We start from the raw sequence: 57,671 nt of genomic DNA on the forward strand, positions 1-57,671 counted from the left end.
AGACCTTCAACCAGTACTGGAGCGTCCGGCAGCAGAAGAGGACCGGCGGCACCATCACCGTCGGCAACCACTTCGACGCCTGGGCCCGTTACGGGATGAACCTGGGCAGCCACGACTACCAGATCCTCGCCACCGAGGGCTACCAGAGCAGCGGAAACTCCAACATCACCATCGGCGGCACGACCGATCCTTCGCCCTCGGCCTCGCCCTCCCCCCGCCCCTCGCCCTCGGTCTCGCCCTCCTCGCCGGGAGGCACCGGCGCGTGCCGCGTCTCCTACTCGAAGAACGAGTGGAGCAACGGTTTCACCGCCGACGTGACCATCACCAACACCGGCAGCGGCACGATCAACGGCTGGACGCTGGCTTGGTCCTTCTCCGGCGGCCAGCAGATCACCAACTCCTGGAACGCCACGGTGAGCCAGAGCGGCTCGTCGGTGACCGCGCGCAACGTGTCCTACAACGGCTCACTGGCCCCCGGCGCCACCACCTCGTTCGGCTTCCAGGGCACCTACTCCGGCAGCAACCCCAACCCCTCGGCCTTCAGCCTCAACGGCTCGGCCTGCACCACCGGCTGACCGGCACGACCATACGTCACGGCGCGGCGACGCGCGAGCGGGGAGCGGGCGCCCTCGGGCCCCGCTCCCTTGGCCGCACGGGCCCGCGCCCGCTCCCGCCCACCGCACGCGGACGGGAACCGGCACAATGCGCGAGGCTGAATGCCGGTAGAGCCCCGTAGCCCTCCCTTGCCGCGCAACGCGCGCCGGCGACGTTCGTTCTATCTGCTCGGGTACGAGGCCGGCCTGGCGGAGTAGACCATACAAATCATTCTCGTCCCAGAACTCCGCTATTCGTCCGTCCTGAATGCGGTAGGACTTGAGGCTCGTCATCGTGAGATCGCGCGGTGCGGTAGTTGGAAAGTCCCGGCGTGACCTATCCGATGTTTCCCGCGTTGACGTTTCCTGTAATTCGCGTTGAGAACAAAGTGTATGTGCTGATTTTAGCTGTTCATGGGAATCGTCGCGAACAGGTCAGGGCACCTCACGGATGTGACATCGCTCCGCCACCTCCGTGAATGCCTTGGCGAACTCGATGAGTTGGAGCGCAGCATCAAGCACGGCATCGACAGCATGTGCGGCAAGCTGTATCGGGCCATCGACTGGCAGCGGCGATTCGAGGCCGACGTGTCGCACGAGCTGCGCACTCCGATCGCGGGACTGCGGGCACAGCTGGAGGAGGCGCGGCTGCATCCCAGCGAAATCGACGTGGACGACCTGCTCGAACGGGCGCTCAACGACGTGGAACGGCTGCAGGCGCTGGTCGAGGACCTCTACCTGCTGGCCCAGCTTCAGGCCGCCGCGCAGCCGGCTGAGCCGGCCCTGCTGGACCTCGGGGATCTCGTACAGAGCGAACTGACCCGGCGCACCGACAGGGTCGACGTGAAGGTGCAGGCCGTCCCCGGGGTTCTGGTACGAGGTCTGGACGCGCGGCTCCGGCGAATGCTCTCCGAACTGCTCGACAACGCACAGCGGCACGCCAAGACAGTCGTCTTCGTCCAGGTCCGGCGCACGGCCGACACCGCGGAGCTCGTCGTGGCCGATGACGGCGACGGAATAGGGAAAGAGGATCGGGAGCGGATCTTCGACCGCTTCACCCGCCTCGATGCCGCCCGCTCCCGCGACCGCGGTGGGACCGGGCTCGGCCTGGCCATCGTGCGGAACATCGTGTACGGCCACGAGGGCGAGGTGCACGTGGAGCAGTCATCGGCCGGCGGTGCGGCCTTCGTCGTCCGGCTCCCATTGGCCTGACCGATCCCTCGACGAACTCACGCACCGCAATTCGGCAGACGACTGTTTCGCGTCTGCATATTCAGAACGCGCCTGCATATTCAGAAGATGTGCACGTGGCCTCCGGTGATTTCCGCGATGCGAATGGCCGCCCGAAAGAGTTGCGCGCGGTGTAGCAGGTCGATGAGGTATGGCACCGGAAGGCGGCGGCCGTTGACGTCATAGTCGACGCGGGACTTATCGGGGATGGTCTCGGCCCAATGCGCTTCGAGCCTGTCCAGTTCGGCCGTGAGGTCGAGCAGGTCGTCGTGCGCGATCAGAAGTTCATCGCCGGCCACGCGCGAGAGGAAGGGGAGGCCGAGTTCGCGGGCGGGGGCGGCCCAGTGATGGCCGAGTGCCGTTCCGCTGCCGAGCGGGGCGTCGAACAGCTCCGGGCTGTGGCCGTTCGCGTCAGGAGGCCCGTACGCGTACACGTCGTAGGACATGTGATCAAGGCTATGTGGCCGTCGATGCTGCGCATCCTCGGCATCTGTGCGCTGCTCGGCATCGGCACGGTGTTCCTGCCCTGGTGACGTCCACAGACCGATCAGGCAACCGTAGGCGGCGATCGCGCATGCCCGACCTGTACGGCATCGCCGCGACGGAGCGTCGGGATTCCTGCCGCCGCCACAGTGTCACCAGCACGCCCCCGGCTCGCGTACTGCAAGCACAGAGCTGGACCGGCTCGAGCAGGCGGCCAGACGTCGCATGGCCGGACGCCCGCGGGACCGCTCAAGAAGTAGCGGGATGGTCGACCGAACGGGAGACCTGCTCGCGGGCTCGCACGTCGGCGAGCGTCGCCTCCAGTTCGCGGGTCACCGCCTCATAGCCGGGGCCGCCGAGCACCAGACGCCGGGGCGTCTCCTCGCTGTTGACCGCCGCGACCACCGCTCGTGCGCCACGGATCGGGTCTCCCGGTTGCTTGCCGTCCTGCTCGATCATCGTCGCGCGTACGGCGTCGAGCATCGGCCGGTAGTCCTCGATCGTCTCGGTGATGGGCTCGCCGTCGAAGTGGGCGTAGGCGCGGGTGCGGAAGGCTCCGGGCTCGACGGCCAGCACCTTGATGCCCAGCGGTTCCACCTCCTGCCGCAGCACGCTGGTCAGGCCTTCGACGGCGTGCTTGGCGGCGGTGTAGAAGCCGAAGCCGAGTGTCCCCACCAGCCCGGCGACGGAGGAGATGTTGACGATGCAGCCGCTGCGGCGGGCTCGCATGCCGGGCAGCACGGCGCGGGTGACCGTCAGGACGGAGAAGAAGTTGAGCTCGAACGTCTGCCTGACCGCGGCCTCGTCCATGCCTTCGATGGAGCCGTACCAGCCGCGCCCGGCGTTGTTGACCAGCACGTCGATGCCGCCGAAGTGTCGTTCCGCGGTCGCGACGGCCTGGCGGACCTGGTCGGCGTCGGTCACGTCCAGCTGCAGGACGAGCGTTCTGTCACCGTGCCGCTCGGCCCATTCGCGCAGTTCCTGCGGGCGGCGTGCGGTCAGCACGACCCGGTCCCCGTGGTCGAGTGCGGCGTCGGCGAAGGCCGCGCCGAATCCGCCGGGCGTTCCTCCGGTGATGAACCAGGTCTTCATGAATCTCCTTCGTGATCGCTGCTTCTCTGGGCATGCCGAATGGAGGTGTCGTCGCACCCCGGGTTACTGCTAAAACGAAAGCTACTGACTTCGATATTAGCAGCCACTGGAGAGGGGGCGACCCGTGCCCGGCCCACCAGGCAGGAAGATTGCGAATGCCCGTTGTCGACCACGATCGAGCACATCGGCGAGTGGTGGACGCTGCTCATCCTGCGTGACGCCTTCGACGGCTACAGCCGCTTCGACCAGTTCCAGGAGAACCTGGGCATCTCCTCCAGCAGGCTCAAGACCCTGGTCGCCGACGGCATCCTGGAGCGGCGCCGGTACCAGAGCAATCCGGCGCGTCACGAGTACGTGCTGGCCGAGCTGGGCCGCTCGAAGCCGGGGAGCAGTCCGAGGAGCGCGGCGTCGGAGACGTCGGTCGTCCTCCGCCGATGCTGGTCGACGTCAGTCGTCATGGTCGTTCCTTGTGTCGTCGGATCGGACGCGGTGTCGTTCGCCGATCGTGGGCGCGCGTCCGTCACCGTGCCACGAGACGGCGTGGCACGGCTTGGTGTTCTTGGATGGGGCTTCTTCGCGTCGAACGTCGTGCGGCTGAGCTGTCAGGGCTGCGCGTTCGCCTGATCGGGGCCGGCGAAGAGCGTGAAGAACAGCTCTGCGGCCTCGGTGGATCCCTCCAGTGAGAGGTCGCCGGACTCCAGGAAGTCTCCCACCGTGGGGGTGCTGAAGATCAGCTCCCAGTACGCCTGCACTGTCGCTCGCAGCTCGACGTCGACGGCTATACCACGGCTCCGGGCTACGTCGATGTGATCGCTTGCTACTACCTCGAAAGACTCGCCGTTCATCACGAGCCGCACCGACAGTGTGCGTCCGCCGAGGCGAGCCGGGACGTACAGGGCTTTCAGAAGAAGGGCGAAGGAGCTGACGCTCCGCTGGGCGCCTGCGTGTGGCTCGATGGAGGCGCCCCAGCGCGACAGTGCGATGATCGTCGGCTCGAGGTCGCGGCCGCGAGGAGTCAGCTCGTAGACCTTCGCGCGCACTGGCGGACCCAGTTCGGTGTGCTTCAGAACGCCTGCCTCCTCCAGGTCCCTCAGCCGTTGGCTCAGCACGTTCTGGCTGATGCCCACCAACCCCTCACGAAGATCGGTGAACCGCTTCGGGCCGAACATCAGCTCACGAACGACCAGCAAGGCCCAACGTTCTCCCACGATGTCCAACGCAAGTGCCGCACCGCAGGCGTCGGAATAGCTGCGCTCTGTCATATGCCCCTCATGCGATGCAACCGGTGCGTCACCGTTGATGTGCGGTCATCCGGACAGTGTCCGGAGGGCTCCGGCCGCACCCGTCGTGCGGCCGGCGTCCATCCCGGTCACCGCTCACTCGAACGAGATGTCGCTCAGGTCGAGGCGGATCGGCGTCCATGACCGATCCGGGGTGCCGTTCTCCTGCCGGATGAAGATCTCGCGAGTCGTCGCCACGATGATGCCATCGACCTCGGTGTGCCCGGAGACGTAGTGCGCCGTCGGGGAGTACCCGTTGACCACCGGCTGGTAGTCCATCCGGCGCAGCAGGCCCTTGTCGTCGAAGTAGTACTTCTGCGTCTCGTTGTGCGTGTCGATGTTCTTCGGGAACGTGATGCTCAGTCCACGCCAGGCCTCCCCGTTCTCCACCCATGGCTCGATTTCCTCGGCGATGGTTCCGGGCCAGGTGAAGAGGAACGGCTCGGGCAGATAGAAGTGGGTCGCGTAGCTCCGGAAGTAGGCGATCTGCGCCAGGCTCCACTTGGTGTCCGGGGTGTAGCCCTCGAAGGTGTCCCGGGGGTTCCTGAGAGTGTCGAGCACCGTGCCGTCCGCCGAGGTCACGGTGACGAGGCGCTTGTCCTGGTCGAACTCGACCGTGCGGCCGGTGGCGCGGCTGCGCTGGGTGATCTTCTGCGCGTGCAGGTCGGCGACGGTCTCCTCGACGCCGGCGAAGTCCGCATGACCCTTGAACTCCCAGAACGGCCCCTGGTAGTCGACGTCCAGCTTGATCGTCGACACGGTGTCGTACCGCTCGGCTCCACCGTAGGCATCGATGATCTTGGCAAGCAGTTCGGTCATGGTTACTCCTTGTTTCGTAGTGGTTGGTCCTGAATTAGGACCACGCGGGGGTAGCAAGGTGCCCGGTGCGGTTTATTCCCGCGTGCTCAGGCTTTCGAGGCGCGGATGGGGTTGGCGAACGCGGTCCGCTGCCTGGATCGTGGCCCATGCACGAGCGGCTGCGGTGTCGACGGCCTTCAGCTCGCCAGGAGCTCGGCGAGGGAGCGAGGATGGGCGAGGTGGGGGAAGTGGCCGCTGCCTGGCAGGACGGTGATGGTGACGCCAGGGGCGGCTGATTCGAGCCACTCGCGGTACGGCGGAGGTGGCACCGCGCCGGTCACATAGTGGTAGGAGCTGATCGACTGCAGGTCCCGGGTGCGCTCGGTCTTGAGCTCATCGGCGGTTCGGGTGAGAACCTCGTTCCAGTAGCCGAGCATGAGGTGCCGGCCGGGTGGCCTCGACGAGTTGACGAGCTCTTGGGCCTCCGGCGGCAGCAGCTCGATGTGCATGCCTTGGAGCATGTGGTCCCAGACCTCGCCGTACGCGGGACTGCGCAGGACGGGCTCCAGTTTCCGGAGGAGATCGCCGAAAGGGCCGACCAGGAGTGGCTGGTCGACGTTGACGACCGCCTCGACCGGGTACTTGCCAGCGAAAGCCGTCGCCAGGACACCACCGATGGAGTGGCCGACGACGACCGGATCCGCGCCGAGCTCGGCCTCGACGAGCGCGGTGTGGACGAGATCAGCCACCTCTCTGAGATCGTAGGACTTCGCATCAGGTGAGTCGCCGTGGCCGGGGAGGTCGAACGCGATCGCCCGGCGGTGCGGGTCGACGTGTGCGAGCTCGCTGAGGACAGGTCTCCATTGCCGCCGGTCGAAGCCGAGGCCGTGCAGGAACACCAAGGGAGGCCGGTTGTCGGTGACCCCGTGGCTGTCGGCAGCAAGCTGTCCGAAGCGGCGGGGGGCGGTCACAGGCACAGTTTGTCCTTTCGGTCGAGAAGCCGTCGCGGGAGCAGCCAGGGCATCGGCGGCCCGGCGTTCATGACGGAATGTCGAGCCGGCTCACTGCCTTGCAGATCGAGTGCGCGTGAAGAGGGGAACGGCAACGCACGCCGCGTCGCAACATTTCGATCTCGGCTTCGCGGACGATCTTGACGGTTTCCGTGGAACGCCCGGCGCCAGATGGCGGGCGGCAGCTTGGCGTAACCGCCCCCGAACTGCTGACGGCGCCGGGCATGACCTGCCTCTACGGGGCCTGCATGGGCCGGCGTGTGGTGAAGGGGTGGACCGCGCTGAGGTGATCCACAGGAGCAAGAGTGATCACGATACTCCCCACATAGTGACGTGGCTCAGGAAGGCTTGTCGCCGGTGGTCCGGTCGAGCAGGTGCTCACGTACCGCTGTGAGAATCTCCTCGGACACCGCGTGTCCGCTGGTGGCCCTGGCGATCGTGAGTGCGCCGACCATCGCCGCGAGTTCGACCAGGACCTCGCGTTTGCGCGCGTCCGCGTCCTCTGGACGGTCGCCGAGCCGGGCCAGGCTGTCCAGCGACTTCGTGAGACCTTCGCCAAAACTCTCGCGTAGCGGGCTGTCCGGTGCGGACCGGGCGACGTCGGCACTGAACGCCGCTATCGCGCAACCGTGGCCGGGGTCGTCCCGGTTGTGCTCGGACAGGTACTCCACCACGTACTTCGCGCGCGCGTCGGCCTTGTCCTTTCCGGCCTGCAGGAACCCGTTGATGATGGTCTCCTGCTCCTCGAAGGCGGACGAGCACGCGGCCGACACCAGGTCGTCCTTCGACTCGAACTGCCGGTAGAACCCGCCATGCGTGAGCCCGGCCGCGGCCATGACCTCGGGCACGCTGACCTGCGACATCCCGCGCTCGCGGACCAGCCGGGAGGCCGCTTCGACGACCGCTGCCCGGTGCGCCTCGGCCTGTGCCCTGGAAACTCGTCCCATCGACAACTCTCCCCTCGCTCCGGCGCTCACGCCGCCAGGATGCTGAAGATGATGGTCGTCATCTATCTTGTCATACAGTTTAGATGCTCACCATAATCTAACGGGCCCTGTGTTGAGAGAGCCCGTCGATGAGAGGCAGAACGATGTCCGTAACCACTCAGCTGACCGCCCCCAACCTGACGATCAAAGCCGCCAATGGCATCACGTACGCGTACCGCCGCTTCGGCAACACCGATCGCGCAGTGCCGCCGCTGCTGTTCCTGCAGCACTTCCGCGGCAACCTCGACAACTGGCACCCCGTCCTGGTGGACGCGATCGCGTCCGAGCGCGAAGTCATCCTGCTGGACAACGCCGGTGTGGGTGGCTCAACCGGCACCACGCCGCGCACGGTCTCAGCGATGGCGCATGACGCACTGGCGTTCGTCGACGCCGCTGGAATCACGCGCGCCGACGTTCTCGGGTTCTCCCTCGGCGGCTTCGTGGCGCAGGAGCTGACCCTGATCCGCCGGCAACTCGTGCGCCGGCTGGTGCTCGCCGGAACCGGACCGCAGGGCGGGCGTGGCATGCACGGCTTCCCCACGGAGCAGGTCTACGAGTCGGCCCTTCGTGATGAGCCGACGGGAGAGGACCTGCTGAGCCTGTTCTTCGAGCCCACGCCTTCCAGCCTCGCGAAGGGCGAGGAATTCCTCCAGGCCATCTTCAGCCGCGAGGCCGACCGCGATCAGCCGGTGAGTCTGGCGGCCCGGGATGCTCAGCTCGACGCCATCACGGCATGGGGAATCCCTGACGCGAGCCGACTGAACCGGCTGGCGGGGATCACACAGCCAACCCTCGTCGCCAACGGCGATCACGACGTGATGGTGCCGACCTCGAACTCCGCCCTGCTCGTCGAGCACCTGCCGAATGCGCGGCTTTCGCTCTACCCGGGCGCCGGACACGGCTTCCTGTTCCAGTGCCCGGCCGAGTTCGCCGACGAAGTCAACCTCTTCCTCGGCTGACAGTGATGATGGAGGTGAGTGCGTCCCGGCAGGGTCTGACCCATCGGCTGACTGACCTCGGGTCCTCAACGCGATCTGTCGGCCCTGGCCGGGAAGCGCTCACCTGCACTCACCGGACGCCGCACCTGTGACTTCATAGGAGCCTGGCCAGAGGCCCCATCACTGTCTTGTCCGCGCTGCCCCGGCGTCTACGGATCCGGGCTCACCCGCCTGCCGCAGGCCGAGCACATCGACGTCGCCGGAGCGGGCTCAGGAGAAACGCTCGACGGTCACGGGGATCGGTCCCGCGTGGCGCATCGCCGTCGTCAACCGCCGCAACAGCGGCCCGAGAGCCTGACCGGACGCGGTCCCCAGATGAGCCGTGAGGTCGAGGCAGCAGGCGACACCGGGCCCGATCCGGCGTACCTCCCACGTGAAGACGTCCGGGTCCGTTCGCAGTGCACCCCTGCCGATGATCCGGGTCCTCGGGTCTCCGGCCTCCCCGGCGAGCGCTACAACGTCCGAGAGGCGGGACAGGTGCGGCTCACCGGCGAACAGGACGCGGTAGATCCTCGTGTCGCGGAATCCGTCGGAGACCCGCGGCGGGCTGAGGCGCAGGGGAGGCGAGTCCGGCAGAGGCCGGTGGTCCCGGAAAAGGGCCCGCAACCGCGGCTCCCCGGGCAGTTCGCCCCCGCCGAGACCGCGATACGCGGCCGCGGCCTCGGGGCGGCTCACCGCGCGGGCCCGGGCGCGCAGGCCGGGATCCTCGCGCATCGCGCGCCCGAAGGCCGCCGAACTCCACCAGGCGCCGTCGGCCGCGGTCCATCCGGCGGTGTCCAGGCCGACCGTCCTGAAGTCGCCGGTGAGCGTGAACTCCTCGACGACGACTCCCTCGGCCGGGGCTCCGTCCGCGCCGGCCGCGGCCATGATCAGGTAGTAGTCGAGAGCCGCCTGCGATTCGGGCGCGCCGCTGACGGCCGCCCGCCCGCGCCCGCGTATGTCGCTGGTCATGGCCCGCACCCTACTGACCTTCGATCGTCCATACGCGGGCGGACGGCCCGCCCAGTGCTTCGCCGAAACTGTGCCCGTGAGGGAGCGGGGCGGGATCAGTGCGGCATGGTGCTCATGCCCGAGCCGGTGCCCATGCTCATGCCGCCCATGTCGTGGCCGGGAACGTTCCCGTTCGCGTCGGCCACCATGAACACCCCGGCCATCCCCATGTCCGAGTGGCTCTGGACGTGGCAGTGGTACATCCAGGCCCCGGGGCCGACGCGCTCCCCGGCGATCACCTGGAAGCCGAACGACTCGGCCGGCCCTGTGATCTTGGTGTCGATGATCCGGGTCTGGTCCTGCGGGTTGTCCAGCATGCCGGTGCGGTTGTCGGCCCACCGGTGGCCGTGGAGGTGCCACGTGTGGAAGAAGTCCCCATGGGTGACCACGATGAACTCCACGCGCTCGCCGATCTTCGCCATGAAGTGCGGAGCCTCGCCGGCCTTGGCGTTGTTGACCGTCATGTCGTTGAAGAAGACGACGAACTGCTTGTCCGGCAGGATGTCGCCCTTCCGGCGGACCACCAGCGCGCCGTAGAGCCCTCTCTTGATGCCGCCGGTGCCGTGGTCGGTCCCGACGACGTGGTCGTGGTAGTGCCAGTAACCGGCGCTGCCGGGCTCGATGGTGCCTCCCGGGCGGCGGCCCGGTGCGTGGGTGCGCCAGACGTAGGTGCGCCGGCCTCCCGGCTCCACCACGCTGTCGCTCATTCTCGTGCCGTCGCTGGTGATCTCGTAGTCCACGCCGTGCACGTGCAGGCTGGCGGTGACGTCGGTGTTGTTGACCAGTTCGATCTCGAGGGTCTCGCCTTCGACCATCTCGATGAGCGGGCCGGGGATCGTGGCCTTGCCGGGCTCCAGGCCGTATCCCAGCAGATTGTTCGGCAACTTCTCCGCGTAGAGGGTCATGCGGCGGACGTCGCCTTTGTCGGGCTTGCCCGTGACCTTGTCGGACGGCGCCGCGTTGGCCTGGCCCGCCCCGACCAGCGGTGCGAACGCGGCGGCCGTCGCGGCCGTGGTGAAGGCGCGCCGGGAGAACAGGCCTCGCATCGTACCCCTGCCTACCTCGGTCATGGTTCCCCAATCCGGTCATGACGCCTCACTGCCGTGAGGCGAACGGCATCTGTTCGTGGCGCCGGCCCGGGGACCGGCCTGGACGGCGTGACGTCTCGATGCGGCCCCCGAAGTGGGGCGCGTTCCGGCCGTTGGGTGACGGTGGGGACCGGTCAGCGAGGCTTTCCACGCCGTAGAAGAAGCTTTCGATGGAAGTAGGCGATAGTTCCGCCAAAAAGTCAAGAAGTCAGAGTGTAAGCAAGGAAACTTTGTCACAGCACTGGATGAAGTGCGGTGAGGCTGCTACGTTGAGCCCAAACCGCCCACTTGACGCCACTGGACTTCCGCAGTCCGCTGCGTCTCCCGGGCATCACCAGGCCCTCGTCCACCCGCCCGCCCACGCAACCATCCGCGACTCTCCGAAAGGCTCAGCGGTGCTTCGGCGACACCCCCCACGGCCGACATCCGCCCTGCACGGCCCGCCCTCCCACGCCCCGGCGGACCTGCGGCTCAGACATGCCGGACCACGCCCCGGCGGCGTCGCCGCCGGGCGTCCCCGGCATCGCGGCGTCCCGGCCTGAGGCCGGGAAGACCCCCTCGTTACGGTCGCCGTCCCGACGGACGGCCGGCGACCGCTGGACGCGATCAGTCTCCGGCGCCCGCGACGACGGGCTCCGCGGCGATCGTCCGCCGACAGCGCGACGTACGGCGATGCCGCGCGCCCCGCGCCGGCCCGGACCGCCCTGACCGCGTGGCCACGACGCCGGGGTCAGGGACCCATTCGCAAGCGAGAGGAGAAGGAGACCGGCAAAACCCTCATGTCTTCCGGCATCTGCGTGCCCGGTCGCCGCCACGGCTGACCGAACGACCTCCGCAAGGTGCTGATCCAACCCCCCGACCTGAAGGAGCGAACGATGGGTCGCAGAGACCTGCTCGTACACCCTCGGCCACCCGCCTGGCGCCGTGCTCTGATCACGGCGTCGAGCGCCGCGCTGACGCTGGGACTGGCGACGGCCCCCGCCGTGCAGGCGCAGGCCGCACCGGCCCTCCCCGCCGCGCAGCTGCAGGCGCAGGCCAAGCCCAACCCTCCCGAGCCGGATACCGGTAAGCCAGATAAATCCGATAAGCCGGTCAGCGTGCTCGTGTTCCACGGTCCCGCCAAGGACCAGAGCGACCCGGTCGAGAAGGCCGCGGAGTCGATCAAGAACCTGGGCAAGGACAACGGATTCTCCGTCGAGGTGTCCGAGGACCCGGCGGTCTTCACCTCCAGCAACCTGGCGCGCTATCGCGGCGTGGTCTTCCTGGCCGCCAAGGGCGTGACGCTGAACGCGGCCCAGGAGGCCGCCTTCCAGGCGTACATCCGGGCCGGCGGCGGGTTCGTCGGCGTCCACGACGCCGTACGCGCCCAGCCGGACTCGTCCTGGTTCACCGAACTGGTCGGCACCCGCCCCGCCGGCAGCCTGCCCCCGGCCGAGAAGGTCGTGGAGATCACGGCGAACGGGGACAACCCGCCGAACGAGACCAAAGAGAAGCTGGTCGACGGGAACAACAACAGCAAGTGGCTGACGTTCAACCCGACCGGCTGGGTCTCGGTGAAGCTGGAGCAGCCGAAGGCGATCGCCCACTACGCGCTGACCTCGGCCAACGACTTCCCCGGCCGCGATCCCAGGGACTGGACGCTGCAGGGCTCCCAGGACGGGAAGAGCTGGACGGACCTGGACAAGCGGACGGGGGAGACCTTCCCCTCGCGGTTCCAGACCAAGGAATACAAGTTCACCAACACCACTGCGTACGCGTACTACCGGCTGAACATCACCGCGAACAGCGGTGAGCCCCTCGTCCAGCTGGCCGAGCTGCGGCTGTTCGGTCCCGACGCCGGGCCGCCGCCGGACAGTCAGGTGCAGAAGGCCACGGTGGACTTCACCGACCGTCAGCACCCGGCGAACAAGGGTCTCCCGTTCAACACCACGCGGTCCGACAAGTGGATGAACTGGAGCCCGAGCCCCCTGGGCAAGGTCCAGACGGTCGCGCAGGTCGAGGAGTGGACCTACAAGGCGGGCCTGAACGGCAACGGCGCGTTCCACCCGATCTCGTGGTGCCGTGACTACGACGGCGGCCGGTCGTTCTACACCGGCATGGGCGGCACCGAGGAGAGCTACACCAAGGACGAGCAGTTCAAGAGCCACCTCGGCGGCGCGATCAAGTGGGCGGCCGGCCTGGTCCGCGGCGACTGCCAGGCGACCATCGCGTCGAACTACAAGACCGAGCGGCTGACCGCGCAGAACCAGTCGGGCCAGCTCGACCAGATCGGCGAGCCGCACGGCCTGACCGTCGCGCCCGACGGCAAGGTCTTCTACGTCGGCAAGGCGGCCTGCCCCACCGGCCCGATCGTCGACTGGAACAACCCGAAGGTCGGCCTCGGCTGTGGCACGATCCACCAGTGGGACCCGAAGACCAAGCAGGTCAAGCTCCTCACCACTCTCGCCGTCATGGGCAACCGCGGCAGCGGCGACGAGCTGGTGAAGAACGAAGAGGGTCTCCTCGGCATCGTGCCCGACCCCAAGTTCCAGCAGAACGGCTGGCTGTACGTCTACTGGATGCCGCACGAGTCGATCGACAGGGACAAGCGGATCGGCAAGCGGACGATCTCCCGGTTCACGTACGACTCCGCCACCCAGACGATCGACCAGAAGACCCGCAAGGACCTGCTGCAGTGGGACACCCAGATCCACAGCTGCTGCCACGCGGGTGGCGGCATGGCCTTCGACAAGGAAGGCAACCTGTACGTCGGTTCCGGTGACAGCAACTCCTCCGGCGGCTCGAGCGGCTACTCCGGGAACAACTGGACCCAGGACTACAAGGGCACCTCGTTCCAGGACGCCCGCCGCACCGCCGGCAACACCAACGACCTGAACGGCAAGATCATCCGTATCCACCCGGAGGCCGACGGGACGTACACGATCCCGAAGGGCAACCTGTTCACGGGTAAGGAAGAGGGCGGCGGCAAGACCCGCCCGGAGATCTACGTGATGGGTGTTCGCAACATCGCGCGGATCCAGTGGGACAACGTGAACGACTGGCTGACCGCTGGATGGGTCGGTCCGGACGCCGGTTCCCCGAGCGAGACCTGGGGTCCGGCGAAGTACGAGACCGCGACGATCCTCACGTCCGCCGGCAACCAGGGCTGGCCGTACTGCATGGGCAACAAGCAGCCCTACCGTGACCGCAGCAACGTCGACGCCAACCAGCCCGCCGACTGGTACAACTGCGACAACCTGAAGAACACCTCGCCGCGCAACACCGGTCTGGTCGACATCCCGCCGGCCCGCGACAACATGATCTGGTACTCGCCGCAGGGCGGCGGCCCGGTCTACCCGAAGCGGACCGACGGCAGCGGCCTGCCGACCTACAAGCTGGGCGAGGAGACCCTCACCCAGCCCTACCTCTCCGGCGGCGGCCAGGCGGTCATGTCCGGGCCGACCTACCACCGCTCCGAGGTCGACACCAACAGCGGTGTCGCGTGGCCGGCGTACTGGGACAACAAGTGGTTCATCGGTGACGAGTCCAACGCGAACAACCGGGTCGCCGTCACCGTCGACCCGAAGGGCGTCAAGGACGCGAAGCCGCCGGTCTTCGCCGAGGACCTGCGCTCCATCATCCAGCCCGGCGGCGGCGCCACCCAGCTCCAGTCGTGGATGGACGCGAAGTTCGGCCCGGACGGCGCGCTGTACATGCTGGACTACGCCGGTGGCTTCTTCAGCCTGCACCCCAACCAGAAGCTGATCCGCATCACCTACCAGGGCGGTCCGGCGACGCCGAACCCGAGCCTGGCCACGGTGCGGCCGGAGCGGCAGAGCACGCCGAAGACGGTGGTGTTCTCCAGCGCCAGGGCCGGCGGCGTGAAGTGGGAGTGGGACTTCGGCGACGGCAGCAAGCCCTCGACCGAGGCCGACCCGACGCACACCTACAAGGACTTCGGCACCTACAAGGCCAAGCTGAAGGTCACCTACGCCGACGGTGAGGTGGCGACCGGCGAGGTCACCGTCGTGATCGGCTGCCCGGCGCCCGACGCCCGGCCGACGGTCCGGCTGCTCGACACCGACACCGGCGTGGCCAACCGCGTCGTCGCCGGCGGCTGCACGATCAACGACCTGATCGACGACGAGCGCACGTGGTCGAACCACGGCGAGTTCGTCAGCCACGTCAACGACCAGGTGAACGAGTTCCGCAAGGCCGGTGTCATCGACAACCGCGAGGCCACCACGCTGAGCAAGGCGGCGGCGCAGTCCGACATCGGCAAGACGAACGGCTACGAGACCATCTTCGACGGGACCCCCGCGTCCCTGCAGGGCTGGTCACAGGCTCCGTCCGGCCAGTTCAACCTGCAGCAGGACGGCACCCTCCGCACCTCCGGCGGGCTGGGCATGCTGTGGTACTCCGACAAGGCGTACGCCGACTTCTCGCTGCGGCTGCAGTTCCGTGACGTCGCGCCGGGCACGGCCCGTGCCAACACCGGTGTGTTCGTCCGGTTCCCCGACCCGCGGACCCCGCTGGACCAGCGTCCGGCCGGGAGCTGCGGCACGGTCGGATCGGCCCGCACGTCGCAGGCGTGGGTCGCGATCTACTGCGGTCACGAGATCCAGATCTACGACGGTGAGACGGGTGAGCCGCAGAAGACGGGCTCTATCTACAACTTCCAGCCGAACACGCTGGACAAGGCGGGGGCGACTCCGAAGGGCCAGTGGAACGACTACGAGGTCCGGGTGGTCGGGCAGCACTACACGATCATCCGCAACGGCGTCGTGATCAACGAGTTCGACAACACCCCGGGCAAGTCGTCGTCCCGTGCCGGCGACCCCGCCACGGACCTGCGTCAGTTCGTCAGCGGGTTCATCGGGCTGCAGAACCACAGCAACACCGACCTGGCGGAGTTCCGCAACATCCGGGTGCGGGAGCTCTGACCCGGTAGCCGGGCGGGGGAGACCCCGCCCGGCTATCCCCCATGACCCTGGCGGGCGACGCCGTTCGCCCGCCCACATGCACGTTCTGTGAGGTGCGACCTCAGATGCAGTTATTGACAGGGAAGCTACGGACGGCGCTACGCGCCGCCGTGGCCGTGGTGCTGCTGTGCGTGGCGCTTCCGGCGCTGTGGCTGTCGCCGGCCAAGGCCGCCGCGCCGAAGCCCGAAGCGCGGCAACAGCTCAGCCAGGCGGCGGCGCAGGTGCTCACCTGGACCGCCGACAACAGCATGACCGCGTACAAGGACGTGCCGACCACGGCGGTCGCGGGACCCGCGACGATCGTCTTCGAGAACAGCATGGCGACCGGCAGCACGTTCGGAATGACGCACACGCTGACCTTCGACACGTCGACGCCCGGATACAACCACGACGTCAACGTCAACATCATCGCGAGTCCGTACGACGCGGACGGCGGCCGGCATGAGGTCCAGGTGAACCTCACCCCCGGCAAGTACCGGTTCTTCTGCGCGATCCCCGGCCACCAGATGGTCGGCGAGCTCGTGGTCACCCCCGGTGGCCCCACCGACACGACCGCGCCGCAGGTGTCCGCCAACGTGTCGGGCGAGAAGGACTCCGGCGGCAACTACGTCGGCTCCGCGACGGTGACCATCTCGGCGAGCGACAGCGAGTCGGGCGTGGACAGGGTGGAGTACGCGCTGGACTCCGGGGCGTTCACCACCTACTCGGCACCGGTGTCGGTGAACCAGGTGGGCTCCCACACCGTGCAGTATCGGGCGACCGACAAGGCGGGCAACGTCTCGGCCGTGGCGTCGGTGTCGTTCACCGTGGTGGCGCCGCCGGCGAAGGACACGACCGCGCCGCAGGTGTCGGCCCAGGTGGCCGGTGAAAAGGACACCAACGGCAACTACGTCGGGTCCGCCACCGTCACGATCTCGGCGAGCGACAGCGAGTCGGGCGTGGACACGGTCGAGTACTCCCTCGACTCGCAGCCGTTCGCGGTCTACTCGAAGGCGCTGACGGTCGACCAGCCGGGTGCGCACCGGGTGAGCTACCGGGCGACCGACAAGGCGGGGAACACCTCGGCGGTGGCGTCGGTGACGTTCACCGTGGTGGTGCCGCCGGCCAAGGACACCACGGCCCCGCAGGTGTCGGCCAACGTGTCGGGTACGAAGGACGCCGACGGCAACTACGTCGGTTCGGCCACGGTGACCGTCTCGGCGACCGACACGGAGTCGGGCGTCGACAAGGTCGAGTACGCGCTGGACGGCGCGGCGTTCGCGGCTTACACAGCTCCGGTCTCGGTGAACAAGACCGGGTCGCACACGGTGCAGTATCGGGCGACCGACAAGGCGGGCAACGTCTCGCCGGTCGGGTCGGTGACCTTCAAGGTCGTCGCGCCGCCGGCGAAGGACACGACCGCGCCGCAGGTGTCGGCGCAGGTGTCCGGTGACAAGGACACCAACGGCAACTACGTCGGCTCGGCCACGGTGACCATCTCGGCGACCGACAGCGAGTCGGGCGTCGACACGGTCGAGTACTCCCTCGACGGGCAGCCGTTCGGCCTGTACTCCGCGCCGGTGGCGGTCAAGCAGCCGGGCGCGCACACCGTGAGCTACCGGGCCACCGACAAGGCCGGGAACGCCTCCGACGTGGCGGCGGTGTCGTTCACGGTCGCCGCGCCGGAGCAGAAGGACACCACGCCTCCGCTGGTGTCGGCGCAGGTGGCCGGTGACAAGGACACCAACGGCAACTACGTGGGCTCCGCGACGGTGACCGTATCGGCGAGCGACAGCGAGTCGGGCGTGGACAGGGTGGAGTACGCGCTGGACGGCGGAGCCTTCGCGACGTACTCGGCTCCGGTGTCGGTGAACACGGCCGGGTCGCACACGGTGCAGTATCGGGCGACCGACAAGGCGGGCAACGTCTCGCCGGTCGGGTCGGTGTCGTTCACCGTGGTGGCGCCGCCGGCGAAGGACACGACCGCGCCGCAGGTGTCGGCCCAGGTGGCCGGTGAAAAGGACACCAACGGCAACTACGTCGGGTCCGCCACCGTCACGATCTCGGCGAGCGACAGCGAGTCGGGCGTGGACACGGTCGAGTACTCCCTCGACTCGCAGCCGTTCGCGGTCTACTCGAAGGCGCTGACGGTCGACCAGCCGGGTGCGCACCGGGTGAGCTACCGGGCGACCGACAAGGCGGGGAACACCTCGGCGGTGGCGTCGGTGACGTTCACCGTGGTGGTGCCGCCGGCCAAGGACACCACGGCCCCGCAGGTGTCGGCCAACGTGTCGGGTACGAAGGACGCCGACGGCAACTACGTCGGTTCGGCCACGGTGACCGTCTCGGCGACCGACACGGAGTCGGGCGTCGACAAGGTCGAGTACGCGCTGGACGGCGCGGCGTTCGCGGCTTACACCGCTCCGGTCTCGGTGAACAAGACCGGGTCGCACACGGTGCAGTATCGGGCGACCGACAAGGCGGGCAACGTCTCGCCGGTCGGGTCGGTGACCTTCAAGGTCGTCGCGCCGGAGCAGAAGGACACCACGGCCCCGCAGGTGTCGGCCCAGCTCGGCGGCAGCATGGACTGGGCGTGGAACTACGTCGGTTCCGCCACGCTCACCATCTCGGCGACCGACAGCGAGTCGGGCGTGGCCACGGTGGAGTACTCCCTGGACGGGCAGCCGTTCGCGCTGTACTCCAAGCCGGTGGCGGTGGGCCAGCCGGGCGCGCACACCGTGAGCTACCGGGCCACCGACAAGGCAGGCAACACCTCCAACGTGGGCACGGCGAAGTTCACCGTCGTCGCTGGCGGGCCGGGCTCTGACTGCACGAAGCCGGGCAAGGGCAAGGGCTGCAAGGACGACTGAGTTCGTTCAGCCGCAGGCGGCCTCGGTCCGGCGACGGGCCGAGGCCGCCGCTTTTCCGTCCGCCGCACCCGTGGTGGCCGGCCGGGCCGCTCGCGATCCGTCACTGCCAGGCGGTGCGTGCGATGTGCACCGGGCGCCGAGCGGTTCCGCGTCCTCGACGGTCATTCGGGCCGGAAGGGGTCGTGCTCGGCGAGGAGCTTGTCGAGCCGGGCCTGGTCCACCCGCTGACGACGCTCGCCTCCTCCTGCCGGTCCCGTACGCACTTGGCGAGCGTGAACGTCGAGGTCACCACGTACATCAGCCCGAGCGCGAGAAAGGACCGCACCCAGGTCGTGACCGGGAGGTAGAGGATGCCGGCCGCCAGGCCCACGAGGGAGATCACGAACGAGAGGACGGCCTGGACGTAGAAGGCCGTTGTCGTCGAGGTTTTCACCGGTTGCGCCATGCTGCCATGGTCTGCGGCGTACGCCTGCCGGGACATGAGCGCCGATACTCAGTTACCGGTGAGTACATGCCTCCGATCAGTGGTCGGGGTTCAGCGCGTTGCCGATGTACATGGCCGCCAGCATGGTGAACAGGAACGCCTGCAGGAACTGGATGAAGATCTCCAGCCCGGTCATCAGGACGGCCATGACCACGCCGAGGAGGCCCACCGGGAACCCGGGCACGGTGGGGTGCTCGACGAGGAACCAGAACCCCACCGCGCTGAAGAACGCCAGCAGCAGGTGCCCCGCGAACATGTTCGCGAACAGCCGTACGGCATGCGTGAACGGCGCGAAGACGAATGTGTGCAGCAGTTCGAGGGGCGCGTAGAACACGAGGGCGAGCGGCTTCGGAAGGCCGGGCGGGAACATCAGGGTCTTGAGGTATCCGCCCACCCCGTGGTGCCGGAAGCCGAGGTAGAGCCTGATCACGTACACGACCAGGGCGAACACCGCCGGGAAGGCGATGTGGGAGTTCACCGGGAACTGCACTCCCGGGATCACGCCGAACAGGTTCCACAGCAGGATCACCGAGAAGAGGCTGAGCAGGAACGGCATCCACCTCTCCGCGTCCGCGCCGAGGAACGGCCGGGCCGCCTGGTCGCGGACGAACAGGTAGCCGTACTCGCCGAGATGCTGCAGGCCGCGCGGGACCAGCGACGGCCGCGCGAACGCGCCCCACGCGAGCGCGCACAGCAGGACCACGCCGACCGCGGCCAGCACCACGGGCTTGGTCAGCCAGTACGGCGCGCCAGGCCAGAGCGGCGGAAAGTCGAACAGTTCGAGGCCGGGAACCGTGAAGTCGTCCCTGGCGAGGCTTGCGGGCATGGGGAATCCCCTCGTCCGGCAGTCCAAAAACTGGGTACGTCGTACTCACTTTGCCGATGCGAGCCTACATACCGGGTACCGTGTACGCAATAGCGCGACGACCTGGGACGATCAACGATGACGGGCCACGAGAACCTGTGGATGCGACCCGAGCGCCCCGCTCGGGGGCCGCGGCCGAGCTTCAGCCGTGCCGCCCTCGCGCAGGCGGCGATCAGGATCGCCGACGCCGAGGGGCTGGAGGCCATCTCCATGCGGCGGCTCGCCGCCGATCTCGGGGCGGGCACGATGTCCCTGTACCGCTACGTGACCGGCAAGGACGAGGTGTTCGACCTCATGATCGACACGGCGGTGAGGGAGTACCTGCCGGAGGACGGACGGCCGCCGGACGACTGGGCCGATGGCCTTCGCCTGCTCGCCTGGCAGGTCCGGCGCACCATGCTCCGCCATCCGTGGCTCGCGCCGCTGGCGGCCGGCCGCCCGCAAACCGGCCCGAACAGCGCGCGTCTGATGGAGACCGCCCTCGGCATGCTCGACGGCCTCGGTCTGAGTATCGATGAGATGCTGACCCTCGTCGGCGCGGTCTTCGCGTACGTGAACGGCTATATCCAGAGCGAGCTGGCCGAGGTAGAGGGGCTCCGGCGGACGGGGCTCACGCTGGCCCAGCGGCTGGCCCGGCACCTGTCCTACATCCAGTCGCTCATCGCGACGGGCGACTATCCGATGCTGGAGCGGATGACGAAGGAGGCCGGGCGGGAGTACACCGCGGCCGACGACCGCTTCGCGTACGGCCTGGACCGGCTGCTCGACGGCATCGCCGCCGGTCTGCCGCCGCGCGGCGGCTGGGAAGGAGCGGCGTCGTCACGGTGACGCCGCCGGCCGGTCTCGCAGGCGGCCAGTCTCGGAGGGCACGGCTCAGTTCGGCGTGATCTCGTGGAGGCGGCAGACCTGCCGCCAGACGCGCGCGTCGAGCGTGCCCGCCCTGTCCTGGAAGTCGGCGACGGGCACGCGGACCGGGCCGGTGAGGTCGAGGAAGCTGTTGTGGCCGGCGTCCGGGTCCCACGTGCGGGTGGGGATCTCCACGTGGTCGGCGCGGTCGCTGCGGTCCTGGCTGGTGATCTTCAGGACCTCGGCGCCGCCCCGGTATGTCCTGAGCACGACACAGGGGCGCACCTTGTGGCCTGGCCCGTCCTCGTAGGGCACGTCGGCCCACCAGATCTCACCCGGGTGCGGACCGGCCTGCGTGGCCGCGCCGCCGCGCACGCCCGCTTCGCCGCCCGTCGCCGGGCGGCCCCCGCTCCGGGCCCCGGTCCCGGAGGCGGTGCCGCGCCTCGTGTGGGGAGCGGCGCCGCCACCGGGCCTGGTGCCCGCCCGCGAGGCCGGGGCACGCCCTCCGGGCCGTGCCGTCCGGCCGGCGCGGCCTGACGGGCGGCCTCCCGACGAGGGGCGCGGCGCGGACCGCCGGCGCGAGGTTCCCGGCAGGCGCCCGGCCATGCCGAGCCCACCGAACACGACCAGCACGGCCACGATCACAACCACCCAGATCATGGCCGACAGCCTACGGCTCCGCGCGCACGACTCCGGCAGGGGAGTCCGCCGCCCCCGCCCGGCGCGCTCGTCTCGCCGATCCTGCCCGCCGCCGGTCGCCGGTCCCGCCGGTCGCCGGTCCTGCCCGTCGCCGCTCCCGCCCGGCCCGCTGGGCTCCGGCGGCCGAGTCCGCGCCGCTCCGCCGCCCGCCCGCACGCGGGCGGGTTGCGGTTGTGGTCAGGAGCGGGCGTCCCAGGCGGCGAGGATGCGCGCCTCCTTCTCCGGGTCGATGCCGTGCTGCATCCGGCCGCCGAAGCTGCGCCGCTCCTCCGGGATGTCCTTCAGCCACTCCCAGGTGTCCCGGACGGTTTCCCGCACCGGCCGGCAGGTGAGACCCGCGGCGATGGCCTTCGCGGAGGAGTGCGTCCACACGCCCTGGTGATCCGCCCCCGGAGCCCACAGCGGAAGCTCGGTCCACATTTCCACGCCCTGGTCCACCAGGAAATTGTCGTCGACCCACACCAGCTCCGCGTCGGAGCCGGTGACCTCCACGCAGTCGTTCAGCCAGCCGCCGTACGTCGCGTTGCCCTGCACCCCGCCCGTCATGTAGCGGCCGGTGGTGCCTCTGGCCGCCTGGTCGAGAGTGAACGCCGCGATGTCCCGGGCGTCGATGAGCTGCATCGGCAGCGCCGGGTTGCCGGGGGCGAGCACCCGCCCGCCTCTGGAGACGCGGGTGAGCCACCAGGGCAGCCGGCCCACGTTCTCGTGGGGGCCGAGGATCAGGCCGGGCTGGATGATCAGGGCGCCGCCGTCGAAGTGCTGCTCGACCGCCCGCTCGCAGCCGGCCTTCAGCACGCCGTAGTCGCCGAACTCGGCGTCCGCGTCTGGCGGACACTCGTGCAGCGGGAAGGTCTCGTCGAGGCCGGACTTCTCGGGCCAGTCCGGGTAGGCGGAGATGCTGGAGATGAACGTGTAGTGCGGAGCGTGCCCCGACAGCGTCCGCACCGACTCCAGCACGACGCGGGGGACGAACCCGCACACGTCGATCACCGCGTCCCACTGCCTGCCGTCGGCGAGCCGCCGCAGGTCGTCGGTGACCTCGCGGTCGCCGCGCACCGCCTCCACGCCGGGCAGGTCCGTCCCGCTCCTGCCCCGGTTGAACGTCGTGACCTCGTGACCGCGCCGCAGCGCCTCCTCCACGATGGCGCGTCCGAGAAACACCGAACCGCCGATTACCAGAATTTGCATACGGTCATCCTTTGCCCGCCCGGGTCGGGCGTCTGCCCCGTTTCACGGTCGGCGGACATGATCCGCTCACAGCGAAGCTCGCCGCTTGCCTCGTCCCGATCCGAGCGAGGCTCAACCGGTGCGCAGTTCGGGCACCGGCGTGAAGCGCTCCTGCTCCAGCACGTGCACCCGCGCCGCGCCGATGTCGAAGTACAGGCCCGTGAGCTCCAGCTTCCCTGCCCGTACGAGGGTGTCCACGAACGGGTGGGTTCGCAGGTTGTCGAGCTGCTGGATCACATTGGTGCGGCAGAGCCGGTCGAGTGGTCCGGCGTCGTCGTCACACGGCTCGGCGGCCACGAACCTCGCCAGGCTCTGCCGCCCGTGCCGCAGCCAGCTGCGCAGCGCGGGCAGGTCGGGAACCTCGCCCAGCAGGGCGGCCATCGCGCCGCAACCCGAGTGCCCGCAGACCGTGATCGTGCGCACGTCGAGGACCTTCACGGCGTACTCGATCGTGGCCGCGACCGAGTCGTCGGCGGGGACGGCGCCGGCGCGCGGCACGAGGTTGCCGATGTTGCGCAGCGTGAACAGGTCGCCGGGACCGCTCGCGGTGATGATGTTCGGCACGATGCGGGAGTCCGCGCAGGTGATGAACAGATGCGACGGCGACTGCTTGCGAGCCATGCGGTGAAGCAGCGGGCGGACCATCGGCGCGGTCCGGCGCTGGAACTCCCGCGTCCCCTCCAGCAGGTCGGGCACGCCCTGCGGCTCGCAGACCACGGGAACGTCGTCGTGGCTCCCGCCGTCCGCGCCGATCACGGCGTAGGACCCTGCGGCGTCCATGGGACGCGGGCGTCGCCGGTAGGCCCAGGGCAGCCACCAGCGGTCGTGCCGGGGCGGGATCCTGGCCGGAAACAGGCGGACGCCGTCGATCGCGGCGGAGTACCACTCGCCGTGCGGCTCGTCCACGTCGATCGCACCGCCGGTGCGTTCGTGCTCAAGCCGCCAGGCGTGCAGCGCCTCGAAGGCGGCGTTGTCCATGAAGTCGAGGTGCAGGTCGAGCTCGACGGCGGCCCCCGTGGGGATGCCGCGCAGCGCCTCGGTCAGCCGGGGCACGCCGAGGAACGTCAGCGACCCGGTGACGACGACGCGCCAGCGCCGCTCGCCCGCCTGCCGTACGTCGACCGAGACCCAGGCCAGGCGGCGCAGGGCGAGCAGCGCGGCCAGCCCGAGGCCGATCGCCACGCCCTCGGCCAGGCCGATCAGCACGACTCCGGCCATCGTCACGAAGTAGACCGGCATCTCGCGGTGACTGCGCAGGTTGCGGACGTGCCCGAGGTTGACCATCTGCACGCCGATGAACAGCAGCAGCGCCGCGAGCGCCTCCAGGGGGATCAGCGCGATCATCCAGGCGAAGGCCGTGGTGAACAGCAGCACCCACACCCCGTGGAGCACCGTGGACCAGCGGCTCCGGGCGCCCGCCCGCGCGTTGGTCGTCGTACGCACGACGACGCCCGCCACGGGAAGGCCGCCCAGCGCGCCGGACACCGCGTTCGCCACGCCCTGCGCGGTCAGCTCACGGTCGAGGTCGGCGCGGGGACCGTCGTGCAGGCGGTTGGACGCCACGCAGGTCAGCAGCGACTCCACTCCGGCGAGGAGGGCGACGAGCAGGACGGCCCCGGCGATCGCGTGCCAGTCGCCCTGCGGCATCAGAGGTCCCTGGAGGGAGGAGAACCCGCCCTTCAGGTCCACCTTCGTCAGGTCCCAGCCCGTCACCACGGCCGTCAGCGTGGCGACCATCAGCGCGGCGAGCGGGGCGGGCACGGCGCGCAGCCGGGGGATCCGGCTCCACGCGAGCAGGACCCCGATCGTCAAGACGCCGATCATGACGGCGTGCGTGTGGTTGTCGAGGATCTGGGCGGGGAGTTCGAGGACGTTCTCCAGCGCGGAGCGCTGCGGCGAACCGCCGAGCACGATGTGCAGCTGGGACAGCGCGATCACCACGCCAACCCCGGCGAGCATCCCGTGGACGACGGCGGGGGAGACCCCGAGCGCCGCCCGCGCCACCTTCAGCCCGCCCAGGAGCAACTGGAGGAGGCCGGCCATGACGGTGATGGCGCACGTGGCGCGCCAGCCGTACATGTGGACGAGTTCGGCGACCACCAGGGACAGCCCGGCGGCCGGGCCGCTCACCTGGACGACGGACCCGCCGAGGGCGCCGGCCACCACGCCGCCGACCACGGCGGCGACGAGCCCGGCCGCCACCGGCGCGCCGGACGCGACGGCGATGCCGAGCGACAGCGGCACCGCCACCAGGAAGACCACCAGCGATGCGGGCAGATCGTGCCGGAGTATGGACTTCCAGTCACGTGGCGAGATCGTGTCGTCACTGATTGTCATGGGCTGACAATATGTCAGCCGCAGAGGCCGTCACCAGGCAGGGAACGGGAAAATCACCGGTAGTAGTCGGGATAGTCGCTCTCCGGGTTACGGTGGCTGCCCCGCCGCCGCCCGCTCGCCGAGGTGGGGGTCTCGCCGTGGACCTCGTCGTAGGAGGGCCAGCTTCCGCCGGCGTTCTGCTCGGGCCACGACGGCTGGGCGCCGCCGTATCCCTGCTGCGGTTGCTGCCGGTCGTAGCCGTACTGGCTCTGCCCCGACGGCGCGTCGTAGCCCGCCGACTCGTACGGCGAGGCGGTCCCCGGGCCCGAGCCGGTCACTGTGTCAGAGGCGTCGATGGTCGCCCAGCCCGTGCTCACCTCGTACGACGGGGTGGAGGGCGCGGCGGGCGACGGCGTCGAGGCGGCCGGATAGCCACCCTCCGCCGAGTAGGTGGACGAGTAGCCGTCGTAGGCCGGGGTCTGGTAGGTCTCCGCGTTCGGCCAGGAGGAGGCGCCGCGCGGCGGTTCCGGGTCGTCGAGCACGTCGCGGGCGCCCGTCCAGGAGGGGTCCGTCGTGGGGGCGGAGGCGGCGGGGACCGGCGGGTAGCTGCCGGCGACCGGCCAGCCGGGGTCGGTGGCGCCCGCGCCGGAGCCTGTCACATCGCCCCCTGTCACACCACTGGCGCCGGTCGGGTTGGGCGGGTACGACGGCGAGGCGTCGGCCGCGCGGAACGGGCCCGTCGCGGCGCGGGACGGATCGTAGGCGTCGGACCGGGGCGTTTCGTAGCTCGCCGCCCACGCGTCGAAGGAGCCGCCGGTGGAGCGGGGCGCGGGGTCGGGGAGGGCGTCGGCAGGCGAGGCGGCGGGCGCCGCGGCCTCGAACGAGCCGCTCATACGGGCCGCGTCGTACGCGCCGGCGACGAAGGACCCGGTCGCCGGGATGGGGGAGGACGGCGCCGTGTCGTAGCCGCCGTCGGGGGAGCCCGCACCGCCCTGCGAGGCGAACGGTCCGGTGCCCGCGGGCGTGTCGTAGGCGGGGGCCCCGAACGGGCCGGTGCCCGCCGCGATCCCCAACGGGTCGGCGCCCGGCTGCGTCCCGTACGAGCCGGTGCTCGCGGACGACGGGAACGGGCCCGTGGCGCGCGGGCTGTCGTAGGAGCCGCCGGCCTGCCCGGCCTCGGCGGCAGCGGCGGCGGCGCGGCGGGCCGCGGCCCGCGACGGCCGGCCGGACCTGCTCGACCTGCGGGTGGACGTGCTCGGCGCGCTCGCCTGGGTCCCGGCGGCGGCCGCGAAGGGGTCGCTCGCGGGAGAGGCGGGGGCGCCGCTCACCGCGGGGGAGTCGAACGGGCCGGTCGTGCGGCTCGCGTCGAAGGGGCCGGTCGAGGGGACGCCGGCCGGCGCGACGGGGGCGTCGAGCAGGTCGGGCGTCGGCGCGGAGAAGGTGACGGTCTTCTGGTCGGCCATGGCCGAGGCGGAGACGGGGGTGGCGGGAGGCACGGGCTCGTCGGCGTCGGCGCGCCGGGCGCGACCGGGGCGGGCGGGAAGGGGGGCCTGCACGGTCGCGGCGTCGGGGTCGGCCACCTGGGCCGCGCCCGGGGTCTCGTCCACCGGCCGGGGGGTGGCCATCCTCGCGGCGATCGTCCCCCCGAAGCCGCCGTCGTCGGCGCGTACGCGAGACCAGTAGTCGTCGTCGTAGTCGTCGGCCTCGCCCCACTCGTCCACGCCACGCTTGCCGCGGGCGGCGGCGGGCTGTTTGCCGCCGCGCTGCGCGGGCCGCGCCGCCTGCCGTCCGCCGGGGCGGGGGGCCGGGCGGGGCGCCGGCCGCTGCTTCTCCGGCTCCTCGAAGGCGTCGAACCCCTTGGGGAAGCTCTCGAAGAACGTCTCCTCGGCGGGCCGGCGGGGCTTGGGACCCTTGTTTTCGGCCATCGCCTTGATGCGCTCGGCGGAGAGAGCACTCTCCCTGCGGTTCATCGACCGCATGCCCAGCGCCACGACCAGCAGCACGAGAAGCACGACGGCGACAAGACCCGTAATGACCGCAGTCATAGCACCACCCTCAAGGCCATGGCCTTTCTGCGGCGCCGGTGAGGTCGCGCGGCCATCGACGCGACCTGCCCCCTTTGATCACCTGCGCTCAGCAATTGGATCCGATTCTGCTCGACCACAATGACCGTTGTCACACCCTAGGTGAAGATTGGTGTAGCACGACTACCTCCGGTGCTCAGCATGTCACTCGATCGTGTTCGCCGTGAGGCGCCCACGGGCGATGGTGTGACTCGCGATGCTCCCCAGAGTCTGCGCGAGGTCGGCGCCCTGCTTCAGGTCGAGCTTCGCGTTCAGCGCGTAGACAGTGAAACGGTAGCTGCCGTCGGCCTGACATGGGGGCGCATAGCCCACCTTCCCGCTCGACGTCATGCCCTGCCGGGCGCCACGGGGGACGTCGTTCATGCCCAGCTCGGTCGTCGCGGGGTCGATGTCGAACACCACCCAGTGCACCTCCGGGCCGCTGTGGGGACTGTTGTCGTCGACCACGAGGGCCACCGACTTGGCGCCCGACGTGCCCGACCAGCGGAGAGGCGGGTTGCCCTGCCCCCCCTTACAGGAGTAGTCGTCCGGCAGGGGCGCGCCGTCGCGGAACTGCGGGCTCGACACGCTGATGACGTCGAGGTTCCTCGGCGATCCCCCGCCCAGGATTCCGCAGCCCGACGCGGCCAGCGTGAGCGCCGTCACCGTGACGGCGGCTCGCGTGACCGCTGATTTTCTCGGCGACCCCATGCCCGATGATGCTACGCGGATTGGACAGGTGCCCCGACCGGATCGCGGTGATCCGTACCGATGACCGTGCCCGCGCGAGCCGTTGACCTCCGTGTTCTCCCGAATCGATCCGTACGTACGGAGGACCGGTATGTGGGGTGAGAGGCTCCGGGCGCCCGTATCCGCCACAATCGAGGCATGCAGGGGGACACGCCGGGAGCGGGCATGAGCTTCGCCGTTCTGGGCCCCCTCGACGTACGGCGCGACGGGCGGCCGGTCGAGGTCGGCGGGCAGCGGCTGCGGGCCCTGCTGACGCTCCTGCTGCTGGACGCCGGCCGCACGGTCTCCACCGAGGCGCTCGTGGCGGGGGTGTGGGACGACCGCCCGCCCAGCGGCGTGGGGAACGCCCTGCAGGCGCTGGTGTCCCGGCTACGGGCCACGGTCGACCGCGGTCTGGTGGCCGGCGGGCCGTCCGGCTACCGCCTGGCCGTCTCCCCCGACCAGGTGGACCTTCACCTGTTCGGCCGCCTCGCGAGGGAGGGCGCGGCGGCGCTGACCGCGGGCGACGCGGGCCGCGCCGCCGGCCTGCTGCGTGAGGCGCTCGGCCTGTGGCGCGGCGCTCCGCTGACCGACCTGCCGAACGCCGAGGCCGAGGTGGCCCGGCTGGAGGAGCTCAGGACGGCGGCCACGGAGGACAGGATCGAGGCGGAGCTGGCCCTGGGCCGGCACGCCGGCCTGATCTCGGAGCTGCGGCTGCTCGTCACCGCTCATCCGCTGCGGGAGCGGCCGCACGGGCAGCTCATGCGCGCCCTCTACGGGTCGGGCCGCCGCGTCGAGGCGCTGGCCGCCTACGAGGAGGCCCGGTCGGTGTTCGCCGACCGGCTCGGGGCCGACCCCTCGCCCTCGCTGGCCGAACTCCACCTCGCGATGCTGCGGGGCGAGCCTGCCGCCGAGGGAACCCGGCCGGCACCGGTGGCGACACCCACGAGGCTCGGCCGGAGGGAGCAGGCGCTCGCCCGGGTGGACCAGGCGCCGCCGCGCGCCGCGCGCCGGGGCAACCTGAGGGCCCGGCTGACCAGCTTCGTCGGCCGGGACGACGACGTCGGCAGGATCGGCGCGCTCCTCGCCGCCGACCGCCTGGTCACGCTGCTCGGCCCGGGCGGGGCGGGCAAGACGAGGCTCGCGGTGGAGTCGGCCGAGGCGATCGCCGCGCGCGTGCCCGACGGCGTCTGGCTGGTCGAGCTCGCGCCGGTCGGGGACGCGGCGGAGGTGCCGCAGGCCGCCCTGACCGCGCTCGGCCTGCGCGACACCGGACCGGTGCCCGTGCGCGCGGTGCCCGCCGTGCCGTCCGCGCCGGGCGGGGAGTCCGACCCGGTGACCCGGCTCGTCTCCGCTCTGGCGGCACGCGACACGCTGATCGTGCTGGACAACTGCGAGCACGTGGTCGAGCCGGCCGCCGCGCTCGCCGACCGGCTCCTCGCCGAGTGCCCCGGCCTGCGCATCCTCGCCACCAGCAGGGAGCCGCTCGGCATCACCGGGGAAAGGCTGTGGCCGGTCGGGCCGCTCGGCGCCGGTCACGCCGTGCGGCTGTTCGCCGAGCGGGCGGCCGCCGTACGGCCCGGCTATCTGGTGGACGGCGAGCGCGACGCCGTCGAGCGCATCTGCCGCGAGCTCGACGGCATGCCGCTCGCCATCGAACTGGCCGCCGCACGGCTCCGCACGCTGTCGGCCGGGCAGATCGCCGAGCGGCTCGGCGACCGATTCCGGCTGCTCACCGGCGGAAGCCGTACGGCGATGCCCCGCCACCAGACGCTCCGCGCCGTCGTGGAGTGGAGCTGGGACCTGCTCGACGCCGGCGAGCGCGCACTCGCCGCGCGGCTGGCGGTGTTCGCGGGCGGGGCCACGCTGGAGGCCGCCGAGCAGGTCTGCGAGGGCGACATCGACGTGCTCGGCAGGCTGGTCGACAAGTCGCTGGTCGCCTTCGACGGCGGCCGCTACCGCATGCTGGAGACGATCAAGGCGTACGCCGCGGGACGCCTGGCCGAGTCGGGCGACGAGCGGCGGGTGCGGCTCGCCCACGCCGAGTTCTTCGCCCGCCTCGCCGAGGCCGCCGAGCCGCACCTGCGCCGGGCGGAGCAGATCGAGTGGTTGGCCCGGCTGTCGGCGGAACACGACAATCTGTCGGCGGCCCTCAGATGGGCCTGCGAGGAGGCCGAGACCGACCTCGCGCTGCGCCTGGTCGGCGGACTCGGGTGGTACTGGTGGCTGTCCGGCCACCGGCTGGAGGGCGCCCAGCGGTCGGCGGAGGCGCTCACCATGGCGGGCGACGACGCGGACCCCGTACGGCTGGCGCTGGCCCACGCGGTGCACGGCATCACGAGCGCGGGCGGGGAGGGGAACCTGGGGCAGGCCGGGCGGAGCCTGGCGGTCACGGTCCGCTACGCGCGCGACATCCAGGGCGCCGCCACGCACCCTCTCGTGGCGATCGCGACGCCGATCATGTCGATGTTCTCCGGCCTGCAGGGGGAGGCGGAGTCCCAGCTGGAACCGCTGCTCGGACATCCGGACGGATGGGTGGCCGCCTCCGCCCGCATCTTCCGCGCCCACCTGCACTTCAACGCGGGCCGATCCGAGGAGGGCGAGGCCGACCTGGTGCTCGCGCTCGACAAGTTCAGGACGGTCGGTGACCGGTGGGGGGTGGGGAACTGCCTGAGCGTCCTCGCGGAGACGAACGCGATGCGCGGCGATCTCCGGAAGGCCGTGCCCTTGATGGAGGAGGCGATCGCGCTCCTGGAGGAGGTCGGGGCCGTCGAGGAGACGCCGTTCCTGCGGACCCGCCTCGCCGTCACGCTGAGCGCGGCGGGCGACCGGGCGGCCGCCGAGGCGGCCCTGCGGGAGACCGAGCGGCTGTGCGGCGCCACCGGTGACCCCATCGGGCTGGCCGGGGTGCGGCACGTGCGGGGCGACTTCGCCAGGGCCGACGGCGACCTCGAGACGGCGCGGCGCCTCTACGACGAGGCCGTCCGGCTGCTGAAATCCACGCCGTCCATCCCGCAGTTCGAGGCGACGCTGACGACCTCGCTCGGCATGCTGGCCGAGCAGGAGGGAGACACGGCGGCGGCGCGCGTCCTACACGACAGGGCGCTGGCCCTCGCGGTGAGGTCCAACGACGCTCCGGTCGTCGGGCACGTGCTCGCCGGGCACGCGGCGCTCGCCGTCCGCGACGGCGACCACGCGCGGGCCGCCGTCATCCTCGGCGGGGCGGAGGCCGTCCGCGGGTTCGTCCACGACCTGGGCGTCGACCACCGGAGAGTGGCCGACACCGTGCGGGCCGCTCTCGGGCCCACGGAGTTCTCCCGGTGCCGTGAGCGCGGGCGCGCCATGAGCCGGGACGAGGTGCTGGCCTTCGCGTCCGGCACAACCTGAGCCCGCGGCCGCGGGCACCCCGCCGCGCTGCTTTCAGGCGCGGTTGCGGAAGGCGCGGACGGCGAGCGGGGCGAAGACCACGGTGATGCCCGCGGCCCACAGGAGCGAGATCGTGGCGTCGGACGCGACCGGCCCGCCGCTCAGCAGTCCGCGGACGGCGTCCGCCAGGTGGCTGACCGGGTTGACCTCCACCCACTTCTGCAGCCACGACGGCATGGTGTCGGTGGCGACGAAGGCGTTGCTGGTGAAGGTGATCGGCATCATCAGCGAGAACATCAGGATCTGCACCTTCTCCATGCTCGCCGCAGTGACCCCGACCAGCACCGCCATCCACGACATCGCGAGCGCGAACGTCAGCAGCAGCGCGAGCGCGCCGAGCACCCCGGCGATCCCCGTGTGCACGCGGAAGCCGAGCACCAGGCCCAGTCCGAGGAACAGGGCGAACGCCCAGACCTGCTTCAGCGTGTCGGCGACGATGCGCCCGGCCAGCGGTGCGGAGCGGGAGATCGGCAGGCTGCGCAGCCGGTCGAACACGCCCTTGGTGATGTCGACGTTCAGCCCGACGGCCGTGGTCATGCTCGCGAACAGCATGTTCTGCGCGACCAGGCCGGGCAGCGCGAACTGCAGGTAGTCGCCCGTGGACCCCGCGATCGCGCCGCCGAACACGTAGGTGAACAGCAGCAGGAACATGATCGGCTGCACGCTGAGGTCGAGCAGCTCCATCGGGTTGTGCTTGATCTGCACCAGGCTGCGCCAGGCGAGCGTCATCGTGTGGCGCAGGGCCGCTCCCGCGCCCGGCCGGGAGGACGCCGCGACCGCGGGCGCGGTATGGGTGATCGTGGTCATCTGCTCTCCTCGTCGCTTCGTGCGTTCTGTGACTCCCGTCGCGGTCTCACGCCGCGGCCTCGGCGTCCTGCTTCTCGTCCTCGGCGCGGTGCCCGGTCAGCGCGAGGAACACCTCGTCGAGGCTCGCCCGGCGCAGCGACAGCTCCGCCGCGACCACGTCGAGGTCGTCGAGGCGCCGTACGATCCCGGGGACGGCCGCGGGGTCGCGCACCGGGGCCGTGACCTGGCCCTGGGAGACCTCCGGCGTGACGTCGAGCACGTCGGCCACCACGCGGCGGACGAGATCGAGGTGGGCGGCCTCGATGGGCCGCACCTCCAGGACCTGGCCCCCGGTCGCCGCCTTCAGACCGTCCGGGGTGCCGCTCGCGATCACCTTCCCGTGGTCGAACACCACGATGTCGTCCGCGAGCTGGTCGGCCTCCTCCAGATACTGGGTGGTGAGCAGGACGGTCACGCCCTCGTCCTGGAGACCGCGGACGACGCCCCACAGCTCGGTGCGGCTGCGCGGGTCGAGGCCGGTCGTCGGCTCGTCCAGGAACAGCACCTGAGGGCGGCCCACGAGGCTCGCGGCGAGGTCGAGCCGGCGGCGCATGCCGCCCGAGTAGGTCTTGGCCGCCCGCCCGCCCGCGTCGGTGAGCGCGAAGCGGTCGAGCAGGCCGTCGGCCCGGTGCCGGGCGTCCGCCCTCGTCAGGCCCAGCAGGCGGCCGATCATCACGAGGTTCTCGACACCGCTCAGGGTCTCGTCGACGGCCGCGTACTGCCCGGTCAGCCCGATCAGCGAACGCACCTGGTGCGCCTGCCGGACCACGTCGAACCCCGCCACGCGCGCCCCGCCCCCGTCCGGCCGCACGAGTGTCGCCAGGATCCGCACCGCCGTGGTCTTCCCCGCCCCGTTGGGGCCCAGGACACCCAGGAGACGGCCCTGCGGCACCTCCAGGTCCACCCCGTCGAGCGCCCTCGTCTCGCCGTACCGTTTCGCCAGGCCCTCGGTCTGGATCGCATATCCCATGGCGTCTCCTCGGATCGTGTGCGCCTCCACTCTGCGGAGAGGCGCTGACACGGCCCTGAGGGCGGCCGTCAGCCGCTGACATATCGCTGACGGCACGCTGAGAAGGCGGAGAGGGCCGGCGAGGCCTCAGGGGCGGCGGGCCAGGACTCCGATGTAACCGCTGTTGTCCGGGTCGCCCGCGTACTGGTCGTGGCGGGGACGCCAGAGCTCGACGGGGACGACGCCGGGCTCCAGAACCTCCATGCCGTCCAGCATGGCGGCGAGTTCCTCGGGTCCTCGGTGCACGAAGCCCCCGGCGGAGGTCTTGCCGTAGACCGACTGCGCCTGCTCCACCTTGTTCTGGTCGGAGCGCCGGACATAGGTGTGGGAGATGGCGAGGTAGCCGCCGGAGGGCAGCCCGTCGCGAAGACACGAGACGATCCGGCTCACCTCCGCGTCGTCGGTGAAGAAGTGCAGGATCGCCAGCGCGAGGATCGCCACCGGCCGGCTGAAGTCCAGGTGCGCGCGGACCCGCTCGTCGGCGAGGATTTCGCCCGGCCGCTTCAGATCCCCCTGCACCACGAGGGTGTTGGGCGTGTTGGCGAGGATGGCGCGTGCGTGCACGAGAACCGTCGGATCGTTGTCCACGTAGACGGTGCGGGAACCGGGACCGTACGTCGCGGCGACCTGGTGCACGTTCTGCTGCGTGGGCAGCCCGGTCCCGATGTCGAGGAACTGACGCACGCCGGCATCGGCCAGTTCCCTGACCACCCGCACCAGGAAGGCGCGGTTGGCGCGGGCCAGCGCGGGGATGTCGTACCCCTGCTCACGCCCGAGCCGGATGACCCGCTCGGCCGCCTCACGGTCGGAGGCGAAGTTGTCCTTGCCGCCGAGGAAATAGTCGTAGATGCGCGCCACGCTCGGGACCTTCGGATTCACACCCGCCGGAACGCGTCCCGTCTCCGTCATTCATCGCCTTTCGCCCGACAAGTGCTCCACCGTGAAAAAGCCACTCATCGGCGATCATAGAAGGTGTGAGCACGCCTCATCCGGTGCGGTCAGCGGGGGGTCCGGGTCGGAGCGGGCGCCGGACGGAAGAGGAACACCTGATCGGGCCGCCCGGTGCAGGACTTCTGGGCGAGTTCCGCGCCGGGGGACACGTCGGCCTCGCCGTACAGCGCTCCCACGCACAGCCCGCTGTGCAGGGGGCGCAGGGCGAACCCCGCCCCCGCGGGCTTCAGCAGGAACCGCTGGTTCGCCGCCCCCGAGCAGTCCGCGGGAGCGATCAGCGCGCCCGGGCCGGTCAGCGCCTCGTCGACGGTGAGGCAGCCGACGCCCTCTTCGGGATGGTGCCACTGGATCTCGTGGGCGCCGCCGCCGGCCGCGTGCAGGTAGGTGTCGGGGACGACGCCGCGGCAGGGCCGCTGCACGGCCAGAGGACGGTCGGTGCGCTTGCTGCGCTCGCGTCCCTCCCCGACGCACAGGTCGCGTCCGGCGACGTGTGACGGGACGATGTGATACCACCCGTCGGGCGGCGTGCGACCACTTCCGGCCGCTGCGGTGGCGGGGGAGGCGGAGGGCGGTCTGCGGTCGCTCCCGGCCGTCGCGGTGGCCGGGAAGGCCGAGGGCCGCGCGTCGCCGCCGGCCCGGGAGACAGGCAGTTGCGCCAGGACCGCGCCCGTGGCGAGGAGCAGGACCACGACGCCCGCCCCCGCCACGGCGAACCGCCGCAGCGCCCGGGTCTCCGCTCGTACGGCGTCTCCGCCCGGTACGGCGGGGCCCGTGGGAACGGCCTGCTCGCGCCCGTCGGGATCGCCGGGATCGAAGCGATCGGCCTGATCGGGCCGGTCATCCTGGCCGGGCTGGTCCGGCGGGACGGGCGGGTGGTCCGGGCCGGCGGCCGCGTCGGGAGGCTCGGCCGGAAGCGTCATGCCGGCGGCCAGTCGTTTCCTGTGCGCCACCCAGCGCGCCGTCTCGGCCTCGCCGAGCCCGCAGGCCCGTACGAAGGCCGCCACGAACTCCTCCCTGGGGAGGGTCGTGCGCCCGAGGGCGCCCGCGATCGTGCTGGAGGGCAGCACGTCTCCCGACGCCTTCGCGGCGGCCGTGAGCTGCCGGTAGGTCAGGCCGGACCACTGGCGGAGACGGCCCAGCGCGGCGACGAATTCGGCCGGACTGGTCAGGCCGTCGGGCTGGGGAGGCGCGCTGAACGGCCCTGACACGACGATCCCCCCAAGCCACGCTTTGGCCTCGATCCGGGCGAAACACTAACAAAGATCGATGACGCAAGGCAGCCCCCCGGGTCAGCGGATTGCGCCGCCCGGAGGGCCTGGAGGTGGTGCCCGGTTCTTATCCCTGGTCGCGCTTGGTCACCGAAACCTCCGGAGGAAGCCCGGCCCTTCACTTCAGCTTCAAGGGCCGGGACGAATCCGGACCTCGCAAGGGGTGGCCCCGGCGAAGCCGGGACAAACCAGAGCCCGAAGCGCTTATGTCTTTCGTCTTTCGCTGACTAAGCGAGCAAGGGGACGGTAAAGTTCGAACGTGCGTACGGCCTACAGAGTGCGGGTCTACCCCACCACCGAACAAGCTACGGTGCTGAACCGTACGTTCGGCTGCGTACGCCTCGTGTGGAACAGGGTCCTGGCGTGGCGGCAGGCCCGCTACCGTGCCGAGGGCGTGACAACCACCTATGCGCAGACCGATCGGTACCTGACCGAGCTGAAACGCGACGGCGCCACGACTTCCTGTACGAGGTCTCCAGCGTCCCGCTGCAGCAGGCGCTGCGGCACCAGCACACGGCGTTCGTGAACTTCTTCGCCGGACGCGCCAAATACCCGCGGTTCAAGTCCCGGCACGGCCGCCAGTGCGCCACCTACACCCGCTCGGCGTTCCGCTGGCGCAACGGGAGGCTGTACCTGGCGAAGATGGACGAACCGATCGCGTTCGTGTGGTCCTGGCCCGGCGTGGACCCGGCTGCGCTGGACCCGACGACGGTGACCATCTCCCGTGACCCTGATGGCCGCTGGTACGCCTCCTTCGCGGTAGAGACCGGGACCGGACCCGAGCCGCTGCCCGCCACCGGCGATCACGCCGGGATCGACCTCGGCGTGACTGACTTCGCCGTTCTGTCCACCGGTGAGAAGATCCCCAACCCGCGCCATCTGGAGCGCAAGGCGCGCAATCTGGCCCGCTACCAGCGCAGGATGGCCCGCAAACAGCGCGGCAGCAGCAACCGGGCCAAGGCCAAGGCGAAGGTCGCCCGCGCCCACACCAAGGTGCGGAACGCCCGCGCCGACTTCCTGCACCGCACCTCCACCCGGCTGGTCCGCGACCACGACCTGATCGTGATCGAAGACCTCAACATCAAAGGCATGGTCCGCAACTGGCACCTCGCCCGGGTGATCTCCGACTGCGGGTGGGGAGAGTTCCGCCGCCAACTGGAGTACAAAACCCAGCGGTACGGCCGGCGCCTGGTCGTGATCGACCGCTGGTACCCCTCGTCCAAGACCTGCTCAGCGTGCGGGCGCCTGCTCGCCGAACTCTCCCTGTCCACCCGGCACTGGACATGCCCAGGCTGCGGCACCCGGCACGACCGGGACATCAACGCCGCCAAGAACATCCTGGCCGCTGGTCGAGCGGTATCTGCCTGTGGAGCTGATGTAAGTCATTCCGGGTCCTCCCGGGTGCGGTCGGCGGTGAAGCAGGAAGCCCAGCCCGTGAGGGTGGGAATCCCCCGCACATCAGGTCTTCGGGTCCCCGTCGTGGCTGTGCTGCGGGTCGACGCCGTCCCGGGGAAGGGTACGGATGGTGTCGAGGAAGACACTGTTCCAGTAGAGGACATGGTCGAAGGCGGACGCCTGCGGCGGTGGCCCCGTGACCGCCGCGTGCGCCGCCTGGGGGAGCGCCAGCGTGCCGGCGGTCACCAGAGCGGCCGCCGCGGTCACGCGTACACGTCTCCACCGTGATCGTCGATGCAAGGAGAACCTCCGTGGGGGAAGGCCCCGACCCCCCGGCCGGGTGCCGGAGAGAGGGGGCACCACGGAAGATCCTTGATCGACGAAAGGCGGGACAAGGTTCATGATCGTGCGGAACTGTTCCGGACGGCCCCATACGGCGCCGCTCGGGGTGAACCGCCTGGACAGCGGCCCGCGGTCTGGTCACGCCGCGTCTCGGGGCGCGTCCTGGGGCAACCGGGGGCTCGGGACGGGGGCATGACCCCGACAGACGGCTGAAGGCCGGTCGGTGAGTTCGTGAACTCGCCGACCGGCCTTCTCGCGCCGGGTCGTGATGACGCCGGCCCCGTGGACGGTTCCGCCGCGGCGCCCGAGGGCACCGTGTCCTGTGGGTCAGTCCTGCTTGCGCGCGCCGAACATGATCTCGTCCCAGGTCGGCACCGACGCACGGCGTCCGCGCGACTTGCGGGGTCGCGGGGGAGCCGGCTTCGGCACGGGCGGGGCGGGCGTCTCGGGCTTGGCGTCCTTCGGAGCCTCCTTCGCCCCGTCCTTGGACCCGTCGCCGGCACGCTGCGTCTTCCCGGCGTCCCCCGTCCGGGGCGCCGGGGCGCCAGCGGGAGCCGCCGCCGGAGCCGGGGGCGTGGTGGCCTCTGCCGCCGGAGCGGCAGGAGCCGCCGGTGTGGCCGGAACGGAAGGTGCTGCGGTGGGCTCCGGGGTGGGCGCCGAAGCGGACTCTGCGGGCGTGCCCGGCGCGGGCACGCCCGCCGCCGCGGCGCCGGCCGCGGGGCCTGCCGTGGGTTCCTTCCCGGAGTCCGCGGGCGGAGCGGGTGCGGGGACGGGAGCAGCGGCCGCAGGCGACGCCTCGTCCGTCGCGCCGCCCTCGGCCGGGTGCACGGCCGTGCCCGTGTCCATGGCCACCGCCGTGTCCGCGCCCGCGCCGGGGACCGGTTGCGACGCGGACGCACCGGGCGAGGGCTCGGCCGGTGTCGCGGCCTCCGCGGCCGGGCCGGGGACCGACGCGGCGGCCTCCACGGCGGTCTCCGTGCTCTCTCGGCCGGAGGCGCCGCCCTCGGCGTCCTGAGGGGACACCGCGGCGGTCACGACGTCCGTCGCCCCGGAGCCTGTCGTCCCGGAATCCGGAGTGGAGTCCGGAGCGAAATCCGTGGTAGGCGTGGTGCTGGTGGTCGTCGTGGGGTCCTCGGCGGCCACCCGGTCCACGGGCGTCGCCGGACGCGCGGCCTCCTGCGCGTCCGCCGCTCCACTGGGCGGCGTCACGCTGGTGGGGGCGTCGGGCGCCGCGTCCGGGGCGGCAGGCTCCTGCGGGCGGGACGCCGGTCCGGCGACGGCGGCCTCGCCGACGGCCTCCACGGCGGCGGGCCGGGGCACGCCGGACTCGACGGCACTGTCCCCGCCGGTCGCAGGGGCCGGCACGGGGGCGTCCGCCACAGGAGCGGGAGCGGTGGCATCCGCGGCAGGCTGGGACGCGGCCTGGCGTTCCACCGCATCCTGACCGTCCTCGCGGCGCGCGCCGTCTCCGGAGGTCTCCCGGCCCGGAGCGTCCGGAACGCCCGCGCCGGCCGGGGTGGCGTCGAAGGGCGTACGCGGGTCGGAGGGCGTAGGCGGAGGAGCGGCCTGCGCCGCGGATTCGGCCCGCGGCCTGTCCTCCACCCTGTCCTCGACCCTGGGCTCGGCGGGGGGCGGCGGGGGCACGGCATCGGGGGTGGCGACGAGCGACTGCGGCAGCCGGAAGGGCACCGGGGTCAGCTCGGGCCGATAGGCCGCCGGCTCGTCCGCGTACGGCTCGGGCCGGCCGGTCTCCGCGCGCAGCGGCGGGCTCAGCCGCGGCGGCGGCACGGGCTCGGGGAGCGCGGCGGGCTCGGAGCGTACGGCGGGCACGCTGAGCCCGGGCTCGTCGCGGCGGGGAGCGGTCTCCTCGGGCAGCGGCGGCACCGGGGCGAGCTTGGACGCGAGGCGGGGCACGAAGGGCCGCACGGTGGCGTCGTCCCGCTCCGGCTCGACGTACTCGGCGGCCGACAGGCGCATGGCCTCGTCGTCGTTGGGGGTGATGTGGCGGCGGCGCGGGTCGAAGAGCCACTCGGCGTGGCGGGTGTGACCGTTCCAGACGAAGCCGAGCCGCACCCGCCAGAGGTTGTCGTCGCGCTTGGCGGAGTCCCAGTCGATCTCGTCGGCGGGCACGCCGCGCCGGGTCAGCCGCTCGGCGACCAGCTCGCCGAGCGTGGGCCCGGGAGTCGTCTCGCCCGGCATCCGGACCGAGACCCGCTGGGCCTGCTGGGCCATGTACTCGCGCTCCTGGAGAACCGGTCCCTCGAACCAGCGGACTCTCTCCACCGGAATGCCGGCGGTGGCCGCGATCTCCTCCGCCGTCTCGCCGGCACGGATGCGCGCCTGGATCTCCTTGGGACGCAACGGGCTCTCCACTTCGATCTCGTACTGGCCGAGACGGGAGAAGTTGCCGCGGACCGCAGCGCGGAGCCGGTCGTCGACGGGCAGCGTGAAGCGCGTGCCCCGCCCGGCCGTCGCCAGGACGAGGTACGTTCCGTCCTCACTTACCGCGACGAGACGGAGCTCCTGCATGCGAGTCCCTTCGTCGTCGTGCTCTGTCTTCCCCCGGACCCTTGAGTCTCTCGCGTGAGCCGGTTGCCTTCCAGCACCGTACCCGGCATGTCCGAACATCGCCTCGCCAGGGGGCGAGGCAGGTGTTGTGACCCCGGTCACATTTTTCGCGTTCACCTTTCCGCAACCTGTCGGTCGTGTGGGAGCGGCAGTCCACAGGCGGCCGCGCCGCCGATCCGGCCCACAAGGCGAGAGCGAGGGTCGTGTCTCCTCAAGTGGTGCGCGCCCACCGCCCGTCCGTACGGCGCGGGCGCGGCGCACGGCGGCGTGACCGTGCCGTACGCCGTGCGGCCGGACCTGCGGGAGGGTCTCATTCCTGCTTGCTCCCTCGGGTTCGAGTGGCGCGCCGGGCTCTGGTGTGCCCGTGCTCCGCAATGTGCCTGCCCGAGGGCCGGCGCGGGCAACGCGACACGCGGAAGACGCCGGACCGTGGAGAGGGACTTTACGCGTCGATGGGGTCAGCCTTCCCGCGACGCGCCGAGCACCCGGTCGAGGTAATCGTTGCCGAACAGCCCGTCCGGGTCCATCTCGCGGCGCAGCGCGAGGAAGTCGCCGAACCTCGGATACACGCCACGCAGGTAGTCCGCGTCACGGGTGTGCAGCTTGCCCCAGTGGGGCCGGCCCCCCAGCCTGACCATGATCTCCTCCACGCCCTCGAAGTACGCGGGGTTGGGCGCCTGGCGGTAGACGTGGCAGGCGACGTACGCCGAGGGCCTGCCGTACGCGGTGGACAGCCAGGCGTCCGAGGGCGGCGTGACCCGGACCTCGACGGGGAAGGTGATCGGCCAGCCCGACCGCTCCACGAGGTCCCGCGTCTCCCGCAGGGCCTGGGTGAGGTGGTGGCGCGGGACGGCGTACTCCATCTCCAGGAAGCGGACCTCGCGCACGGACGTGAAGATCTTGTAAGAGGTGTCGACGCACTCCGACGAGCCGAGCAGGCGGCCGGAGATCCCGTTGATCGCGGGCACCGCGCCGGGGAAGCGCGCCCCGACGGCGCAGGCCGCGCCGAACAGCGTGTTCTCCAGGAAGACGTTGTCGAGCCAGCGCTTGAAGGCGGCGGGCGGCCGGGCCGGTCCGCTGTCGCGGTTGTTGCGCTTGACCAGGCAGGTGTCGGTGTGGGGGAGCCAGAAGAAGTCGAGGTGGTCGTCGGCCTCCGTCAGGTCGTCGAGCGTGTCGAGGATCCGGCTGAACGCCATCGGCTCGCGCCGGTTGCGCAGCAGGAACGCGGGTTCGACCCGGAACGTGACGGCGGTCAGGATGCCCAGCGCGCCGAGGCCCACCCGGGCCGCGTCGAACAGGTCGCCCCCGCGCACGGTCGTCACGGAGCCGTCGGCGAGGACCATCTCCAGTTCGACGACCTGGTCGGCGAGGCCGCCGACGTGCCTGCCGGTGCCGTGGGTCCCGGTCTGGATCGCCCCGGCGGCGGTCTGGGCCGTGATGTCGCCCATGTTGGCCAGCGCCAGGCCGCGCCGGTGGAGTTCCTCGTTGAGCACGTGGAGCGGGGTGCCCGCGGCGACCTTGACCCACCCGTCGCCCGCGTCGAGGACACCGGTCAGCGCGCCGGGCCGCAGCAGGATGCCGTCGGTGAGCGCGACCCCGGTGAACGAGTGCCCCGTGCCGGTCATGCGCACCCGCCGGCCCGTCTTCGCGGCGTCCCGTACGGCGTCGGCGACCTCGGCGGCCGACGCGGGGGCGCGGACCTCGGCGGGGGTGACCGACTGGTTGCGCGCCCAGTTGACGAAGGCGTCCATGCTCCTCCTCGCCCCGGCACCTTGCCCCGGGGTGAACATGAACACTACTCATGAATTGCCCCGCTGCCTACGGGGCCGGCCTCGGTCTCAGTTGGTGTGCTGGTGACGCACTCGGACCAGCGCGGAGCCGGCGAGGCCCACGACGGCCGCGAGCAGCGCGCAGGCGTAGGAGAAGCCGTACGCGTTGGACGCGCCGAACAGGTCGGTCAGCCGTCCGCCCGCCCAGGAGCCCACGGCGACGCCGAGATTGATCGAGGTGGTGATCCACGCCATGCCCTCGTTGAGCTGGGCCGCCGGGACCAGGCGTTCCACCAGCGAGAACCCGGTGATCAGGGTGGGCGAGATGGACAGGCCGGCGACGAAGAGCGCCAGCGCCATGACCCGCACGTCGCGCATGAGCAGCACCGGCGTGAGCCCGGCGGCGAACAGCGAGAGCCCCCGGACGAACCGGGCGCGCAGGCTGATCTTCCACCGCCGCGAGCCGTACCACAGGCCGGAGACCGCGCTGCCGCACGCGATCGCGGCGAGCAGCAGACCGGCCGCGCCCTTGCTGCCGTGCTCCTCGGCGAAGGCCACGGTGATGATGTCGACAGAGCCGAACACCGCGCCCATGGCCAGGAAGACCGCCGACAGCAGCGCCACGCCCGGGATCGCGATCGGGGATCCGGCCGCCCCCCGGTGCCGTACGGCAGGCGGTTCGGTGCCGCGGAGCGAGGCGAACGCCAGCGTGCCCGACACGGTCAGCACGATCGCGGCGATCAGGCCCGCGTAGGGGTTGATCGCGATCGTGAGGGCGGTCACGAAGGCCGGGCCGCCGACGAAGATCACCTCATCGGCCACGGACTCGAAGGAGAACGCGGTGTGCAGCGTGGCGGGGTCGTCGAGCACGTGCGACCAGCGGGCCCTGACCATGGAGCCGAGCGAGATCCCGGTGGCCCCGGACGCCGCGCCTGCGGCGTACAGCGTCCACTCGGGTACTGAATCGTTCGCGCTGGCGTGCGCGCACAGCATCAGGGTGGCGAGCGAGCAGCCGTGCAGCAGCACCAGCGGGACCAGCACCCGCGCCTGGCCGAACCGGTCGACCAGCCGCCCGGAGAGGGGCCCGGCCACGGCGACCGCGATCGAGAGGGTCGCCGCCACGGCCCCCGCCTTCGCGTACGAGCCGGTGATGGCGGTGATCAGCAGGATGACGCCGATGCCGAGCATCGACATGGGCGCCCGCCCGACGAAGCCCGCGATGACGAAGCCCTTGACTCCGGGCGTGCCGAACAGCCCGCGGTACGGCCCGACCATGTTGTGTTCCCCTTCGGCACTGTGCTCGGCACTGTGGTGCGTGTGCGTCCGGGCCGGCCGTTCTACAGCGGCGGCGGTCCCGGGAGACCCCGGGACACGCGGACGGTGTTTGTCTCCGGTTTGACCATCGCCTACCCGCATATCATGAGGCAAGTGATTTTCCGCGTCGGGGGTGGAGGGGCTGAGGTGAGGTCGTCCGCTCATTCCGCCTCCACCCGGCTCCGCCCGCTCGTGACGGGCCTCGCGGTCGTGATCCTGAGCGTCATCGCCGCGGGCACCGCCTTCCTGGTCACCTGGCCGGGTGACGGCGCGCTGGCGGCCGGCGGCGGCCGGGCGGAGACGGACCGGACGCGGGCGGACAACCCGCTTCCGGCCGCGCGGGCGACGGCGGGAAGCCTCGTGCCCGACCGCACGCTGCCGTCGAGCGCACCCGTCGTCGGCGGGCCCGGCGTGCAGGTCACGCTGCCGCACCTCCTGGCGATCTCCCCGAAGCAGGTGCCGCAGAGCACCCTGTTGAAGATCGCCAAGCTGCGGCACGTGCAGAAGGTGGCGGTCGCCGACGGCGGCGCGGTGCACGTGTCCGGCACGGCCCTGCGGCTGCTCGCGGTCGACCCGGCCAAGTTCCGCTCGTGGACGCCGAAGAACGTGGCCGACCATCCGGAGGTGTGGAGCGCGCTCGCGCGGGGCGAGATGGTCGCCGACGCGGCCACGATCAAACGTCTCGGCATGCTGCTCGGCGCGGAGTACCAGATCGACCGGGGCCCCAGGCTGCGCGTCGCGGCCTCGGCCTCGCTCGGGCTGCCCGGCGTGGACGGCCTGGTCAGCCAGGACCTGGGCCGCAGGCTCGGCTTTCCCAGCGGTGTCGTGGTGCTGGTCCACGGCGACCCGGGCAAGGTGAGCGACAAGGCGGTCGCGCGCCTGCTCGGCAAGGGCGCGCAGGTCGTGCGGGTCGGCCAGGCCGCCGTCCGGCCGCGGGCCGCGGCCACGCCGGGGCAGGCCCTGGTGGGACGGCCCACGAGCTACCTGGACCTCTACCAGCGGTCCGCCACCGTCTGCCCCGGCCTCTCCTGGACCGTCCTCGCCGCCATCGGCCAGGTGGAGAGCAGCCACGGCCGCAACAACGGCCCCTCGTCCGCGGGGGCGCTCGGGCCGATGCAGTTCATGCCCGCCACATGGAAGGCGTACGGCGTGGACGGCGACGGCGACGGCGAGGCGGACATCTGGAGTCCCTACGACGCGGTGCCGTCGGCCGCCAAATACCTGTGTGCCAACGGGGCCGGCGCCGGCGGTGACAAGCTCAGGAAGGCCGTGTGGTTCTACAACCACTCCTGGGACTACGTGAACAAGGTCCTGTCGCTCGCGGAGGCGTACGCCCGCGCGTACGCCTCCTGACGGGGGAGGCCCGGCCCGCGACGGCGGGTCCCGCCGTGCCGCTACGGCGCCGTTACCGGTCCGGCCGCGCGGCGGGCCGTACGGGCGCCGGGCAGCAGGTGGCCGCGCACGGCGCGGGCTCGGGCTCGGCGAGCAGTTCGGCCACCATCGACACGAACCGCGGGTGGGTGCCCGCGGTCGAGGCCCTGGTGAGGGCCATGCCGAGCTTCTCGGCCGTGGCCGCGGCCTCCACGTCGAGGTCGTAGACGACCTCCATGTGGTCGGAGACGAAACCGATGGGCACCAGGACGGCCGACCGCACCCCCTCGGCGTGCAGCGCCTCCAGGTGGTCGCAGACGTCGGGCTCCAGCCAGGGCACCTGCGGCGGGCCGCTGCGGCTCTGCCAGACCAGATCCCAGGCCCGCCCCTCGTCCACGTGTCCGGTCACCAGTTCGGCGGCCCGCCTGAGCTGGGCCTCGTACGCGCCCCCCGCCGGCCCCGCCGTGCGGGCCATGGAGACGGGGATGCTGTGCGCGGTGAACACGAGGCGGGCCTGCTCGCGGGCGTCGGCGGGCAGCCGGCCGAGGGCCTCGCGGGTGTGGTCGGCCATCGCCGCGATGAACCCGGGGTGGTCGTAGTAGTGGCGGAGCTTGACGATCTCGGGGGCGCCGGGGACGGCGGCGCGGGCACGGGCGATGTCGTCGAGATACTGCCGGCAGCTCGAGTAGGAGCTGTAGGCCGCGGTGACGAAGGCCGCCGCCTTGCGGACGCCGTCCTCCTTCATCCGCCGGACCGTGTCCTCGAGGAACGGGTGCCAGTTGCGGTTGCCCCAGTAGACCGGCAGGTCCACGTCGAGCGCGGCGATCAGGTCGCGGCACTGCTGGTTGATCGGGCTGACCCCGCCGAACCCCTGGTAGTGCGCCTCGACCTCCAGCAGCCGCTCGCGCGGCACGCCCCGGCCGCGCACGACGTTCTCCAGGAACGGCATGACGTCCTCGGGCTTCTCCGGCCCCCCGAAGGAGACGACGAGCAGGGCGTCGTATCCGTTGCTGCTCCCCATGCGCCACACCTTACGCGGACGGTGCGACGGTTCCGTCCGCGCCTATATGGCTTGGGAGGTGCGTGCGTCAGCGAGTAGGTTCGAGCGGTGAGCCAATTTCCGGACATCCGCGAATACATGGCCCTGCCGCGCGTGAACGCCCTGCGGCTGTCGCCCGACGGGACCCGGCTCGTGTCCGTGGTCCAGTCGCTGAACCCCGACGGCAAGTCGTACGGCACCGCGCTGTGGGAGATCCCCCAGGACCCCGGAGGCGAGCCCCGCCGGCTGACCCGGTCGGCGAAGGGGGAGGCCGGGGCCGAGTTCGCCTCCGACGGGACCCTGTTCTTCGTCTCCCGGCGGCCCGACGAGACGGCCAAGGAGAGCGGCGGCGACACCGCCGCCCTGTGGCTGCTGCCCGAGCGCGGCGAGCCGGTGCGCGTCGCCACCCGCCCCGGCGGCATCGGCGGCGTACGGGCGGCGGGCGGCGTGGTCGTCTACACCTCCGAGGTGCTGCCCGGCGACGCCGCCACCGAGGAGGATCGCCGCAAGGCCCGCGAGGAGGCCGGGGTCAGCGCGATCCTGCACGAGGGCTACCCGGTGCGCTACTGGGACCACGACCTCGGCCCGGCGGAGACGCGGTTCTTCACCGGCCGTGCCGTACGCGAGGGCCTGGAGGACGTGCGCGACCTCACGCCCGGGTCGGGCGGCGGGCTGCGCGACGCCTCGTTCGACCTGACGCCCGACGGTTCGTCCGTGATCAGCAGCTGGCAGGTGTTCCTGCCGAACGGGGACGTCCGTACGGACCTGGTCGCGATCGACGTCGCGGACGGGTCGCGGCGCACGATCGCGACGTCCGAGGAGCACGACTTCGCCGGGCCGGTGAAGGTGTCGCCCGACGGGCGGCGGGTCGCCTGCGTACGGGAGCGGCACGGCACCGAGGAGACGCCGGTCGCGCTCGACCTGTGGGTGATCGACCTGGCCACCGGTGAAGGGCGCGCGGTCGCCGAGGAGGTCTTCCCCGCCTCGGTCGCGTGGGCGCCCTCCTCACGGGAGCTGTTCTTCGCCGCCGACCACCGGGGCCGCCGGCCGATCTTCCGCGCCACCCTGGACGGCGCGGTCAGCAGGCTGACCTCGGACGACGGCGCGTACGCCGAGCTGTGCCCGGCCCCCGACGGCTCGGTCTACGCCCTGCGAGGCGCGATCGACTCGCCGCCGCGGCCGGTGCGGATCGCGGCCGACGGCTCGGTGACGACACTGCCCTCGCCCACGCCGCCGCTGGACCTGCCCGGCACGCTGACCGAGGTGACCGCGACGGCCGAGGACGGGACCGAGATCCGGGGCTGGCTGGTCGTCCCCGCGGACGCGAGCGCCGAGGACCCGGCGCCGTTCCTGCTGTGGATCCACGGCGGCCCGCTGTCGAGCTGGAATGACTGGAACTGGCGCTGGAGCCCCTGGATCATGGCCAGGCACGGCTACGCGGTGCTGCTGCCCGACCCCTGCCTGTCCACCGGGTACGGCCAGGACATGATCAAGCGGGGCTGGGGCGACTGGGGGCCGGTGACCCACGCCGACCTCATGGCGATCACCGACGAGTGCCTCAAGCGGCCGGAGATCGACGAGCAGCGGACGGCGGCGATGGGCGGCTCGTTCGGCGGCTACATGGCCAACTGGGTCGCCGGGCACACCGACCGGTTCCAGGCCATCGTGACGCACGCCTCGCTGTGGAACCTGGACCAGTTCGCGGGCACCACCGACGGCGCGAACTACTGGCAGCGGGAGTTCGGCGCCCTCGGGTCCGCCCGCTACGCCCGGCTGTCGCCCCACCGGTGGCTCGGCGAGATAAGGACGCCGATGCTGGTGATCCACGGCGACAAGGACTACCGCGTGCCGATCGGCGAGGGTCTGCGGCTGTGGTGGGACCTCCAGCGCTCGGGGGTCGAGTCGAAGTTCCTCTACTTCCCCGACGAGAACCACTGGGTGCTCAAGCCCGGCAACGGTATCGCCTGGTACGAGACCGTTCTGGCCTTCCTCGCGCAGCACGTCCTGGGCGAGGAGTGGACCCGCCCGCCGTCCCTGAGCTGACCGTTGGATGGCGGTACATCCTGGTTTGGGAGGATGTCATCCGTGCGGCCGACGCCCGAGCCGGGCGCCGGCCGCTTCGGTGTGAGCACGTACGAGGAGGGGGCAGGCCAGGATGGACGAGCGGGAGTACCGGCATGACCGCACGCGGGTGGAGGAGCTGCTGGAGCTGGCGGCCGGCATAGCGGAGGAGGCCGGCCAGATGCTCCTCGCCAAGCGGCCCGCGCGGCCCGAGGTGCTCGCCACCAAGTCGAGCCCCACCGACGTCGTCACCGCGCTCGACCGGGCCGCGGAGGAACTGATCCGCGGCAGGATCGCCGAGGCCAGGCCACACGACGCGATCCTCGGCGAGGAGGGCGGCGACACCCCCGGCGAGGGCGGCGTCCGGTGGGTCGTCGACCCCATCGACGGCACGGTCAACTTCCTGTACGGCCTGCCGGACTGGGCGGTCAGCATCGGCGTCGAGGTGGACGGCGAGATCGTCGCCGGAGCGGTGCACAACGTGCCCCGCGGCGAGTTGTTCACCGCGTCGAAGGGCGGCGGCGCCTGGCTGAGGGGTGAGCGGCTGACCTGCAACACCGGCGTCCCGCTGGCCAAGGCCCTCGTCGCCACCGGGTTCGGCTACGCGGCCGGGCGGCGCCGGGTGCAGGCCGAGGTGCTGGCGCAGGTGGTGCCACAGGTCAGGGACATCCGGCGCGGCGGCTCGTGCGCGGTCGATCTCTGCTCCGTCGCCGCGGGCCGGGTCGACGCCTACTACGAGCGCGGCACCAACTACTGGGACCACGCGGCGGCGGGCCTGATCGCCGTGGAGGCCGGGGCCCGCATCGGCGGCCTGAACGGCAGGCCGGTCAGCCCCGACATGGCGCTGTGCGCGGCCCCGGGGCTCTTCGAGGAACTGCACGACCTGCTCGTCCCCCTCGACCCCGAGCGCGACTGACGCGCCCGCTTGGGCCGCCCCTCCTCGGCCGCGTACCCGACGGGCGATGGAGGGGCGGCCCGCCCGGTCCAGCGGGTGGCCGTTCGGTCAGCCGCGCTGCTTCCTGTTGGCTAGTCGCGCTGCGCCGTGCTGTTCAGTCGCGCTGCTCCCTGCCGCCGAGGCCGAACTCCCGAGCGACGTCCTCGACGTTGGCGAAGGTCCGGTCCGGCAGCGCACGCAGGGCGGACAGCACCCCGTCCGGCGCCGACTCGGACTCGGCGCGGGCCAGCAGGTCCTGCCGGCTCGCCGGGAAGACGTGCGTTCCGCTGATCCACCGCGCGAGATCGCTGCGGCTGTCCACCTCCTGCCTGCTCAGGCCCTCCGGCGAGCCCGGCTCGTGCTCCTGGGCGGGCCGGTCGCGTTCGATGCCGCCCTGTTCCATGGCGATCCACCTCTCGTAGTTGCGTGACGCTGCGGAGACGACGGCTCTACCCGCCCCCTTGACGGCAAACCCGCCGCCTCCCCGCGGCCGCACTCACCTGCGCGAATTCGCCGCGGCCCGGCCCGCATGCCCTCTCGGCTCCTGGGTACGCGGCGCGAGGAGGCCGAAGCGACACGGAAGGAGCGCCGACATGGCGATGCCGGAGGAGAGCGCGCCCAAGACCGACCAGAACGACGCTGCCCTGTCCCAGCAGGCCGCGCCCGCCCGGCCGGAGGACACCCGGCCGGAGCCGGAGGACACCGAGATGGCCGCCAAGCTCAAGGAGGCCATGTCCGAGGCCGACGTGGACCGCGACGACTTCGGGTGACGCCGGTGACGGATCGTCGGGGCGGACCGCGGAGTGAGGAGCAGACCACGACGGCCCAGGGCCGGAGACGGACCGCGCGGCTTCGACTCAGGGCGGTCGATCACCCGCACGTCGCAGTCGCCGTGAATTCACGTGGAGTTCGCGCTGACTTCGCCCGGTGCACAGGCGAGGGGGCCCGCCGCACGGCGGGCCCCCTCGTCAGTGTCGGTTCCGGTTAGCGCTGGATGGAAATGCCGTGATCCTCGGCGAGGCGGTGCAGGTCCTCGATCTCGGCGGTGAGGGTGTCGGCGAGGAAGTCGTCCCCGCTCGTGGTGGCCTCTTCAAGACCCTTGTAGGCCTGGTCGAGCCTGGTTTCGATCGTGGTCGTGAACTCGCCCATCTCACCTTCTTTCTCAGGGGGCGAAACGTGTCACGGGGGCTCCGGCGCGGATCCTGCGGAGAGGCGCGCCCTTCCCCGGCACACGACAATGGAGGGTGTCCGAGGCCTTACCCATGTCCGGACCGACCGCAAACCTGTGAATTTCTGTGCTCTACGTCACGTAGAGCGCCGGAACCGCTTACCAGCGGCTTACGTCGAATATGGCCACAATGAGGGGCGTCGTACCAGCTAGGAGGACTTGATGCGCGTGCTTGTGGTGGAGGACGAGCGGGTGCTCGCGGACGCGATCGCCACCGGACTCCGCCGGGAGGCGATGGCCGTGGACGTCGCCTACGACGGCGCCGCCGCCTTGGAGAAGACCGGCTACATCGACTACGACGTGATCGTGCTCGACCGCGACCTGCCCAAGGTGCACGGCGACGAGGTGGCCCGCCGCCTGGTCGCCCAGCGATCGGCCTCGCGGATCATCATGCTCACGGCCGCGGGCGACGTGGATGACAAGGTCGAGGGCCTGGAGCTGGGCGCCGACGACTACCTGGCCAAGCCGTTCGTGTTCATGGAACTCGTGGCCCGGGTGCGCGCGCTCGGCCGCAGGTCCGCGCCGCCGCTGCCGCCCGTGCTCGAACGCGCCGGCGTCCGGCTCGACCCCGGCAGGCGTCAGGTGACGAGGGACGGGGTCGAGGTCCACCTCACCAAGAAGGAGTTCGCGGTGCTGGAGGAGCTGATGCGGGCCGAGGGCGCCGTCGTCAGCCAGGAGGACCTGCTCGACAAGGCGTGGGACGAGAACATCGACCCGTTCACCAACGTGGTCAGGGTGACCATGATGACCTTGCGCAAGAAGCTGGGCGATCCGCCGGTCATCGAGACCGTGCCCGGTGTCGGATACCGGCTGTGACGACCCACGCCGCCGCCACGTCCCGGGAGAGGGGGCCCTGTGACCGAACCGCGTGACGCCTCCGAGAGGGGGACGCCCCGGATCCTCCCGCCGCCCGGCGAATCGGACACCGCCACGACCTCGCCGGACGTGGCGGCTCCGGCCGGCGGCCAGGCCCCGGCGGCTCCCACGCGCCGGATGTCGAACCCGATGGGCACCGGCCCCTATCGCAGCCAGGTGCCGCCGCCGCCCAGCGGGCCGCCCGCCTGGGACGGCCCGCCGCCCCTGGTCGCCCACCCCGTGCAGCGGGGCACCCTGCTCAACGAGATCAAGTCGCTGCAGAACCGCGTCAGCATCCGCTGGCGCCTGACCCTCACGTACGCCGCGCTGGTCTTCGTCGCCGGCGCGCTGCTGGTGCTGGTCATGTACGTGCTGATCGGCCAGGCGATCGACATCGGCTGGCAGAGTGCGCCGCAGATCATCTTCCCGCGCGGGAGCGTGCCGCAGGAGTGGATCGACGAGGTCAACCACCAGTTCGCCCAGTCGCAGGCGGAGGTCACCGCGGTGGCGCGGGCCGAGCTGCTGAAGCGGGCGCTGCTGGCGCTGCTGGGTGTGGGGATCCTGGCGCTGATGCTGGGATACGTCGTGGCGGACCGGGCGCTGCGGCCCGTCATCAAGATGACGGCGACCGCGCGGAAGCTCTCGGAGACCTCGCTCGCCCACGAGCGCATCGACCTCCAGGGCCCCGACGACGAGCTGAAGGAGCTGGCCGACACCTTCGACGCGATGCTCACCCGGCTCAACACCGCCTTCGACGCGCAGCGGAGGTTCGTGGACAACGCCTCCCACGAGCTGCGGACGCCACTGGCGATCAACCGTACGGTGCTGGAGGTGGCCCTGTCCGACCCCGAGGCGTCGGACGATCTCAAAGTGCTCGGGCGCACGCTCCTGGGCACCACCGCACGCAACGAGCGGCTGATCGAGGGCCTGCTGCTGCTCGCCCGCAGCGAGCGCGAGCTGTCGGTGCGAAAGCCCGTGGACGTCCAGGAGGTCGCCAGGACGGCGGTGGAGCAACTGGCCCCCTACGCCGAGGAAGAGGGTGTCACGGTCGAGCACGACCTCCACCCGGCGGCCACGACGGGCGACCCCGTTCTCATCGAACGCTGTGTCTCCAACCTCGTCGAGAACGGCATCAAGCACAATCTCGGAGAGTCCGGAAAAGTATGGGTCCGGACGGGAATTGTCGACGGGGGTGCGGTTGTTCAGGTCGCGAACACGGGACCGCACGTTCCCGCGTACGAGGTGGAGAGCCTGTTCGAGCCGTTCCGGCGGCTGAATGCCGATCGGGTTCAGTCCGCCAAGGGCGCGGGTCTCGGCCTGTCCATCGTGCGCGCGATCGTCCGCGCGCATGGCGGAACGGTCGCCGCCGTCCCCCGCGACGGGGGTGGTCTCGTGGTGACGGTGCGTCTGTCCGGAGCCGGGGCATCTCCGGGGACGCCGCAGTCGGCGCGCTGATGGAGCGTGCGCGCCGCACATGTGGTTGGATGTGCCGTCGAACGCGGTGGGGATACCGCCGATACTGTGGTTTTCGCCATATTTGGCTAACCGCAGCCCCCGGCGGGACGCCCCTCGCGTGTCGGAAGGTTCAGTGTTCGTTCAAGCGGGTACCGAATGCACAATTTACCGGCCCCCGCGGGCACAACACCGGCCTTCCGAGCGTTATCCACGCGCGACACAGGCGCAGGCAGATAGATGAGGGGGATGGAGTAGCAGATGGCTACCGACTACGACAGCCCGCGTAAGACCGACGACGACCTCAACGAGGACAGCCTTCAGGAACTCCAGGCGCGTAGGAGCGACAAGTCGTCGGGCAGCATCGACATCGACGAGACCGATCTGGCCGAGTCGCTGGAGTTGCCGGGGGCGGATCTGTCGAACGAGGAGCTCTCGCTGCGGGTGATTCCTCGGCAGGCCGACGAATTCACCTGCTCGCGGTGCTTCCTGGTGCACCACCGCAGCCAGCTGGCCTCGGAGAAGAACGGCCAGCAGGTTTGCCGCGAGTGCGCCGCCTAGGAGACCCTTGGGAGGGTCCGTGACTTCAGCAGCGGATGAATCAAACAACGAGGTGGCCGACCTTGTCGGCAAACTCGTCGCCCCTGAGGAGACGGACGGGGCCGAGCGGCGTCGGCTGCTCGGCCGCCTCAGCGGGGCCTTGGCAAGGTCCGCCAGGAAGGCACGCGAACGGGGAGTCGGCCGGGGCCGATGGCTGGCCGACGTCTTCATGAACATCGCCCCGCGGTTACCGATCAGGGACTACGAGACGCTGCGGGAACACCACTACGGGCTCACCGGCGAGCAGCTCGCCGACGACCTCGTCCGCACCGCCGCGAAGGCGACGACGGCGGTCGGCGCGGTCGGCGGAGCGCTCGCCGCGGCCGAGTTCGCCGCCCCGCCGCTCCTGCTGTCCGCGCCCGCTCAGATCGTGGCGGAGACGCTGGTCGTCGCGGCCATCGAAGTGAAACTCCTCGCCGAACTGCACGAGGTGTACGGCGTGCAGGTCCCCGGCAACGGCACCCAGAGGGCGACCGCGTTCGCGCTCGCCTGGTCGAAGCAGCGGGGCGTCAACCCCCTCGCCCCCGGTTCGGCCACGATAGCGCTCGGGACCGCCACCAAGACCGCGCTGCGCAACCGCCTGATGCGCACGCTCGGCCGCCACCTCACCACGCTCGGCCCGTTCCTCACCGGCGCCGTGGCCGGCGGCGCGCTGAACCGGGCCGCCACCAAGAAGCTCGCCGCCGCCGTGCGCGCGGATCTGCGCCGCCAGCGCGCCCTGCCCCCCGGCTGACGCCCCTGCCACCCCGGCTGATCCCCCGTCTTGGTCCTCGGGGGAAGCGCGGCGGTCCTGGTGTCCGTCCCAATCGGCACTCTCCGGCCGTCCTGATCTTCCAGATAGGGAAGTGTCACCGGTTGGTCTAAACCTCTTGCCGACCCCATATGAGCTGCGTGAGATCATTCTCACAGCCACAGGCGTGGATTGTGCACGTTCTTACGGGTATGGGGGTCACTGGTGACTTTCCGTATGGTGGTCACAGGCGACCACCTGGAGGGGATTCATGCGTGGCACCAGCTCTTTTCTGATCGTCGCGAACCGGCTGCCGGTCGATCGCGTGGGCGAGAACGAATGGCGGCGCAGCCCGGGCGGGCTCGTGACCGCCATCGCGCCCGTCATGCAACGTCGTGACGGGGCCTGGCTCGGCTGGACCGGGGCGGCGGGAGAGGAGCTGAAGCCCTTCGACCACGACGGGATGCACCTGATCCCCATCCCGCTGTCCCAGCTCGAGGTCGAGCTGTACTACGAGGGCTTCTCCAACGCCACCCTGTGGCCGCTCTATCACGACGTGGTCGCCACGCCCGTCTACTCGCGCGTGCTCTGGGACGCGTACCGGGCGGTCAACGACCGGTTCGCCCGCGCGGCCGCGGACGCCGCCGCGCCCGGCGCGGTCGTCTGGGTGCAGGACTACCAGCTCCAGCTCGTGCCCGCGATGCTGCGCAAGCTGCGGCCCGATCTGAAGATCGGGTTCTTCCTGCACATCCCGTTCCCGCCGGGCGAGCTGTTCTACCAGCTGCCCTGGCGCAACGAGATCCTCGAAGGACTGCTCGGGGCCGATCTCGTCGGCTTCCAGCGGCCGGGCGGCGCCGCCAACTTCCTGCGCCTGTGCCGCCGCCTCCTCGGCGTGCAGTACCTCCGCAACGAGATCCAGCTCGAAGACCGGACGGTCCGTGCCGAGTCGTTCCCGATCTCGGTCGACTTCGGCGAGCTGGACCAGCTCGTCCGCGAGCCGGGCGTCCAGCAGCGGGCCAAGGAGATCCGCGCCGAGCTGGGCGACCCCGAGCACGTGCTGCTCGGCGTCGACCGCCTCGACTACACCAAGGGCATCGGCCAGCGGCTCAAGGCGTTCGGCGAGCTGCTCGACGACGGCGCGATCAAACCGGACGAGGCGGTCTTCGTACAGGTCGCCACGCCCACCCGCGAGCGGGTCGCCGAGTACATCCGCCTGCGCAACGACATCGAGCTGCGGGTGGGCCGCATCAACGGCGAGCACGGCGTGCTCGGCCGCATGCCGATCTCCTACCTCCACCAGTCGTACAACAAGGAGGAGCTGGCGGCGCTCTACTGCGCGGCCGACGTCATGGTCGTCACGCCGCTGCGCGACGGCATGAACCTCGTCGCCAAGGAGTACGTCGCCTGCCGCCACGACCTGCGCGGGGCGCTCGTGCTGAGCGAGTTCGCCGGGGCGGCCGACGAGCTGCGCCAGGCCTACATGGTCAACCCGTACGACATCGCCGGCATGAAGCGGACGATGCTGGCGGCGATGCGGGCGACCCCGCACGAGCTGGCGCGCCGGATGCGCTCGCTCAGGCGCAGGGTCGCGACCTACGACGTGGACAGGTGGGCCAGCGACTTCCTCACGGCACTGGAGTCCGGGGAACCGGCCGCTCCTAGGGAGTGAGGTCCCGGGCGGCGTCCTTCCAGGAGCGCCACTTCTTCGCCGCCGACCGCGTGACGACGATCCGCGTGATCTCCATGCCCAGGCCCATCACCACGGCGTACGCGATCGCCTCGCCGAGCCCGATGTCGGGGGAGTCGGCGCTCGCCGGCGGCTTCTTGCCGGTCGCCTTCTCCCACGCGAACGACAGCACCTTGCGCGAGCAGAAGCCCACCGCCAGGCCGAGCAGGCCGCCGACGATCCGCCACTGCATGTCGGGCTTGTCCGTCGCGCCGAGTTCGCGCTTGGCCTCCCGAGCCATGTCCGCCATGATTCCTCCTCGATAACGACCTTAGTGTCTCCCCGCGGGGTGACGGTCCACGCCATACCATGTGGTGGCATGACCGAACAGCGACTCCCCGCAGCCATGCCCGAGAAACCCACACTCGACGGCTTGGAGGCGGTATGGGTAGCGCGCTGGGAGGCCGAGGGCACCTACCGGTTCGACCGGTCCCGGGGCAGGGACGAGGTCTACTCCATCGACACCCCGCCGCCCACCGTGTCCGGGTCCCTTCACGTGGGGCACGTCTTCTCCTACACGCACACGGACACGATCGCCCGCTACCAGCGGATGCGGGGGCGCGAGGTCTTCTACCCGATGGGGTGGGACGATAACGGCCTGCCCACCGAGCGCCGCGTGCAGAACCACTTCGGCGTGCGCTGCGACCCCTCCATGCCGTACGACCCGGACTTCACGCCGCCGGAGAAGCCGGACGCCAAGCGGCAGGTGCCGATCTCCCGCCGCAACTTCATCGAGCTGTGCGAACGGCTGACCGCCGAAGACGAGAAGGCGTTCGAGGAGCTGTGGCGGCGCCTCGGTCTGTCGGTGGACTGGTCGATGACCTACGCGACCATCGACGCCAATGCCCGGGCGGCATCCCAGCGCGCGTTCCTGCGCAACCTCGCCCGCGGCGAGGCGTACGTGGCCGAGGCCCCGACCCTGTGGGACGTGACGTTCCGCACGGCCGTGGCCCAGGCCGAGTTGGAGGACCGGGAGTGGCCCGGCGCCTTCCACCGCATCGGGTTCGAGCGGACGCCCGGCGAGGGCGGTTCGGTGTGGATCGAGACGACCCGGCCCGAGCTGATCCCGGCCTGCGTGGCGCTGGTCGCCCACCCCGACGACGAGCGCTACCGGCCGCTGTTCGGCACCACCGTCCGCACCCCGGTCTTCGGTGTCGAGGTGCCGGTCGTGGCCCACCACCTCGCCGAGCCCGACAAGGGCTCCGGCATCGCGATGATCTGCACCTTCGGCGACGTCACCGACGTCACCTGGTGGCGCGAGCTCGACCTGCCCACCCGGCCGGTGATCGGCTGGGACGGCCGCCTGCTTCCCGAGCCGCCCCACGGCGTGCCCGCCGAGCCGTACGCCGAGCTGGCCGGAAAGACGGTGCACAGCGCACGCGAGCGCATCGTGGAGATGCTGCGCGAGGCCGGCCACCTGGACGGCGAGCCGCGCAAGATCCAGCGGCCGGTCAAGTTCTACGAGAAGGGCGACCGGCCCCTCGAGATCGTCACCACCCGGCAGTGGTACATCCGCAACGGCGGCAGGGACGCCAAGCTGCGCGCCGAGCTGCTGGAGCGCGGCCGGGAGCTGGAGTGGCACCCGCCGCACATGCGGGTCAGGTACGACAACTGGGTGGAGGGCCTGGCGGGCGACTGGCTGATCTCCCGCCAGCGGTTCTTCGGCGTGCCGATCCCGGTCTGGTATCCGCTCGACGCCGACGGTGAGCCGATCTACGAGGCGCCGATCGTCCCGCCCGAGTCGGCGCTGCCGGTCGACCCGTCCAGCGACGTGCCGCCCGGCTTCTCCGAGGACCAGCGGGGCAAGCCGCTCGGCTTCACCGCCGACCCCGACGTCATGGACACCTGGGCGACCTCCTCGCTGAGCCCGCAGATCGCCGCCGGGTGGGAGCGCGACGACGACCTGTTCCGCCGCGTGTTCCCGATGGACCTGCGACCCCAGGCCCACGAGATCATCCGTACCTGGCTGTTCTCCACGGTCGTGCGGGCACATCTGGAGCACGGCGGGCTGCCCTGGCGGCACGCGGCGATCTCCGGGTGGATCCTCGACCCCGACCGCAAGAAGATGTCGAAGTCCAAGGGCAACGTGGTCACGCCCATGGGCCTGCTGGAGGAGTACGGCTCCGACGCGGTCCGCTACTGGGCGGCGAGCGGGCGTCCCGGCACCGACACGGCGTTCGACACCGGGCAGATCAAGATCGGCCGCCGGCTGGCCATCAAGATCCTCAACGCGTCGAAGTTCGTGCTCGGCTTCCGGTCCGAGGGCGGCGGCGAGGTCACCGAGCCGGTCGACCTGTCCATGCTGGCCGCGCTGGGGGCGGTCGTCGCCGAGGCCACCGAGGCGTTCGAGGCGTACGACTACACCCGGGCGCTGGAACGGACCGAACGCTTCTTCTGGTCGTTCTGCGACGACTACGTGGAGCTGGTCAAGGCCCGCGCGTACGACGGGGACGCCTCGGCCGTCGCCGCCCTGCGGCGGGCGCTCGATGTGCTGCTGCGGCTGTTCGCGCCGTTCCTGCCGTTCGTGGCCGAGGAGGTCTGGTCGTGGTGGCGGGAGGGCTCGGTGCACCGTGCCGCCTGGCCGTTCCCTGACGAGCTGCCCGAGGCGCGGCACGGCGACCCCGCGGTGCTGGACGCCGTGGCGGAGGTGCTCCGCCGGGTGCGGCGGGCCAAGTCCGAGGCGCGGCTGTCGATGCGGGCCGAGGTCGCCCGGCTGACCGTGTCGGGGGACCGGGCGGACCTCGTCCGGCCGGCCCAGGACGACCTGTGCGCGGCCGGCAACGTCGAGGAGTTCGTCCTCGAACCCGGTGACGGCCCGCTCGACGCGGTCGCGGAACTGACCGCCTGAGGCCACCGCCGGCCACCGCCGTGCCCGCGTGGTGACGACGGTGGCCGGCGACGCTTGGGACGTTCCAGGGCGCTCCCGGACGTTTCGGCACGGTGACGGCCTGCGGCCGGGGGCCCGCGGCGGGGGCGCGGCGAGACGACCTCCATGCGCGGGTAAAACGACTGCGCGTCCCGCCCGCCGACATGCCAGGCTGGATCCGTGATCCCGTCTAACCGCAGTACCACCGAGAGGGTTCCGCCGACGCTGGCCACGATGGCCGCGTGGAGCTGGCGGTTGCTGCTGCTCGGCGCGATGGTCTACTTCCTGTGGCAGATCATCGGCAGGATCAGCTTCGTCGTCATGCCGGTGGTGG

45 protein-coding genes and 1 pseudogene (1 of these 46 running past the window's edge) are annotated in these 57,671 nt (G+C 71.1%); 20 read left to right on the forward strand and 26 right to left on the reverse strand.

The features are described 5' to 3' along the window. Together IL992_RS48730 and IL992_RS38990 are read left to right on the forward strand one after the other, a co-directional pair. Positions 1–575: cellulose binding domain-containing protein (locus IL992_RS48730; protein WP_193208329.1), on the forward strand; the 575-nt coding region annotated here is incomplete at its 5' end. Between the two features lie 519 nt (positions 576–1,094). After that, positions 1,095–1,805 (forward strand): sensor histidine kinase, encoded by a 711-nt coding sequence (locus IL992_RS38990; protein WP_193208330.1) that lies wholly within the window; start codon positions 1,095–1,097, stop codon positions 1,803–1,805. A gap of 80 nt (positions 1,806–1,885) precedes the next feature. On the opposite strand, the gene IL992_RS38995 is transcribed toward IL992_RS38990, so the two are convergent. Beyond that, the gene (locus tag IL992_RS38995) at positions 1,886–2,269 is read right to left on the reverse strand and encodes a hypothetical protein (protein ID WP_193208331.1); all 384 of its coding nucleotides are present in this window, start codon (positions 2,267–2,269) and stop codon (positions 1,886–1,888) included. A gap of 286 nt (positions 2,270–2,555) precedes the next feature. Further along, positions 2,556–3,398, reverse strand: coding sequence for an SDR family NAD(P)-dependent oxidoreductase (locus tag IL992_RS39000; protein WP_193208332.1), 843 nt, complete (start codon positions 3,396–3,398; stop codon positions 2,556–2,558). Between the two features lie 162 nt (positions 3,399–3,560). Here IL992_RS39000 and IL992_RS39005 point away from each other — a divergent pair, with 162 nt between their 5' ends. Next, entirely contained in the window at positions 3,561–4,022 is a 462-nt protein-coding gene (locus tag IL992_RS39005; protein WP_226874618.1) for a winged helix-turn-helix transcriptional regulator, read from the forward strand. On the opposite strand, the gene IL992_RS39010 is transcribed toward IL992_RS39005, so the two are convergent. From IL992_RS39010 to IL992_RS39025, 4 genes are all read right to left on the reverse strand, one after another. After that, entirely contained in the window at positions 4,001–4,660 is a 660-nt protein-coding gene (locus IL992_RS39010; protein WP_193208334.1) for a winged helix-turn-helix transcriptional regulator, read from the reverse strand. The two genes, IL992_RS39005 and IL992_RS39010, sit on opposite strands and share 22 nt — an antisense overlap. A 114-nt stretch (positions 4,661–4,774) precedes the next feature. After that, entirely contained in the window at positions 4,775–5,497 is a 723-nt protein-coding gene (locus IL992_RS39015) for a hypothetical protein (RefSeq protein ID WP_193208335.1), read from the reverse strand. Between the two features lie 176 nt (positions 5,498–5,673). Next, positions 5,674–6,447, reverse strand: coding sequence for an alpha/beta fold hydrolase (locus IL992_RS39020; RefSeq protein WP_193208336.1), 774 nt, complete (start codon positions 6,445–6,447; stop codon positions 5,674–5,676). Positions 6,448–6,824: 377 nt separating this feature from the next. Next, on the reverse strand, positions 6,825–7,433 hold the full coding sequence (locus IL992_RS39025) for a TetR/AcrR family transcriptional regulator (protein WP_193208337.1): 609 nt from the start codon (positions 7,431–7,433) through the stop codon (positions 6,825–6,827). A 143-nt stretch (positions 7,434–7,576) separates the two neighbouring features. Between IL992_RS39025 and IL992_RS39030 the strand changes: the two genes are divergently transcribed. Next, positions 7,577–8,431 (forward strand): alpha/beta fold hydrolase, encoded by an 855-nt coding sequence (locus tag IL992_RS39030; protein WP_193208338.1) that lies wholly within the window; start codon positions 7,577–7,579, stop codon positions 8,429–8,431. A 249-nt stretch (positions 8,432–8,680) separates the two neighbouring features. Here IL992_RS39030 and IL992_RS39035 read toward each other — a convergent pair whose 3' ends face one another. Both IL992_RS39035 and IL992_RS39040 read right to left on the reverse strand, forming a co-directional pair. Continuing rightward, a complete protein-coding gene (locus IL992_RS39035; protein ID WP_193208339.1) occupies positions 8,681–9,421 on the reverse strand; it encodes a hypothetical protein in 741 nt (246 codons plus the stop codon). 95 nt (positions 9,422–9,516) lie between these two features. Next, positions 9,517–10,506, reverse strand: coding sequence for a multicopper oxidase domain-containing protein (locus IL992_RS39040; protein WP_193208340.1), 990 nt, complete (start codon positions 10,504–10,506; stop codon positions 9,517–9,519). A 917-nt stretch (positions 10,507–11,423) separates the two neighbouring features. Between IL992_RS39040 and IL992_RS39045 the strand changes: the two genes are divergently transcribed. Beyond that, complete coding sequence (locus tag IL992_RS39045) at positions 11,424–15,470, forward strand: ThuA domain-containing protein (protein WP_193208341.1); 4,047 nt, start codon at positions 11,424–11,426, stop codon at positions 15,468–15,470. 104 nt (positions 15,471–15,574) lie between these two features. Next, positions 15,575–18,358, forward strand: a complete 2,784-nt coding sequence (locus IL992_RS39050; protein ID WP_193208342.1) for an OmpL47-type beta-barrel domain-containing protein — start codon at positions 15,575–15,577, stop codon at positions 18,356–18,358. A 100-nt stretch (positions 18,359–18,458) separates the two neighbouring features. Here IL992_RS39050 and IL992_RS39055 read toward each other — a convergent pair whose 3' ends face one another. Further along, entirely contained in the window at positions 18,459–18,803 is a 345-nt protein-coding gene (locus IL992_RS39055; protein WP_226874619.1) for a YiaA/YiaB family inner membrane protein, read from the reverse strand. A gap of 76 nt (positions 18,804–18,879) precedes the next feature. Beyond that, complete coding sequence (gene atpB, locus IL992_RS39060) at positions 18,880–19,668, reverse strand: F0F1 ATP synthase subunit A (protein WP_193208343.1); 789 nt, start codon at positions 19,666–19,668, stop codon at positions 18,880–18,882. A gap of 117 nt (positions 19,669–19,785) precedes the next feature. On the opposite strand from atpB, the gene IL992_RS39065 reads away from it, so the two are divergent. After that, a complete protein-coding gene (locus IL992_RS39065; protein WP_193208344.1) occupies positions 19,786–20,535 on the forward strand; it encodes a TetR/AcrR family transcriptional regulator in 750 nt (249 codons plus the stop codon). Between the two features lie 45 nt (positions 20,536–20,580). Here the strand turns inward: IL992_RS39065 and IL992_RS47110 are convergent, their stop codons facing one another. The 5 genes from IL992_RS47110 to IL992_RS39090 all read right to left on the reverse strand — a co-directional run bounded on the left by IL992_RS47110 (position 20,581) and on the right by IL992_RS39090 (position 27,569). Continuing rightward, positions 20,581–21,213, reverse strand: coding sequence for a type II toxin-antitoxin system PemK/MazF family toxin (locus IL992_RS47110; RefSeq protein WP_226874620.1), 633 nt, complete (start codon positions 21,211–21,213; stop codon positions 20,581–20,583). A 216-nt stretch (positions 21,214–21,429) separates the two neighbouring features. Further along, positions 21,430–22,440: an NAD-dependent epimerase/dehydratase family protein gene (locus IL992_RS39075; protein WP_193208345.1), complete on the reverse strand. Its 1,011-nt coding sequence runs from the start codon at positions 22,438–22,440 to the stop codon at positions 21,430–21,432. Positions 22,441–22,551: 111 nt separating this feature from the next. Continuing rightward, positions 22,552–24,816, reverse strand: coding sequence for a SulP family inorganic anion transporter (locus tag IL992_RS39080; protein WP_193208346.1), 2,265 nt, complete (start codon positions 24,814–24,816; stop codon positions 22,552–22,554). 53 nt (positions 24,817–24,869) lie between these two features. Next, positions 24,870–26,840 carry a hypothetical protein gene (locus IL992_RS39085; RefSeq protein WP_193208347.1) on the reverse strand — a complete coding sequence of 657 codons (1,971 nt, stop codon included), beginning with the start codon at positions 26,838–26,840 and terminating at the stop codon, positions 24,870–24,872. Positions 26,841–27,023: 183 nt separating this feature from the next. Beyond that, positions 27,024–27,569, reverse strand: a complete 546-nt coding sequence (locus IL992_RS39090; protein WP_193208348.1) for a YbhB/YbcL family Raf kinase inhibitor-like protein — start codon at positions 27,567–27,569, stop codon at positions 27,024–27,026. Between the two features lie 177 nt (positions 27,570–27,746). Here IL992_RS39090 and IL992_RS39095 point away from each other — a divergent pair, with 177 nt between their 5' ends. After that, complete coding sequence (locus IL992_RS39095) at positions 27,747–30,974, forward strand: AfsR/SARP family transcriptional regulator (RefSeq protein ID WP_193208349.1); 3,228 nt, start codon at positions 27,747–27,749, stop codon at positions 30,972–30,974. A gap of 33 nt (positions 30,975–31,007) precedes the next feature. Here IL992_RS39095 and IL992_RS39100 read toward each other — a convergent pair whose 3' ends face one another. From IL992_RS39100 to IL992_RS39115, 4 genes are all read right to left on the reverse strand, one after another. After that, positions 31,008–31,820 (reverse strand): ABC transporter permease, encoded by an 813-nt coding sequence (locus IL992_RS39100; RefSeq protein ID WP_193208350.1) that lies wholly within the window; start codon positions 31,818–31,820, stop codon positions 31,008–31,010. A gap of 46 nt (positions 31,821–31,866) precedes the next feature. After that, positions 31,867–32,829: an ATP-binding cassette domain-containing protein gene (locus IL992_RS39105; protein ID WP_193208351.1), complete on the reverse strand. Its 963-nt coding sequence runs from the start codon at positions 32,827–32,829 to the stop codon at positions 31,867–31,869. 126 nt (positions 32,830–32,955) lie between these two features. Then, positions 32,956–33,777 (reverse strand): SAM-dependent methyltransferase, encoded by an 822-nt coding sequence (locus tag IL992_RS39110; RefSeq protein ID WP_193208352.1) that lies wholly within the window; start codon positions 33,775–33,777, stop codon positions 32,956–32,958. A gap of 89 nt (positions 33,778–33,866) precedes the next feature. Next, entirely contained in the window at positions 33,867–35,027 is a 1,161-nt protein-coding gene (locus IL992_RS39115; RefSeq protein ID WP_193208353.1) for an XRE family transcriptional regulator, read from the reverse strand. Positions 35,028–35,346: 319 nt separating this feature from the next. Between IL992_RS39115 and IL992_RS39120 the strand changes: the two are divergent. Beyond that, positions 35,347–36,536 (forward strand): annotated as a pseudogene (locus IL992_RS39120) (RNA-guided endonuclease InsQ/TnpB family protein); the annotation flags it as partial. 615 nt (positions 36,537–37,151) lie between these two features. Here IL992_RS39120 and sepH read toward each other — a convergent pair. From sepH to IL992_RS39135, 3 genes are all read right to left on the reverse strand, one after another. Beyond that, a complete protein-coding gene (gene sepH, locus IL992_RS47115; protein ID WP_226874621.1) occupies positions 37,152–39,353 on the reverse strand; it encodes a septation protein SepH in 2,202 nt (733 codons plus the stop codon). A gap of 497 nt (positions 39,354–39,850) precedes the next feature. Then, positions 39,851–41,143 (reverse strand): D-arabinono-1,4-lactone oxidase, encoded by a 1,293-nt coding sequence (locus tag IL992_RS39130; protein ID WP_193208354.1) that lies wholly within the window; start codon positions 41,141–41,143, stop codon positions 39,851–39,853. Between the two features lie 87 nt (positions 41,144–41,230). Continuing rightward, positions 41,231–42,436: an MFS transporter gene (locus IL992_RS39135; protein WP_193208355.1), complete on the reverse strand. Its 1,206-nt coding sequence runs from the start codon at positions 42,434–42,436 to the stop codon at positions 41,231–41,233. Positions 42,437–42,622: 186 nt separating this feature from the next. Here IL992_RS39135 and IL992_RS39140 point away from each other — a divergent pair, with 186 nt between their 5' ends. Then, on the forward strand, positions 42,623–43,828 hold the full coding sequence (locus IL992_RS39140; protein WP_319019107.1) for a lytic transglycosylase domain-containing protein: 1,206 nt from the start codon (positions 42,623–42,625) through the stop codon (positions 43,826–43,828). A 52-nt stretch (positions 43,829–43,880) separates the two neighbouring features. On the opposite strand, the gene IL992_RS39145 is transcribed toward IL992_RS39140, so the two are convergent. Next, positions 43,881–44,867 carry a ferrochelatase gene (locus tag IL992_RS39145; RefSeq protein WP_193208357.1) on the reverse strand — a complete coding sequence of 329 codons (987 nt, stop codon included), beginning with the start codon at positions 44,865–44,867 and terminating at the stop codon, positions 43,881–43,883. A 117-nt stretch (positions 44,868–44,984) separates the two neighbouring features. On the opposite strand from IL992_RS39145, the gene IL992_RS39150 reads away from it, so the two are divergent. Together IL992_RS39150 and IL992_RS39155 are read left to right on the forward strand one after the other, a co-directional pair. Further along, positions 44,985–46,928, forward strand: a complete 1,944-nt coding sequence (locus tag IL992_RS39150; RefSeq protein ID WP_193208404.1) for a S9 family peptidase — start codon at positions 44,985–44,987, stop codon at positions 46,926–46,928. A gap of 112 nt (positions 46,929–47,040) precedes the next feature. After that, positions 47,041–47,862: an inositol monophosphatase family protein gene (locus IL992_RS39155; RefSeq protein ID WP_193208358.1), complete on the forward strand. Its 822-nt coding sequence runs from the start codon at positions 47,041–47,043 to the stop codon at positions 47,860–47,862. Positions 47,863–47,995: 133 nt separating this feature from the next. Here IL992_RS39155 and IL992_RS39160 read toward each other — a convergent pair whose 3' ends face one another. Beyond that, complete coding sequence (locus tag IL992_RS39160) at positions 47,996–48,283, reverse strand: DUF2795 domain-containing protein (RefSeq protein WP_193208359.1); 288 nt, start codon at positions 48,281–48,283, stop codon at positions 47,996–47,998. Between the two features lie 190 nt (positions 48,284–48,473). Here IL992_RS39160 and IL992_RS39165 point away from each other — a divergent pair, with 190 nt between their 5' ends. Continuing rightward, a complete protein-coding gene (locus IL992_RS39165; RefSeq protein ID WP_193208360.1) occupies positions 48,474–48,650 on the forward strand; it encodes a hypothetical protein in 177 nt (58 codons plus the stop codon). A 214-nt stretch (positions 48,651–48,864) separates the two neighbouring features. Here IL992_RS39165 and IL992_RS39170 read toward each other — a convergent pair whose 3' ends face one another. Then, positions 48,865–49,029 carry a hypothetical protein gene (locus IL992_RS39170; RefSeq protein ID WP_179155445.1) on the reverse strand — a complete coding sequence of 55 codons (165 nt, stop codon included), beginning with the start codon at positions 49,027–49,029 and terminating at the stop codon, positions 48,865–48,867. 241 nt (positions 49,030–49,270) lie between these two features. On the opposite strand from IL992_RS39170, the gene IL992_RS39175 reads away from it, so the two are divergent. From IL992_RS39175 to IL992_RS39195, 5 genes are all read left to right on the forward strand, one after another. Next, a complete protein-coding gene (locus IL992_RS39175; protein ID WP_079319347.1) occupies positions 49,271–49,924 on the forward strand; it encodes a response regulator transcription factor in 654 nt (217 codons plus the stop codon). A 39-nt stretch (positions 49,925–49,963) separates the two neighbouring features. Then, on the forward strand, positions 49,964–51,418 hold the full coding sequence (locus IL992_RS39180; RefSeq protein ID WP_319019108.1) for a sensor histidine kinase: 1,455 nt from the start codon (positions 49,964–49,966) through the stop codon (positions 51,416–51,418). 258 nt (positions 51,419–51,676) lie between these two features. Further along, positions 51,677–51,976 carry a DUF4193 domain-containing protein gene (locus IL992_RS39185; RefSeq protein WP_030505490.1) on the forward strand — a complete coding sequence of 100 codons (300 nt, stop codon included), beginning with the start codon at positions 51,677–51,679 and terminating at the stop codon, positions 51,974–51,976. A gap of 19 nt (positions 51,977–51,995) precedes the next feature. Further along, a complete protein-coding gene (locus IL992_RS39190) occupies positions 51,996–52,748 on the forward strand; it encodes a hypothetical protein (protein WP_319019109.1) in 753 nt (250 codons plus the stop codon). A gap of 268 nt (positions 52,749–53,016) precedes the next feature. Further along, the gene (locus IL992_RS39195) at positions 53,017–54,414 is read left to right on the forward strand and encodes an alpha,alpha-trehalose-phosphate synthase (UDP-forming) (RefSeq protein WP_193208361.1); all 1,398 of its coding nucleotides are present in this window, start codon (positions 53,017–53,019) and stop codon (positions 54,412–54,414) included. Here IL992_RS39195 and IL992_RS39200 read toward each other — a convergent pair. Then, positions 54,404–54,721: a DUF4235 domain-containing protein gene (locus IL992_RS39200; RefSeq protein WP_225898017.1), complete on the reverse strand. Its 318-nt coding sequence runs from the start codon at positions 54,719–54,721 to the stop codon at positions 54,404–54,406. The two genes, IL992_RS39195 and IL992_RS39200, sit on opposite strands and share 11 nt — an antisense overlap. 69 nt (positions 54,722–54,790) lie before the next feature. Here IL992_RS39200 and valS point away from each other — a divergent pair, with 69 nt between their 5' ends. Then, positions 54,791–57,319 (forward strand): valine--tRNA ligase, encoded by a 2,529-nt coding sequence (gene valS / locus IL992_RS39205; protein WP_193208362.1) that lies wholly within the window; start codon positions 54,791–54,793, stop codon positions 57,317–57,319. Positions 57,320–57,571: 252 nt separating this feature from the next. After that, positions 57,572–57,671 carry the 5' end (the start) of an AI-2E family transporter gene (locus tag IL992_RS39210; protein ID WP_193208363.1) on the forward strand. 1,106 nt of this gene lie beyond the right edge of the window, so only the first 100 of its 1,206 coding nucleotides appear in the window; its start codon is at positions 57,572–57,574; its stop codon lies beyond the right edge, outside the window.

Source organism: Microbispora sitophila (assembly GCF_014892245.1).
Classification (GTDB): Bacteria; Actinomycetota; Actinomycetes; order Streptosporangiales; family Streptosporangiaceae; genus Microbispora; species Microbispora siamensis.

Coding starts and splice junctions, on each gene's coding strand:
- sepH (WP_226874621.1), bottom strand. CDS start 39,353: ATGCAGGAGCTCCGTCTCGTCGCGGTAAGTGAGGACGGAACGTACCTC.
- IL992_RS39135 (WP_193208355.1), bottom strand. CDS start 42,436: ATGGTCGGGCCGTACCGCGGGCTGTTCGGCACGCCCGGAGTCAAGGGC.
- IL992_RS39160 (WP_193208359.1), bottom strand. CDS start 48,283: ATGGAACAGGGCGGCATCGAACGCGACCGGCCCGCCCAGGAGCACGAG.
- IL992_RS39085 (WP_193208347.1), bottom strand. CDS start 26,840: ATGACTGCGGTCATTACGGGTCTTGTCGCCGTCGTGCTTCTCGTGCTG.
- IL992_RS39165 (WP_193208360.1), top strand. CDS start 48,474: ATGGCGATGCCGGAGGAGAGCGCGCCCAAGACCGACCAGAACGACGCT.
- IL992_RS39090 (WP_193208348.1), bottom strand. CDS start 27,569: ATGGGGTCGCCGAGAAAATCAGCGGTCACGCGAGCCGCCGTCACGGTG.
- IL992_RS47110 (WP_226874620.1), bottom strand. CDS start 21,213: ATGATCTGGGTGGTTGTGATCGTGGCCGTGCTGGTCGTGTTCGGTGGG.
- IL992_RS39095 (WP_193208349.1), top strand. CDS start 27,747: ATGCAGGGGGACACGCCGGGAGCGGGCATGAGCTTCGCCGTTCTGGGC.
- IL992_RS39170 (WP_179155445.1), bottom strand. CDS start 49,029: ATGGGCGAGTTCACGACCACGATCGAAACCAGGCTCGACCAGGCCTAC.
- IL992_RS39105 (WP_193208351.1), bottom strand. CDS start 32,829: ATGGGATATGCGATCCAGACCGAGGGCCTGGCGAAACGGTACGGCGAG.
- IL992_RS39015 (WP_193208335.1), bottom strand. CDS start 5,497: ATGACCGAACTGCTTGCCAAGATCATCGATGCCTACGGTGGAGCCGAG.
- IL992_RS39130 (WP_193208354.1), bottom strand. CDS start 41,143: ATGGACGCCTTCGTCAACTGGGCGCGCAACCAGTCGGTCACCCCCGCC.
- valS (WP_193208362.1), top strand. CDS start 54,791: ATGACCGAACAGCGACTCCCCGCAGCCATGCCCGAGAAACCCACACTC.
- IL992_RS39030 (WP_193208338.1), top strand. CDS start 7,577: ATGTCCGTAACCACTCAGCTGACCGCCCCCAACCTGACGATCAAAGCC.
- IL992_RS39145 (WP_193208357.1), bottom strand. CDS start 44,867: ATGGGGAGCAGCAACGGATACGACGCCCTGCTCGTCGTCTCCTTCGGG.
- IL992_RS39050 (WP_193208342.1), top strand. CDS start 15,575: ATGCAGTTATTGACAGGGAAGCTACGGACGGCGCTACGCGCCGCCGTG.
- IL992_RS39075 (WP_193208345.1), bottom strand. CDS start 22,440: ATGCAAATTCTGGTAATCGGCGGTTCGGTGTTTCTCGGACGCGCCATC.
- IL992_RS39110 (WP_193208352.1), bottom strand. CDS start 33,777: ATGACGGAGACGGGACGCGTTCCGGCGGGTGTGAATCCGAAGGTCCCG.
- IL992_RS39025 (WP_193208337.1), bottom strand. CDS start 7,433: ATGGGACGAGTTTCCAGGGCACAGGCCGAGGCGCACCGGGCAGCGGTC.
- IL992_RS39035 (WP_193208339.1), bottom strand. CDS start 9,421: ATGACCAGCGACATACGCGGGCGCGGGCGGGCGGCCGTCAGCGGCGCG.
- IL992_RS39000 (WP_193208332.1), bottom strand. CDS start 3,398: ATGAAGACCTGGTTCATCACCGGAGGAACGCCCGGCGGATTCGGCGCG.
- IL992_RS39185 (WP_030505490.1), top strand. CDS start 51,677: ATGGCTACCGACTACGACAGCCCGCGTAAGACCGACGACGACCTCAAC.
- atpB (WP_193208343.1), bottom strand. CDS start 19,668: ATGCCCGCAAGCCTCGCCAGGGACGACTTCACGGTTCCCGGCCTCGAA.
- IL992_RS39045 (WP_193208341.1), top strand. CDS start 11,424: ATGGGTCGCAGAGACCTGCTCGTACACCCTCGGCCACCCGCCTGGCGC.
- IL992_RS39155 (WP_193208358.1), top strand. CDS start 47,041: ATGGACGAGCGGGAGTACCGGCATGACCGCACGCGGGTGGAGGAGCTG.
- IL992_RS39040 (WP_193208340.1), bottom strand. CDS start 10,506: ATGCGAGGCCTGTTCTCCCGGCGCGCCTTCACCACGGCCGCGACGGCC.
- IL992_RS39150 (WP_193208404.1), top strand. CDS start 44,985: ATGGCCCTGCCGCGCGTGAACGCCCTGCGGCTGTCGCCCGACGGGACC.
- IL992_RS39200 (WP_225898017.1), bottom strand. CDS start 54,721: ATGGCGGACATGGCTCGGGAGGCCAAGCGCGAACTCGGCGCGACGGAC.
- IL992_RS39055 (WP_226874619.1), bottom strand. CDS start 18,803: ATGGCGCAACCGGTGAAAACCTCGACGACAACGGCCTTCTACGTCCAG.
- IL992_RS39175 (WP_079319347.1), top strand. CDS start 49,271: ATGCGCGTGCTTGTGGTGGAGGACGAGCGGGTGCTCGCGGACGCGATC.
- IL992_RS39195 (WP_193208361.1), top strand. CDS start 53,017: ATGCGTGGCACCAGCTCTTTTCTGATCGTCGCGAACCGGCTGCCGGTC.
- IL992_RS39065 (WP_193208344.1), top strand. CDS start 19,786: ATGACGGGCCACGAGAACCTGTGGATGCGACCCGAGCGCCCCGCTCGG.
- IL992_RS38995 (WP_193208331.1), bottom strand. CDS start 2,269: ATGTCCTACGACGTGTACGCGTACGGGCCTCCTGACGCGAACGGCCAC.
- IL992_RS39080 (WP_193208346.1), bottom strand. CDS start 24,816: ATGACAATCAGTGACGACACGATCTCGCCACGTGACTGGAAGTCCATA.
- IL992_RS39010 (WP_193208334.1), bottom strand. CDS start 4,660: ATGACAGAGCGCAGCTATTCCGACGCCTGCGGTGCGGCACTTGCGTTG.
- IL992_RS39100 (WP_193208350.1), bottom strand. CDS start 31,820: ATGACCACGATCACCCATACCGCGCCCGCGGTCGCGGCGTCCTCCCGG.